The 57,671-nt window shown below is 71.3% G+C and carries 45 protein-coding genes and 1 tRNA gene (1 of these 46 running past the window's edge); 25 read left to right on the forward strand and 21 right to left on the reverse strand.

All coding sequences use genetic code 11. The features are described from left to right. Positions 1 to 236: ClpX C4-type zinc finger protein (locus tag PWG71_RS19875; protein WP_274811416.1), on the reverse strand; the 236-nt coding region annotated here is incomplete at its 3' end. 282 nt (positions 237 to 518) lie between these two features. Beyond that, on the reverse strand, positions 519 to 1,592 hold the full coding sequence (locus tag PWG71_RS19880) for a TetR/AcrR family transcriptional regulator (RefSeq protein ID WP_274811417.1): 1,074 nt from the start codon (positions 1,590 to 1,592) through the stop codon (positions 519 to 521). Between the two features lie 110 nt (positions 1,593 to 1,702). Between PWG71_RS19880 and PWG71_RS19885 the strand changes: the two genes are divergently transcribed. From PWG71_RS19885 to PWG71_RS19895, 3 genes are all read left to right on the forward strand, one after another. Further along, complete coding sequence (locus PWG71_RS19885) at positions 1,703 to 2,656, forward strand: ATP-binding cassette domain-containing protein (protein ID WP_274811418.1); 954 nt, start codon at positions 1,703 to 1,705, stop codon at positions 2,654 to 2,656. Then, positions 2,653 to 3,453 (forward strand): ABC transporter permease, encoded by an 801-nt coding sequence (locus PWG71_RS19890; RefSeq protein ID WP_274811419.1) that lies wholly within the window; start codon positions 2,653 to 2,655, stop codon positions 3,451 to 3,453. Before PWG71_RS19885 ends, PWG71_RS19890 begins: the two co-directional genes overlap by 4 nt. Positions 3,454 to 3,697: 244 nt before the next feature. Continuing rightward, positions 3,698 to 4,687, forward strand: coding sequence for an aldo/keto reductase (locus tag PWG71_RS19895; protein ID WP_274811420.1), 990 nt, complete (start codon positions 3,698 to 3,700; stop codon positions 4,685 to 4,687). Between the two features lie 474 nt (positions 4,688 to 5,161). On the opposite strand, the gene PWG71_RS19900 is transcribed toward PWG71_RS19895, so the two are convergent. After that, positions 5,162 to 5,650, reverse strand: coding sequence for a MarR family winged helix-turn-helix transcriptional regulator (locus PWG71_RS19900; protein WP_274811421.1), 489 nt, complete (start codon positions 5,648 to 5,650; stop codon positions 5,162 to 5,164). Between the two features lie 140 nt (positions 5,651 to 5,790). Here PWG71_RS19900 and PWG71_RS19905 point away from each other — a divergent pair, with 140 nt between their 5' ends. The 3 genes from PWG71_RS19905 (at position 5,791) to PWG71_RS19915 (ending at position 13,472) form a co-directional block, all read left to right on the forward strand. After that, positions 5,791 to 6,840: an LLM class flavin-dependent oxidoreductase gene (locus PWG71_RS19905; RefSeq protein ID WP_274811422.1), complete on the forward strand. Its 1,050-nt coding sequence runs from the start codon at positions 5,791 to 5,793 to the stop codon at positions 6,838 to 6,840. 5 nt (positions 6,841 to 6,845) lie between these two features. After that, a complete protein-coding gene (locus PWG71_RS19910; protein ID WP_274811423.1) occupies positions 6,846 to 7,544 on the forward strand; it encodes an NADPH-dependent F420 reductase in 699 nt (232 codons plus the stop codon). Between the two features lie 447 nt (positions 7,545 to 7,991). Then, positions 7,992 to 13,472 (forward strand): ATP-binding protein, encoded by a 5,481-nt coding sequence (locus PWG71_RS19915; RefSeq protein ID WP_274811424.1) that lies wholly within the window; start codon positions 7,992 to 7,994, stop codon positions 13,470 to 13,472. A 186-nt stretch (positions 13,473 to 13,658) separates the two neighbouring features. Here PWG71_RS19915 and PWG71_RS19920 read toward each other — a convergent pair whose 3' ends face one another. Continuing rightward, positions 13,659 to 15,038 carry an alpha/beta hydrolase domain-containing protein gene (locus PWG71_RS19920; RefSeq protein WP_274811425.1) on the reverse strand — a complete coding sequence of 460 codons (1,380 nt, stop codon included), beginning with the start codon at positions 15,036 to 15,038 and terminating at the stop codon, positions 13,659 to 13,661. Positions 15,039 to 15,738: 700 nt separating this feature from the next. On the opposite strand from PWG71_RS19920, the gene PWG71_RS19925 reads away from it, so the two are divergent. The 3 genes from PWG71_RS19925 (at position 15,739) to PWG71_RS19935 (ending at position 20,311) form a co-directional block, all read left to right on the forward strand. Further along, positions 15,739 to 18,174, forward strand: coding sequence for a M14 family metallopeptidase (locus PWG71_RS19925; protein WP_274811426.1), 2,436 nt, complete (start codon positions 15,739 to 15,741; stop codon positions 18,172 to 18,174). Between the two features lie 361 nt (positions 18,175 to 18,535). Further along, a complete protein-coding gene (locus PWG71_RS19930) occupies positions 18,536 to 19,276 on the forward strand; it encodes an alpha/beta fold hydrolase (RefSeq protein ID WP_274811427.1) in 741 nt (246 codons plus the stop codon). A 75-nt stretch (positions 19,277 to 19,351) separates the two neighbouring features. After that, a complete protein-coding gene (locus tag PWG71_RS19935; protein WP_274811428.1) occupies positions 19,352 to 20,311 on the forward strand; it encodes a phosphotransferase in 960 nt (319 codons plus the stop codon). A gap of 289 nt (positions 20,312 to 20,600) precedes the next feature. On the opposite strand, the gene PWG71_RS19940 is transcribed toward PWG71_RS19935, so the two are convergent. Beyond that, positions 20,601 to 23,294, reverse strand: a complete 2,694-nt coding sequence (locus PWG71_RS19940; protein WP_274811429.1) for a pectate lyase family protein — start codon at positions 23,292 to 23,294, stop codon at positions 20,601 to 20,603. Positions 23,295 to 24,132: 838 nt separating this feature from the next. On the opposite strand from PWG71_RS19940, the gene PWG71_RS19945 reads away from it, so the two are divergent. The 6 genes from PWG71_RS19945 to PWG71_RS19970 all read left to right on the forward strand — a co-directional run bounded on the left by PWG71_RS19945 (position 24,133) and on the right by PWG71_RS19970 (position 30,588). After that, a complete protein-coding gene (locus PWG71_RS19945) occupies positions 24,133 to 25,608 on the forward strand; it encodes an alanine/glycine:cation symporter family protein (protein ID WP_274811430.1) in 1,476 nt (491 codons plus the stop codon). A gap of 109 nt (positions 25,609 to 25,717) precedes the next feature. Further along, the gene (locus PWG71_RS19950; protein WP_274811431.1) at positions 25,718 to 26,755 is read left to right on the forward strand and encodes an asparaginase; all 1,038 of its coding nucleotides are present in this window, start codon (positions 25,718 to 25,720) and stop codon (positions 26,753 to 26,755) included. Further along, on the forward strand, positions 26,752 to 28,179 hold the full coding sequence (locus PWG71_RS19955) for an aspartate ammonia-lyase (protein ID WP_274811432.1): 1,428 nt from the start codon (positions 26,752 to 26,754) through the stop codon (positions 28,177 to 28,179). Before PWG71_RS19950 ends, PWG71_RS19955 begins: the two co-directional genes overlap by 4 nt. 94 nt (positions 28,180 to 28,273) lie before the next feature. Then, positions 28,274 to 28,858: an Lrp/AsnC family transcriptional regulator gene (locus PWG71_RS19960; RefSeq protein WP_274811433.1), complete on the forward strand. Its 585-nt coding sequence runs from the start codon at positions 28,274 to 28,276 to the stop codon at positions 28,856 to 28,858. Positions 28,859 to 29,488: 630 nt separating this feature from the next. Beyond that, positions 29,489 to 30,052 (forward strand): helix-turn-helix domain-containing protein, encoded by a 564-nt coding sequence (locus tag PWG71_RS19965; RefSeq protein ID WP_274811434.1) that lies wholly within the window; start codon positions 29,489 to 29,491, stop codon positions 30,050 to 30,052. Beyond that, entirely contained in the window at positions 30,049 to 30,588 is a 540-nt protein-coding gene (locus tag PWG71_RS19970; RefSeq protein ID WP_274811435.1) for a hypothetical protein, read from the forward strand. Before PWG71_RS19965 ends, PWG71_RS19970 begins: the two co-directional genes overlap by 4 nt. 120 nt (positions 30,589 to 30,708) lie before the next feature. Here the strand turns inward: PWG71_RS19970 and PWG71_RS19975 are convergent. The 4 genes from PWG71_RS19975 to PWG71_RS19990 all read right to left on the reverse strand — a co-directional run bounded on the left by PWG71_RS19975 (position 30,709) and on the right by PWG71_RS19990 (position 32,418). Then, a tRNA-Val gene (locus PWG71_RS19975) sits at positions 30,709 to 30,782 on the reverse strand. Beyond that, a complete protein-coding gene (locus PWG71_RS19980; RefSeq protein ID WP_274811436.1) occupies positions 30,773 to 31,300 on the reverse strand; it encodes a peroxiredoxin in 528 nt (175 codons plus the stop codon). The genes PWG71_RS19975 and PWG71_RS19980 overlap by 10 nt, the downstream gene beginning before the upstream one ends. Positions 31,301 to 31,403: 103 nt before the next feature. Next, positions 31,404 to 31,829 carry a DUF3052 domain-containing protein gene (locus tag PWG71_RS19985; RefSeq protein ID WP_274811437.1) on the reverse strand — a complete coding sequence of 142 codons (426 nt, stop codon included), beginning with the start codon at positions 31,827 to 31,829 and terminating at the stop codon, positions 31,404 to 31,406. Between the two features lie 178 nt (positions 31,830 to 32,007). Then, complete coding sequence (locus PWG71_RS19990; protein WP_274811438.1) at positions 32,008 to 32,418, reverse strand: secondary thiamine-phosphate synthase enzyme YjbQ; 411 nt, start codon at positions 32,416 to 32,418, stop codon at positions 32,008 to 32,010. Between the two features lie 129 nt (positions 32,419 to 32,547). On the opposite strand from PWG71_RS19990, the gene PWG71_RS19995 reads away from it, so the two are divergent. Further along, the gene (locus PWG71_RS19995; protein ID WP_274811439.1) at positions 32,548 to 34,206 is read left to right on the forward strand and encodes an alkaline phosphatase D family protein; all 1,659 of its coding nucleotides are present in this window, start codon (positions 32,548 to 32,550) and stop codon (positions 34,204 to 34,206) included. Positions 34,207 to 34,496: 290 nt separating this feature from the next. Here PWG71_RS19995 and PWG71_RS20000 read toward each other — a convergent pair whose 3' ends face one another. Together PWG71_RS20000 and PWG71_RS20005 are read right to left on the reverse strand one after the other, a co-directional pair. After that, on the reverse strand, positions 34,497 to 35,594 hold the full coding sequence (locus tag PWG71_RS20000; protein WP_274811440.1) for a hypothetical protein: 1,098 nt from the start codon (positions 35,592 to 35,594) through the stop codon (positions 34,497 to 34,499). A 319-nt stretch (positions 35,595 to 35,913) separates the two neighbouring features. Continuing rightward, positions 35,914 to 37,215: a PucR family transcriptional regulator gene (locus PWG71_RS20005; protein ID WP_274811441.1), complete on the reverse strand. Its 1,302-nt coding sequence runs from the start codon at positions 37,213 to 37,215 to the stop codon at positions 35,914 to 35,916. A 242-nt stretch (positions 37,216 to 37,457) separates the two neighbouring features. Here PWG71_RS20005 and PWG71_RS20010 point away from each other — a divergent pair, with 242 nt between their 5' ends. The 5 genes from PWG71_RS20010 (at position 37,458) to PWG71_RS20030 (ending at position 42,420) form a co-directional block, all read left to right on the forward strand. After that, complete coding sequence (locus tag PWG71_RS20010; protein ID WP_274811442.1) at positions 37,458 to 38,438, forward strand: ACP S-malonyltransferase; 981 nt, start codon at positions 37,458 to 37,460, stop codon at positions 38,436 to 38,438. Positions 38,439 to 38,442: 4 nt separating this feature from the next. Further along, complete coding sequence (locus tag PWG71_RS20015; RefSeq protein WP_274811443.1) at positions 38,443 to 39,399, forward strand: beta-ketoacyl-ACP synthase III; 957 nt, start codon at positions 38,443 to 38,445, stop codon at positions 39,397 to 39,399. A gap of 67 nt (positions 39,400 to 39,466) precedes the next feature. Beyond that, positions 39,467 to 39,706 (forward strand): acyl carrier protein, encoded by a 240-nt coding sequence (locus PWG71_RS20020; RefSeq protein WP_274811444.1) that lies wholly within the window; start codon positions 39,467 to 39,469, stop codon positions 39,704 to 39,706. 131 nt (positions 39,707 to 39,837) lie between these two features. Continuing rightward, the gene (gene fabF, locus PWG71_RS20025; protein WP_274811445.1) at positions 39,838 to 41,076 is read left to right on the forward strand and encodes a beta-ketoacyl-ACP synthase II; all 1,239 of its coding nucleotides are present in this window, start codon (positions 39,838 to 39,840) and stop codon (positions 41,074 to 41,076) included. 162 nt (positions 41,077 to 41,238) lie between these two features. Next, on the forward strand, positions 41,239 to 42,420 hold the full coding sequence (locus PWG71_RS20030) for an EAL domain-containing protein (protein WP_446725061.1): 1,182 nt from the start codon (positions 41,239 to 41,241) through the stop codon (positions 42,418 to 42,420). Positions 42,421 to 42,501: 81 nt separating this feature from the next. On the opposite strand, the gene PWG71_RS20035 is transcribed toward PWG71_RS20030, so the two are convergent. Next, entirely contained in the window at positions 42,502 to 43,383 is an 882-nt protein-coding gene (locus tag PWG71_RS20035; RefSeq protein WP_274811447.1) for an SGNH/GDSL hydrolase family protein, read from the reverse strand. A 745-nt stretch (positions 43,384 to 44,128) separates the two neighbouring features. Here PWG71_RS20035 and PWG71_RS20040 point away from each other — a divergent pair. Beyond that, positions 44,129 to 46,405, forward strand: a complete 2,277-nt coding sequence (locus PWG71_RS20040; RefSeq protein WP_274811448.1) for a hypothetical protein — start codon at positions 44,129 to 44,131, stop codon at positions 46,403 to 46,405. Positions 46,406 to 46,518: 113 nt separating this feature from the next. Continuing rightward, positions 46,519 to 47,280, forward strand: coding sequence for a DUF2470 domain-containing protein (locus PWG71_RS20045; RefSeq protein WP_274811449.1), 762 nt, complete (start codon positions 46,519 to 46,521; stop codon positions 47,278 to 47,280). Positions 47,281 to 47,587: 307 nt separating this feature from the next. Here PWG71_RS20045 and PWG71_RS20050 read toward each other — a convergent pair whose 3' ends face one another. Then, a complete protein-coding gene (locus PWG71_RS20050) occupies positions 47,588 to 49,015 on the reverse strand; it encodes an aminotransferase-like domain-containing protein (RefSeq protein ID WP_274811450.1) in 1,428 nt (475 codons plus the stop codon). On the opposite strand from PWG71_RS20050, the gene PWG71_RS20055 reads away from it, so the two are divergent. Next, a complete protein-coding gene (locus PWG71_RS20055; protein WP_274811451.1) occupies positions 49,014 to 49,907 on the forward strand; it encodes a DMT family transporter in 894 nt (297 codons plus the stop codon). The genes PWG71_RS20050 and PWG71_RS20055 overlap by 2 nt on opposite strands. A gap of 56 nt (positions 49,908 to 49,963) precedes the next feature. Here the strand turns inward: PWG71_RS20055 and PWG71_RS20060 are convergent, their stop codons facing one another. From PWG71_RS20060 to PWG71_RS20095, 8 genes are read right to left on the reverse strand one after another with little or no spacing between them, the layout of a single operon-like run. After that, on the reverse strand, positions 49,964 to 50,335 hold the full coding sequence (locus PWG71_RS20060) for a metal-sulfur cluster assembly factor (RefSeq protein WP_274811452.1): 372 nt from the start codon (positions 50,333 to 50,335) through the stop codon (positions 49,964 to 49,966). 4 nt (positions 50,336 to 50,339) lie between these two features. Further along, positions 50,340 to 50,813 (reverse strand): Fe-S cluster assembly sulfur transfer protein SufU, encoded by a 474-nt coding sequence (gene sufU / locus PWG71_RS20065; RefSeq protein ID WP_274811453.1) that lies wholly within the window; start codon positions 50,811 to 50,813, stop codon positions 50,340 to 50,342. 55 nt (positions 50,814 to 50,868) lie between these two features. Next, on the reverse strand, positions 50,869 to 52,170 hold the full coding sequence (locus tag PWG71_RS20070) for a cysteine desulfurase (RefSeq protein ID WP_274811454.1): 1,302 nt from the start codon (positions 52,168 to 52,170) through the stop codon (positions 50,869 to 50,871). A gap of 3 nt (positions 52,171 to 52,173) precedes the next feature. Then, positions 52,174 to 52,935 carry a Fe-S cluster assembly ATPase SufC gene (gene sufC / locus PWG71_RS20075; protein ID WP_274811455.1) on the reverse strand — a complete coding sequence of 254 codons (762 nt, stop codon included), beginning with the start codon at positions 52,933 to 52,935 and terminating at the stop codon, positions 52,174 to 52,176. An 8-nt stretch (positions 52,936 to 52,943) separates the two neighbouring features. Continuing rightward, complete coding sequence (locus tag PWG71_RS20080) at positions 52,944 to 53,279, reverse strand: non-heme iron oxygenase ferredoxin subunit (protein ID WP_274811456.1); 336 nt, start codon at positions 53,277 to 53,279, stop codon at positions 52,944 to 52,946. After that, on the reverse strand, positions 53,272 to 54,432 hold the full coding sequence (gene sufD / locus PWG71_RS20085) for a Fe-S cluster assembly protein SufD (RefSeq protein WP_274811457.1): 1,161 nt from the start codon (positions 54,430 to 54,432) through the stop codon (positions 53,272 to 53,274). The genes PWG71_RS20080 and sufD overlap by 8 nt, the downstream gene beginning before the upstream one ends. 1 nt (position 54,433) lies before the next feature. Further along, a complete protein-coding gene (gene sufB, locus PWG71_RS20090) occupies positions 54,434 to 55,846 on the reverse strand; it encodes a Fe-S cluster assembly protein SufB (RefSeq protein ID WP_274811458.1) in 1,413 nt (470 codons plus the stop codon). 19 nt (positions 55,847 to 55,865) lie between these two features. Continuing rightward, positions 55,866 to 56,645, reverse strand: coding sequence for a helix-turn-helix transcriptional regulator (locus PWG71_RS20095; protein WP_274811459.1), 780 nt, complete (start codon positions 56,643 to 56,645; stop codon positions 55,866 to 55,868). 310 nt (positions 56,646 to 56,955) lie between these two features. Between PWG71_RS20095 and PWG71_RS20100 the strand changes: the two genes are divergently transcribed. Further along, a protein-coding gene (locus PWG71_RS20100) for an ABC transporter ATP-binding protein (protein ID WP_274811460.1) crosses the window boundary here: on the forward strand, positions 56,956 to 57,671 show its 5' portion. The gene runs 229 nt beyond the window's last position; only the first 716 of its 945 coding nucleotides appear in the window; the start codon lies at positions 56,956 to 56,958; its stop codon lies beyond the right edge, outside the window.

Here is a 57,671-nt window from a genome sequence, read left to right on the forward strand (position 1 = left end):
CCGATCACGTACGAGTCCAGGAACTCGTAGATCTCCCGAGGCTTGGGCAACGCGTCCCAGGAGTCCTCGACGGGGAGGACGCCCTCCTCTTCCTCCATGATCTCGTTGCACAGGCCGACGCACTCATCGCAGATGCAGATGTGGCCGGGTCCGGCGATCAACCTGCGGACCTCACTCTGGTCCTTGCCGCAGAACGAGCACTTGAGCAGGGGCCCGCCGGCACCGGTGCGTGTCACTGAACGTCTCCTCACGGGCTGCGGAGTCCCACCCCGTCGTACCAGGGAGTGTCTCCGTTCCTCCACGCTACCCCGGTTCGGGGACCGCGCAATCCAGCCGACGACGGTCGGGAGACGGCCCGGGGGCCGCCCCCGCCCGGTCGGCCCGGGTCGGTTCCTTCGGATGGTCGACCTCGGCCGTCGGGTACGGGAGCGACCTTCCCACCAGGGATGGAGTCCGTTCCGCGCGCGCGGACGGGCCGGCCCCCGGACCGGGGGCACCGCCTTTCCGGAGCGGCGGGATCACCGGCGGGCCCTCCCCGGCGTACGGGGACGGGCGGTGTCCGCGACCGCGTATCCGGCGCCGCGTTCGGTCGAGCGGGCGCTCACCCTGCCGTCGGTGATCCGCAGCGCGAACTCGGTGCCGTCGTCCACGGAGTCCGCGCCGGCCGCGGCGGCGATGGCGCCGTCATCGTCCAGGACCAGGCGTGCCCGGGGCCGACCGGGGAAGGCCCTGGACAGGCAGCGGCGCAGGTCGGCGAGGACCGCCCGGACCAGGGGCCCGCGTTCGGCGGGGGCGTCGGTGACGATGACGGCGGTGACCGCGCCGGGTGCGGCCCGCAACGCGTCCTCGACGGCTTCGAGACGCTCCAGACCCAGGACGACCACGACGCCGTCGACGGTCGGGTCGACCGGTTCCCGGGTCAGCAGGTCCACGCCTGCCGGCGGCGACCAGGGCTCGTCGACGCGGACGGCGGCGCCGACGTGGGCCAGGTGCGGGGGCGGGTCGGTGTCGTCGAGTTCCAGTCCGGCGAGGTGTTCGCAGGTGCGGATCACGGTGAAGGGATCGATGACGCCGGGGGTCGTGGCGGCCGTCGCCTCGGCGCCGTGGAGGACGGTGAGGACGGCCTGCGCCTGCCGGACCCGGCGTCGGCCGTCGCCCGCCAGGTCCTCCAGGGCCAGACCGAGCAGGATCGCGTCAAGGCGGGTGAGCTGGGCGAAGGCTCGTCTGACGGGGGCGTCGGACAGTACTTCGGGGGTGAGCGCGGCACCGGTGCCGAGGGAGTCGTCGGCCTCGGTGAGCGGAACCCGGGAGAGCCGGAGGCGGGCGAAGGCCGCCAGGGCGGAGGCCGGGTCGGTGCCGGGGTCGACCGCGGGGGCGTCGGCGCGTTCGGCGGCGTCGGCGAGGACCGCGAAGTAGAGGGCGCGTTTACCGGGGAAGTTGGAGTAGACCGCGCCTCGGGTGAGGTCGGCGCGTTCGGCGATGCGGTCGATCTTGGCGTCGCGGAAGCCGCGTTCGGCGAACTCCTCCCCGGCCGCGGCCAGCACGCGCGCGCGGTTGTGGGCCTGTTGTCGCGCCCTCGTGAGCCGGGCCATGTCCCTCCCCTGTCTCCTCGGTGCACCCATCCTACGTTGAGATGCCCTGAACACTCAGATACTGTCATCATCTGAATGTCGTGAACATTTGAATGTGAGGGAGACGGATCGTGGAGCAACCGGCGTTCCAGGCCGAGGGCCTGGTCAAACGCTTCGGGAAGACCGTCGCCTTGGACGGTGTGGACCTGTCCGCCCGGCCGGGCACGGTCCTGGCCGTGCTCGGCCCCAACGGCGCGGGCAAGACCACCGCCGTGCGGATCCTGGCCACCCTCGTCCGCCCCGACGCGGGGACCGCCCGCGTGGGCGGGTTCGACGTGGTCCGCGAGGCCGCACGGGTGCGTCGGCTCATCGGCCTGGCCGGGCAGAGCGCCACCGTCGACGAGGAGCTCAGCGGCCGGGGCAACCTGGTGCTGATCGGCCTTCTATTGGACCTGCGCCGCAACGAGGCCCGCACCCGGGCCGCCGAACTGCTCGACCGGTTCGGACTCACCGAGGACGCCGACCGCCCCGTCGCGGTCTACTCCGGCGGGATGCGCCGACGTCTGGACCTGGCAGCGAGCCTGGTGGGCCGTCCACGGGTGGTGTTCCTGGACGAGCCCACCACCGGGCTGGACCCGGGGCGGCGCGAGGAACTGTGGCGGATGGTGCGCGAGGCGACCGCCGAAGGTGTGTCGGTGCTGCTGACCACCCAGTACCTGGAGGAGGCCGACGCTCTCGCCGACGACCTCCGCGTCATCGACCACGGACGGGTGATCGCGGCGGGGACCCCGGCCGAGCTCAAGCGCGTGGTCGGCGGCCAGGCCGTGTCGGTGCGCCCGGACGACCCCGAGCACATGGACGAGACCGCCCGGGTGCTCGCCTCCGTGACCGGGCGTTCCCCGGAACGGACGGGGCGCGCCACCCTGTCGGTCCCCGTGGACGACGCCGACACCGCCTGGCGGGTGGCCGACGGGCTGCGCGCCGAGGGCGTCCCCGTGACCGAGTTCTCCCTGCACCTGCCGAGTCTGGACGAGGTGTTCTTCGCCCTGACCGGCGTCTCCCGCGACAAGGAGTCCGACACGTGAGCGACCTCCTCTCCCCCCTCGACACGCCCCGGCGGCCCGCCGCCCTGACCCGGCACAGCCTGGTCCTGGCCCGGCGCGGCCTGGCCAAGTCCGTCCGCGACCCCGGGGCGATCGTCAACGGGGTGATCACCCCGGCGCTGTTCATGGTCCTGTTCGTCTACCTGTTCGGCGGGTCGGTGTCCGGCTCCACCGGCGATTACCTGCGCTACCTGTTCCCCGGGGTGCTGGTGATGGGCGCCGGGCTGTCGGGGATGCTCGCCAGCGGCGTGAGCATCAACGTCGACCGGAAGAAGGGTGTGTTCGACCGGTTCCGCAGCCTGCCCATCGGACGGTCGGCGCCCCTGTGGGGATCGGTGCTGGCCGACGTGGTGCGGTACGCGGTGGCGGTGGCGCTGCTGTTCGCGATCGGATACCTGATGGGGTTCCGGGTGACCACCGACCTCGCTTCCGCGGCGGCGGCGGCCGCACTGGCGATGGGGTTCGGATTCGCGCTGAGCTGGGTCATGGTGTTCGTGGGCGTGCTGGTGCGCAACGAGAGCACCGTCCTGGCGGTGGCGTTCATCGCGTTCCTGCCGCTGCTGCTGGGCACGAGTCTGGCCGCGCCGGTGGACACCCTGCCGGGGTGGTTGCGGGCCTGGGCCGGGATCAACCCGGCGACGCACGCGATGGACGCGTGCCGGGCCCTCCTCACCGGCACCGCCGCCGGCGCCTCGATCACGGTCACCCTGGCGTGGTCGGCCGGCCTGGTCGCGGTCTTCTGTCCTCTCGCGGTCCTGGCCCACACCCGCGAACGCTGAGCCGTCGCGCCACGGGCCCCCGTCCCTCGCGGGAAGCGATCCGGCGGCGGGATCGCTCGGATCGTGGTGCGGTGGGCGTCGCCGCGCCGACCGCACCCGGTGCGCGGGGACGGGGTTCCGGCGGGCCGGGGTCGTCCCGGTCCGCCGGCCCCCTCCGGGCACGGGCTTGACCTGGAGCGCGCTCCAGGTCGCAGACTCCTGTTCCAAGGCCCGCGCCGCGCGGGTCAGGGACGGGAGAACCCTCATGCGACAGCGCACCATCGGCACCGACCCCGCCACCCGGCGCGAGGTGAGCGCCCTCGCCCTGGGCGCGATGAACATGGGCACGCGCACCGACGAGAAGACGTCGTTCGCGATCCTCGACCGGTACGTCGAGGCCGGGGGCACCTTCATCGACACCTCCAACAACTACGCGTTCTGGGCGGACGGCGGCCAGGGAGGGCAGAGCGAGGAACTGATCGGCCGCTGGCTCCGCGACCGGGGCGTCGGCGACGACCTCGTCATCGCCACCAAGCTCGGTGCCCGCCCGCTCGCGCCGGGTACGGGTTACACCGACAACGCCGAGGGGCTCTCCGCCCGGGCCGTCCGGGAGGCCGCCGAGGCGAGCCGCGAGCGCCTGGGCCTGGAGCGCGTGGACCTGCTGTACGCGCACATCGAGGACCAGCGGGGCGTACCTCTGGAGGAGACCGTCGAGGGCTTCGCGGACCTGGTACGGGAGGGCTCGGTGGGACTGCTGGGGGTGAGCAACCACTCCGTCTGGCGGGTGGAGCGCGCCCGCGCCCTGGCGGCCTCCGCGGGCCTGCCGGGGTACGAGGTGCTCCAGTACCAGCACGGCTACCTGCGGCCGCGCACCGACATCGGCGACCCGCTCTGCGCGGACGGCGACATCGGCGGAGCCGGTTCGGACCTGCTCACCTACATGCGCGCCGAACCCGGGCTGACCCTGGTCGCCTACACCCCGCTGCTCGGCGGCGCCTACGTCCGTGATGACAAGCCCCTGCCCCGCGGCTACGACCATCCGGGCACCACGGCGCGGCTGGCGGCGCTGGGGGAGGTCGTCGCGGAGACCGGGGCCACCCCCAACCAGGTGGTCCTGGCCTGGCAGATGGGCCACGAACTGCCGATCGTCCCCCTGGTGGGCGCCTCCACCGTGGAGCAGCTGGACGAGCTCCTGGGCGCGCTCGACCTGGACCTCACCGAGGACCAGCGCGCCCGCCTGGACGCCGCGAACTGAACCGGCGGCCGACTGCTCCGCCGAGGACCGCCCCACCCGCGTCGCGGGACGCCCCGGTGCCGTTCTCGGGGCGTCCCGTCCGCGTACCCTTCTTCGAGCCGCCGGGGCCGCGCCCCGTACGAACGTGTGGACGGAGAGACGGGGTGACCCGCCGGATCGGAACCGCCGCGGAGCGGCACACGACCGCACACGCCCGGTGGTCGTGTTCTCATCGAACCCTCATGCTCCCCTGCCTCGATGGGAGGCGATGGGCACGGACCCGTCCCGGTGGTGGACGACGCCCCGGCTTCGCGGATCCGGTCGCGGCGGTCCCGACCTTCCACGGGTTCACCGTTCCCACCGCCACCTCGCCGGCCCTGGACCGGCGGGTCCGGCCGAGCACGATCCCGACCTGCTGGTCATCGACGTCATGCGGCCCGACGGCGACGGCCGCGAGCCGTGCCGGGCGGCCCTCCCGCCCCGGCTCCGGCCGGTTCAGGAGATGGGCGCGTCCGCGTGGGCGCGCAGGGCGCGGGCGATCTCTCCGGCGGCCCGCACCTGCTCCGGGGTGAGGGCGTCGACGAAGAGTTCGCGGACGGCGGTCAGATGGGGGACCGTCGCGCCGTGGAAGGCCGTCGCCCCCTCCTTCTCCAGGACGATCTCGGCGCCCCGGTTGTCGATGGCGCAGTCCTCGCGGCGGATGAGTCCGCGCCGTTCCATGCGCCCCAGGTGGTGGGACAGGCGGCTGCGCTCCCAGCCGATCACCTCGGCCAGTTCGGAGGAGCGCATCCGCTCCCCCTCGGTCTCGGTGAGCGCGAGCAGCACCTTGTAGTCGCCCGGCGAGAGGCCCGAGTCCCGCTGCAACCGGGCGGAGATCTCCGCGTTCAGGGCCTCCGTCGCTTCGAGGAACGCGCGCCAGGAGCGCAGCTCGTCCCGTGTCGGCAGGCGTCGCCCCCTGCGCGGCGTGCGCACTTCGTCGGCCATGGCCACCCCCATAATTGACATGTCAATCATATGATCGCATAATTGACGCGTCAATCACCTGGCGGCGGGCACCTCACGAGGGACGACCGGGCCGCCACGGTTCGGACCCGTGTCCGGGCCGCTCGGCAAGGAGGCCACCCATGTCCGACCCGCTCTTCGGACTCGACACGTTCGGCGACGTCCCCGAAGGCCCCGACGGAAAACCCCTCTCCCACGGCGAGGCGATCCGCCGCGTCGTCGACGAGGCCGTCCTGGCGGACGAGATCGGCGTCGACGCCATCGCCCTGGGCGAGCACCATCGGCCCGAGTACGCGATCTCCACCCCGGAGACCGTCCTGGCCGGCATCGCCGGCCGCACCTCGCGCATCCGGCTGGGTTCGGGGGTCACCGTGCTCAGCTCCGACGATCCGGTACGGGTCTTCCAGCGCTTCGCGACCCTGGACGCGCTTTCCAACGGACGCGCGGAGGTCATCCTGGGGCGCGGCTCGTTCACCGAGTCCTTCCCGCTGTTCGGCCACGATTTGCGCGACTACGACGTGCTGTTCGAGGAGAAGATCGACCTCTTCGTCAAGCTGCTCGACGAGGCTCCGGTGACCTGGAGCGGGACCGTCCGAGCGCCGTTGAAGGACGCCGACGTCTTCCCCAAGACCGACTCGGGCCGGCTGACCACATGGGTCGGGGTCGGCGGGTCCCCCCAGTCGGTCGTGCGCACCGCGCGCCACGGACTGCCCCTGATGCTGGCCATCATCGGCGGCTCCCCCGAGCGGTTCGGCCCCTACATCGAGCTGTACGAGCGGGCCGCCGCGCAGTTCGGCACGGTCGCGCACCCGGTGGGGATGCACTCCCCCGGGTTCATCGCCGACACCGACGAGGAGGCGAAGGAGATCTTCTACCCGCGCTACAAGGTCGTCCACGACCGGATCGGCGCCGAGCGGGGCTGGGGACCGATGCGCAAGGAGCAGTTCGAGAACGAGATCGCCCACGGGTCGATGTACGTCGGCTCCCCCGAGACGGTCGCCCGCAAGATGGCCGCGGCCATCCGGACACTGGGCGTGGGCCGGTTCGACCTCATCTACTCCAACGGGGCGATCCCGGCACCGGACCGCATGCGCGCCGTCGAACTGTACGGGACCCGGGTGATCCCGATGGTCCGTGACATCCTCGCGGACCGAAAGGCGGAGGGGAGTTGAGCGACGTGGAACAGAGGACCGCTCCGGTCCTGGGCGTCCTGGGCGCGGGCAAGGTCGGCACGGTGCTGGCCCGGCTGGCGCTGGCGGCCGGGCACCGGGTGCTGATCGCCGGATCCGGCGACCCCGCCGAGATCGAGCTGACGGTGTCGGTGCTCGCTCCGGGCGCCGAGGCGATGACCGGAGAGGAGGCGGCGGCCAAGGCCGACGTGGTCGTGCTGGCGCTGCCGCTGGGCCGGTACCGCACGATCCCCGCCGGGACGCTGACCGGGAAACCGGTCATCGACGCGATGAACCACTGGTGGGAGGTGGACGGCCCCCGGGAGGACCTCGTGGATCCGCGCACCTCCTCCAGCGAGATCGTCCAGGGGTTCCTGGCCGGGGCCCGTGTCGTCAAGGCGTTCAACCACATGGGCTACCACGACCTGGAGGACGAGGCCCGACCGACAGGCGCGCCGGGGCGCAGGGCGATCGCGATCGCCGGAGACGACACCGGTGACCTGGCCCTGGTGGGGTCCATCGTGGACGCGCTGGGATTCGACCCGGTCGTGGCCGGTCCGCTGGCCGCGGGCGTGCGCCTGGAGCCGGGCACCGAACCCTTCGGGGCCAACGTGGGCGCCGAGGAGCTGCGCGCCATGATCGAGCGCTTCCCCCAATCCGAGCGGGGCCGGGCGGTCATCGCGGCGCGCGGGGACGCGCCCCGCTGAACCTCCCGGGTAGGGCGTACGGCCTCCGATCGACGGTGAATCGGGGGCCGTGCGCACGCCCGGCGGTGTTCGGCCCGGGTCGACGGCCGTCGGGGGCCGCGCGAAGTGCCGAGAACGCGCCGGCGGCCGGGGCGGTACCGCGTACGGCCGCTCAGCGTTCCCCGGCCCGCCCGACGCACCGATCGGCCGCACACGCGAACCGCGAGTATCGATAGGGACACGAAATGCCAGAAACGGGTGAGAACGGTCACGCGGAAAAAGGGGCGCCCGGTGGGGATCGAGTTCCTTTTGTGGGGTTCCCACAAGGTCCCGCTCCAGGTGTGGGCGGTTCGGGACATTGGTGTGCCGGTGGATGATCGAGCACAGTAGTAGGTGGAAGCAGGAAGAGGCGACCTCCGACACCTCGGAGGTCGCCTTCCGTCGTAGACAGCCCGGGGAGGTCGGCCGGTGTTCGGTCGTGTAGCCATCGTCAATCGTGGAGAGGCCGCCATGCGGCTCATCCACGCGGTTCGGGAACTTTCCGCGGAAACGGGGATCCGGATCGAAACGGTCGCCCTCTACACCGACGCGGACCGCAACGCCACCTTCGTCCGTGAAGCGGACGTCACCTACTCGCTGGGACCGGCCTCGGCCCGTCCCTACCTGGACCACGCCGTCCTGGAGCGGGCGTTGGTGGAGACCGGGGCCGACGCGGCCTGGGTCGGCTGGGGTTTCGTCGCGGAGGATCCGGCGTTCGCCGAGCTGTGCGAGAAGATCGGCGTCACCTTCATCGGGCCGAGCGCGGAGGCGATGCGCCGGCTCGGCGACAAGATCGGCGCGAAGCTGATCGCCGAGGAGGTCGGCGTCCCCGTCGCTCCGTGGAGCCGCGGTGAGGTCGCCACCCTGGAGGAGGCGCTGCGCGCCGGCGACGAGATCGGCTACCCGCTGATGCTCAAGGCGACCGCGGGCGGCGGCGGGCGCGGCATCCGCAAGGTCTCCTCGGGCGAGGACCTGGCCGAGGCCTACGAGCGCACCAGCCAGGAGGCGCTGCGCGCCTTCGGATCCGGTGTGGTCTTCCTCGAACGCCTGGTCACCGGTGCCCGACACGTCGAGGTCCAGGTCATCGCGGACGGTCAGGGCACCGCGTGGGCGCTGGGCGTCCGCGACTGCTCGGTGCAGCGGCGCAACCAGAAGATCATCGAGGAATCCGCCTCCCCCGTCCTGGCGCCCGAGCAGATCGCCGACCTGAAGACGTCGGCCGAACGGCTCGCCGTCGCCGTCGGCTACCGCGGCGCCTGCACCGTCGAGTTCCTCTATCACCCCGGTGAGAGGCTCTTCGCGTTCCTGGAGGTCAACACCCGCCTCCAGGTCGAGCACCCCATCACCGAGGTCACCACCGGGACCGACCTGGTCCGTTTGCAGCTGCACGTGGCCGCCGGCGGACGACTCGAAGGCGAGCAGCCCGAGGAGCTCGGCCACGCCATCGAGGCCCGACTCAACGCCGAGGACCCCGACCGCGACTTCGCCCCCGCCCCGGGACGCATCGCCCACCTGCGCTTCCCCGTCGGCCCCGGAATCCGGGTGGACACCGGTGTGCGCGAGGGCGACGAGATCCCCGCGGACTTCGACTCGATGATCGCGAAGATCATCGCCTACGGCCGTGACCGCGAACAGGCCCTGGCCCGGCTGCGCCGCGCGATGGCCGAGACCACGGTGATCATCGAGGGCGGCGCCACCAACAAGGGCTTCGTGCTCGACCTGCTCGGACGGCCCGAGGTGATCGGCGCGAGCGCCGACACCGGCTGGATCGACCGCATGCGCGCCGAAGGCCACCTGATCGACCACCGGCACTCGGCGATCGCCCTGGCCGCGGCCGCGATCGAGTCCTACCGGGAGGCGGAGGATGTCGACCGCCGACGGCTGCTGTCCACCGCGCACGGCGGTCGCCCACAGGTGCAGCACGACCCGGACCGCCCGCTGGACCTCAAACTCCGCGGTGTCGGCTACCGGGTGAGCGTGTCCCGGGTCGGCCCCGACCGGTTCCGCGTCGGCGTCTCCGGGGGCGGCGACGTCCACCCGGCCGACGTCGAGGTGGAGCGGTTCGACGCGCACAGCGGCCACATCACCGTCAACGGTCACCGGTTCCGGATGGTGTCGGCCGTACACGGCCCGGTCCACCTGGTCGAGATCGACGGTGTCCCGCACCGGATCAGCCGCGACGAGGGCGGCGTCGTCCGCTCCCCCGCACCCGCCCTGGTGGTCGCGACGCCGCTGGCGGTCGGCGACGAGGTCGAGGCGGACGCCCCGATCCTGGTGCTGGAGAGCATGAAGATGGAGACGGTGCTGCGCGCGCCGTTCCGCGCCCGGGTCCGGGAGTGCCCCGTGTCGGTGGGCGCCCAGGTGGAGACCGGAGCGCCGCTGATGCGCCTGGAGCCGCTGGCCGACGAGGATTCGGGAGAGGCCGAGTCCGCGGCCGAGGTCGTCGAGATCGACCTGCCGGAGGAGTCCGGCGTCTCCGCCACCGAGCGCGCCGACCGCGGCCTGCGGGACCTGCGGGCCCTCGTGCTCGGCTACGACTTCGACCCCGGGGAACGCCGACGGGTCTTCTCCTCCTACCTGGCCGCGCGCGCCGAACTGGGCGACCGGCCGGTCGAGGGCGAACTGGAGCTGCTGACCGTCTTCGCCGACCTGGCGGAGCTGAGCCGCAACAAGCCCGGCGACGCGCCCGAGGCCGCCTCGGACGGTCAGGTGCACAGCCCGCGCGAGTACTTCCACAGCTACCTCCAGAGCCTGGACGTCGAACGCGCCGGTGTCTCCGAGGCCTTCCAGGCCAAACTCACCCGGGTGCTCGCCCACTACGGCGTCACCGGGCTGGACCGCACGCCGGAGCTGGAGGACGCGGTCTTCCGGATCTTCCTCGCCCAGCAGTCGGTGGCCGCCCACGTCACGGTGGTCTCGGACCTGCTGCGCGCATGGCTGGCCGGCGCACCTCCGGTCGGGGCGCTCACCGAGCGCGCCGGTCTCACCCTGGAGCACCTGGTCCAGGCCACGCAGGTGCGCTTCCCCGCGGTGTCCGACCTCACCCGGGGCGTGGTGTTCCGCTGGTTCACCCAGCCCCTGCTGCGCCGCAACCGGGCCAAGGTCTACGCCGCCGTGCGCGACGACCTGCGTCACCTGGACCGCGACCCCGACGCCCCGGACCGCGCCGAGCGCATCCGGAGCATGGTGGCCTGCTCCGAACCCCTCGTCCGGCTCATCAGGCCCCGGATCGGCCGTCCCGGCCTGGACAACGCCCCGCTGCTGGAGGTCCTGACCCGCCGCTACTACGGCAACCGCCGGCTGTCCGGTATCACCGCGCGCGACATCGCGGGGTGCCGACTGGTCACCGCCGACCACACCGACGCGCGGGGCACCTCGCGGGTGGTCGCCGCCGCCGTCGACATCGCCGGGCTGCCCGACGCCGTCGAGGCCGTCTGGACGCTGGCCGCCGACGTGCCCGAGCACCACCTGGTCGCCGACCTGTACGTCACCTGGGAGGGACGGCCGGACGCCGAGGCGATCGCCCTGCGGCTCGGCGAGATCCTCGCGGCGCGACCGCTGCCCTCGGCGGTCCGCCGGATCACCGCCACCGTGGCCGGGGCCGACGGCGCGATGATGCACCACCACTTCACCTTCCGTCCCGAGGGGGACGGTCTCGTGGAGGACCGGCTCATCCGCGGCCTGCACCCGCAGATCGCCCAGCGCCTCCAGTTGCAGCGGCTCCGGGAGTTCGACCTCACCCGACTGGCGTCGGTGGACGAGGAGATCTATCTGTTCAGGGCCGTGGCGCGCGCCAACCCGGCCGACGAGCGGCTCATCGCGATGGGCCAGGTCCGCGACCTCACCCCGCTGCGCGACGCCGAGGGCCGCCTCATCGCGCTGCCCGCCGTGGAGGACATCGTCAACGCGTGCCTGGACGCGATCCGCAACATCCAGGCGCAGCGACCGCCCCACAAGCGGTTCGACACCAACCGCATCCTCATGTACGTGTGGCCGTCGACGGAGCTGACCCTCGACGAACTCGACATGCTCGTCGAGCGCATCCTGCCGACGACCGCCGGCGCCGGGCTGGAGGAGGTCCAGTTCGTGGCCCGCCAGCGCACCGAGGAGGGCGAACTCACCGAGGTCGCCGTGCGCATCGCCCTCGAACCGGGCAAGGGGGCGCAGGTCCACGTCGACAAGCCCTCGACCGAGCCGGTCCCGCCGCTGGACGACTACCGCCAGAAGGTGCTGCGGGCGGCCCGGCGCGGGAACGTCTTCCCGTACGAGCTGACCGGGATGCTCACCGGACCGGAGGGCTCCTTCGTCGAACACGACCTCGACGAGGCGGGCGCCCTGGTGCCGGTGGACCGGCCCAAGGGCGAGAACACCGCGGCGGTGGTGGCCGGCGTCGTCACCACGCCGACCGTGCGCCACCCCGAGGGCGTCACCCGCGTGGTGCTGCTCGGCGACCCCACCAAGGCGCTGGGCGCGCTGTCGGAGCCGGAATGCGCCCGGGTGATCGCGGCCTTGGACCTGGCCGAGCGGATGGGGGTGCCGCTGGAGTGGTTCGCGCTCTCGGCGGGCGCCCGGATCTCCATGACCTCCGGCACGGAGAACATGGACTGGGTCGCGGCCGCGCTCAAGCGGATCGTGGAGTTCACCCAGGACGGCGGCGAGATCAACATCGTCGTCGCCGGGATCACCGTCGGCGCCCAGCCGTACTGGAACGCCGAGGCGACGATGCTCATGCACACCAAGGGCATCCTGGTGATGACGCCGGACTCGGCCATGGTGCTCACGGGCAAGCAGTCGCTGGACTTCTCCGGTGGTGTGTCGGCCGAGGACAACTTCGGCATCGGCGGCTACGACCGGGTCATGGGCCCCAACGGCCAGGCGCAGTACTGGGCGCCCGACCTGGCGGGCGCCCGCGACGTGCTCATGGCGCACTACGACCACACGTACGTGATGCCCGGCGAGGAGGGCCCGCGCGCGGCGGTCACCGACGACCCGGTCGACCGCGACGTGTCGACGTTCCCGCACACGGTCGCCGGCAGCGACTTCGCCACCGTCGGCGAGATCTTCTCCGCCGAGCACAACCCGGACCGCAAGAAGGCGTTCGACATCCGGACCGTGATGCGCGCCCTGTCCGACCAGGACCACGCGGTGCTGGAGCGGTGGGCGGGCATGGCCGACGCCGACACCTCGGTGGTCCAGGACGTCCACATCGGCGGACGACCGGTCTGCCTGGTGGGCATCGAGTCGCGGTCGGTGGCCCGGCGCGGCTTCCCGCCCACCGACGGCCCGGACACCTACACCGCGGGCACGCTGTTCCCGCGGTCGTCGAAGAAGACCGCGCGGGCGATCAACGCGGCCTCCGGCAACCGGCCGCTGGTCGTGCTGGCGAACCTGTCCGGGTTCGACGGCTCTCCGGAATCGATGCGCAAGCTCCAGCTGGAGTACGGCGCGGAGATCGGCCGGGCGATCGTGAACTTCCGGGGACCGATCGTGTTCTGCGTGATCTCCCGGTACCACGGCGGCGCGTTCGTGGTCTTCTCCAAGGCGCTCAACCCGAACATGACGGTGCTGGCGCTGGAGGGCTCGTTCGCCTCGGTGCTCGGCGGCGCCCCGGCGGCGGCCGTGGTGTTCGCCGGTGAGGTGAACAGCCGGACCGCGGCGGACCCGCGGGTCACCGGGCTCCAGGACCGGATCGCCGAGACCAGCGGCGCGGAGCGGGCGGCGCTGACCAACCGGCTCGCCGAGGTCCGTTCCTCGGTGCGCGCCGAGAAGCTCGGCGAGGTCGCCGCGGAGTTCGACCGGGTGCACAGCATCCAGCGCGCGGTCGAGGTCGGATCGGTGGACGCGATCATCCGCGCCGCCGAGCTGCGGCCCCGGATCATCGAGGCCATCGAGAACGGCCTGAAGCGCTGATCGAGGACCGGCGGAGGGGACCCGGCGGATCTCCTGTGCCGTCGGTCGATCCCGGGTCCTGATCGCTTCGCCCCGTCGAGTCGTCGCTCGGCGGGGCGAAGTGCCGCACGGTCACGGGGGCGGGCCCGGGCCGACCGACCCGGGCGGGGACGGCGGCGTGCCCCGGGCGGGGCACGCCGCCGTGGTTCAGGGGCGGGCGGCCTCCCGCCGGTTCTCCCGGGAGTCCTCCCGGGTGATGTGACCCCGGCGCAGGTTCTCGCTCTCCACACGGTTCACCGCCGACGCGTAGCGGCCGTGGTTCGGGTAGCGCTCCGCGAGTTCCGCCTCGTCGAAGGGCCGGTGGGAGCCGAACAGCACACAGAAGTAGCTCTCGGCGTCCAGCGGGGCGTTGCTCCCGGTGTTCAGCGCACGCGGCACCTCCACCTGGGAGAGGCGGATGCCCCCGAGCGCGAACCCGTCGTCGTCCCGGGCGATCCGTCCGAGCGCGGTCCGCTCGATCGGGTCCGCCCCCGGAGGCCGTCCCTTCCCCCGCGCCCACGCGCTCAGGTGGTCGTAGGAGGCGTTGAAGACGTGGTGCAGCGGCACCCGGCTGAACGGCGGTTCCGCGCAGTCGTACTCCGCCTGTCCGCCCAGGTCGCGCTCCTCCTGGTCGACGCGGGCCATCCGACCGGCCCATGCCGAGTGCGAGGTGCCGGCCACCTCCCAGCGCCGGAAGGTGGCGGTGTCCTCCGCCACGGGGATGCGCGCCACGTCGGTCTCCGACAGCACCTGGAAGACCGGTTCCGGGCGGTCCGGGGAGGAGGGCGCGTTCCCCACCATGAAGGCGTAGCCGTCGAAGACCGGTTCGATCAGCGGCAGTACCCGCTCGTAGTAGATCGTCATGCGCTGCGCCGACTGGGACGCGCCGATCGCCAGGACCCTGTCGTGTTCGATTCCGCCCGTGAGCTCCCCTGCGGCGCGCACCGCCTGTGCGGCCTGGGAGAAGACGTCGTAGGAGAGCTGGTCGTCACCGACCGTGCCGCCGTCGGTGACGTCCAGGTCGCCGTAGCGGGCCGGACTCCACTCCGTCAGCTGTGACACCCCCACGTTCTGAGCGGAGACCCCCACCCACGTGTACCCCGAGCGCATGATGTGCTCCGCGCTCGGCCCCCACAGGGCGTCGAGGTCGTTCCCGGCCGTGACGTTCTGCCACTCGGCCAGGACCGTACCGTTGGAGTCACGCTGTTCGGCGGGGCGGCGGACCAGGAGCCGTGTCCTGTAGGGGTGGGACGAGAGCACCTCGCCCCCGGAGTAACGGTTCGCGGTTCCGGAGACGAGGAACTCCTCCTCCACGTAACCGTGGGAGTCGAGGTCCTCGGTCGTGGCGAAGAAGGGGTAGGTGTCCTCGATGTCGTCCGCCATCGGGTCACCGGGGAGACCGCCCGGAAGCGGGCCCTGGACCTCGGGAACGGGGACCGGGATCGCCCCCTCGGGTTCGGAGGGCGCGGCGGAGACGGTGGAGGCCAGGAGCGTTCCGGCGGCGGTCAGTGCCAGAACCGTTCCCAGACGGTGCGCGTGGGTGGTCACGAAGGGCCCTCCTCATGGCGGGGCGGAGCGGGGCAGCGGGTAGCGGGTCGCCACGCGAAGGTATGCCGGGGGGCCGTGGGTGACAACGGGGTGACGTGTCAACAGGTCGATCCACCTATGGTGAGGCACCGGGGGCGTCCCTCCCCAGGCGTGGAGGAGGCCCTTTCGGCACCTCCGAGGACGCGGAACCCGGACCCGCGCCCGGCATCGAGATCCCCGCTCGCGGTCGAGCGGCGGCGGGGCTCGGCCCGACGCCTCCCCTGCCGCGTCCACACTCCCCTCTCCGTTCCGCCCCGTTCAGGGCCCCCTCGGCCCGCGACGGCGCGGAATCGACCTCTCCGGCCGACGGGCCGACCTCGACGGGCCGACCCGGGCCCCGGCGGACCTCCGCTCGATTTTTCGCTTTACCGGCCTTGACGCGACCCCGGCGTCACGACAGCCTCGGACCGACAGCCAGATTCGGGTGCGTGACGGCGGCCGCGCCGTCCACCCAGGCACTTCCCCCGCGCCCCCTTCCCTCCCCCCGGCCCCCACCACCCATCACTGCGCAGGTCGATCCCTCGACGACGGTGTGAGTGCTGTCCCGTGGCCCCGCGGCCGGCTCGATCGTGCCCACCCGCCCCCGCCCGAACGGCGGTGGCGCCACTTGTCGCGGACGACGGGCCATCCGCCCGCTCCGCGCTGAGCGAGAAGGACCGGGATGGGACACATGACATGGAGCGGGTCTCGGCGTGCGCGTCACGCCGGACTCGTCGTCGGGGCGACCCTCGCGCTGCTGCTGCCGACCGCGGTGCCCGCGACGGCCGAGCCCGGCGCGACGACGCTGGAGCTGGACGAGCCGTCGGTGGTGGAGGTCTTCCTGGACGACCGCGACGAACTGGACCGGCTCGTGGAGCTGGGCGGTGACATCACCCGGCTGGACCCGGCGGGCGAGCACGGGTTCGTCGCCCAGACCGTGATCGGCCCCTTCGACCTGGACGTCTACAACGACGCCGGGTTCACCTTCGGCGAGGTGCTCTACACCGAGTCCGACGCGGAGGAGCGCCTCGACGAACGTGAGGCGGCCATCGAACGGCTGCGGGCCGAGAACGAACCCGAGGGCACGGCGAGGACCCTGGCCGACACCGAGAACCTCAGGATCCTGCGGGCGGACTACTTCGAGGGCCGTAACGGCGACTTCCTGTCCGTGGAGGTCCACTCCGACTTCGGACCGATCGAGAACTCCCGGCTGACCGTGGAACGCGACGCCGGGCCCGGCACCGAGATCGGTGACGGCGGCACCCAGACCCTGAACCGCTTCGTCGACGTCGGGGTGTACATGTACCACCGCGGCCAGGCCGCGGTGGAGGAGCGGCCCGAGCGTATCCGGGTCACCGGCCCGCACGGCGGCACCGCCGTCGCGGAGGTCACCGAATGGCTGCCGGACCCCCGTGGACCCGGGGATCCGCTGCCCTACACCGACTTCCTCAACGCCTACATGACACCGGACGAACTCTACGACCGGATCCACCAGATCGCCGACGAGTACCCGGACATCGCCGAGGTCGTCGAACTGCCCCACCGGACCAACGGCTACCGTCGCCACGCCCAGGCGATCCTCGGAGTGGGCGTCAACGGCCAGAACGCCGACCGCGGTGTCGTCGTGGAGTCACTCGTCCACGGCCACGAGGGCGGGAACGACATCGTCGTGGACCTGGTCGCCCCCTCCGCTCCCGACTCCGGGTTGTCGGTCGACGTCGAGGGGGACGAGATCACCGTCGCCCTGGCCACCGACGGCGGCGGTGCGATCACCACGACCGCGGCGGAGGTCGTGGACGCGGTCAACGCCGAGGCCGGTGACCTGGTCCGCGCCTTCACCTTCCGGGGCAACGCCGGAAACGGGGTGGTGCGGGCCGAACGGGTGCGGGCCGACGACTTCCTCAACGCGCCCGACGACGTGTCCCGCGAACCGGCGCCGGTCTACGCACTGCGCATCGGTTCCACGCGGGACGGCTCCAAGACCGGCGTGCTGGGTTACGCCCAGGAGCACGCCCGGGAATGGCAGACCCCGTTGGTGACCATCGAGACCGCCGAGCGCCTGGTGCGCAACTACGGCGTCCACGACACCACCACCGAACTGGTGGACGAGTTGGACATCTTCCTGATGCCCTCGTTCAACCCGGACGGCGCCAACCACTCCTTCTACGACGTGCCGCTGCACCGCAAGAACATGACCAACTACTGCGGCACCGACGGTTCCCGCGACCAGTGGGCCGTGGTCCAGGGGGCGCAGTGGGGGGTGGACAACAACCGCAACTACGGCGCCTACACCTTGTGGGACGGCTACGCCGGGGCCTCCTTCACCTGCACCGGAGGCACGTTCGCCGGCCCCGAGGAACTGGGGCCGCTGTCGCAGCCGGAGAACAAGAACCTGGTGTGGCTGGTCGACACCCACGACAACATCGGCTTCTCGATGAACATCCACTCCTCGGGCGACTACTTCATGTGGTCCCCGGGCGCCTACATCGCCGACGGGCGCGTCCCCACCCCCCGGCCGACGGCGATGGAGGAGGCCTACTTCTGGGAGTCGTCGGCGCACATCCTGGGCGCGATCAAGGAGTACCGCGGCACCGTGGTGACCCCGGCCCGCACCGGTCCGATCATCGATGTGCTGTACTCCGCGGCGGGCAACTCCGGTGACCACCTCTGGTACGAGAACGGGATCTTCGCCTGGAACTTCGAGCTGGGCCAGGCGGGGTTCCAGCCGCCGTGGGAGGAGGCGCACGCCCAGGGCATGGAGTACGCCAACGGGATGTACACCATGCTGGAAGTGGCCCTGGCCCATCAGAAGGACCGGTTCCGACCGCGTTCGGGCGTCTCTCCGCGCCCGGGCGAGCACACCGGACCGGTGGAGGTCGTCTTCGAGACCAACGAGCCCGCCGAGATCCACTACACCCTCGACGGCAGCCGTCCGGACTTCGACTCCCCCAGGCTGGAACCGACCGGTGTGCGCGGGGGCCTGGAGACCCTGCGGATCGAGGAGACGACCACCGTCCACTGGTTCGCGGTGGACATCGCCGGGAACGTCGAGGGAGGCTACGACCCCGATGGCAGGGCCCGGAACCACCGCAGGGGCACCTGGGTGATCGTGGACTAGGCGTGTTCCGTGGATGCCGCCCGTCGCGCGGCAGGGTGAGCATCCGCGGAACACGCCTTAGCCCGGAGGAGTGGCGGAACGACCCGGTGAGGAGACCGAAGGCCCTCGAACGGGGTCGGACGCCGTCGGTCGGCCCGGGTTCCGTTCCCCGCCCGACGCCGTTCTCCGCGATCCGGGATCGCGGAGGACGGCGTCGTCCCGGGAACGGCGGGTGCCGATGCGACCGGAGGGAACCGGGCCGGATCCGCCGGGAGGGCCCGGTTCCCCGATACGTTGAAGCCGGTCGGAATGCCGACGACGTGTGTCGGCAGCGGTCGCACGGCGCCCTGCCCACGCGCCCGCCACGAGGGGAGGCGTCAGCGTGTACGTCAGGACGTTCGGCCGTGAGGGCGACCCGCCCGTGCTGCTCCTGCACGGTGGAGGCGTCGCCGGTTGGATGTGGGATCCGACGCGGGAGCGGCTCGGGGGCGGGCTCCGATCGATCGTCCCCGACCTTCCCGGGCACGACCGCGGCGCCGACGAGCCCTACCGCTCGCACGCGCGGACCGTGGAGGAGCTGGGCGCGCTCATCGAGAAGGAGCGACCGGGCGGCCGCGTCGCGGTCGTCGGCTTCTCGCTCGGCGCCCAACTCGCCGTCCTGCTGGCCGCGGACCGGCCCGACCTCGTCGACCGGGTCATGGTGGTGAGCGCGCAGGCGGTGCCCACCCCGGCACCCGGCCTCATCCTCGGCCTGCTCGGCGCGACCGCCGGGCTCGCCCGGCGCGAGTGGTTCGCCAGGCTCCAGGCGAAGGAGCTGTTCGTCCCGGAATCACTGATGGCGGACTACATCCGCACCTCTTCGGGCGTCTCGAAGCAGACCCTGCTCGCCGCGGTGGGTGAGAACATCCGGTTCACCGTGCCCTCGGGCTGGGCACGGTTCCCCGGCACGGCCCACGTGCTCGTGGGCGCCCGCGAGCGGAGGGTCATGCGGAATTCGGGCCGCGCGCTCCACGAGGCGCTCCCCACCGCTCTCCTGGAGACCGTCGAGGGCTGCGGGCACGGCGTTCCGCTGCAACGACCCGAGTGGTTCGCCGGTCGGCTGAGGGAGTGGCTCGACGCCTGACCTCCATGGGAGCGTCCTCCCGCACGCCGTCGAACGGTGGGCCGGAGCGTTCGGCCCGCCGCGTACGATCGCCCCATGATGACCGTCCCGCCCCCCGCCGAGGTCGTGTTCTCACGCGGACTCGTGCGCACGCTGCTCACCGATCAGCACCCGGACCTGGCGGACCGGGAGATCGCCGAGCCCCTCGAAGGCTTCGACATGGCGATGTTCCGCCTCGGGGAGGACCTCGCGGTCCGGCTGCCCCGTCACCGCGGCGCGGCCGGCTCGCTGGAGTCGGAGCTGCGCTGGGTCGGAGCGCTCAGCGACCGCTGGACGTTCCCCACGCAGCGGATCGTGCGTTCGGGCGTCCCCGGGGCGGGTTTTCCCTGGTGCTGGGCGGTCACGTCCTGGTTGCCGGGCGAACTCGCCGCCGACCGCCCCCTGGCCGCCCCGGCCGCCCCGGAGATGGGCCGGGCACTGGCAGAGATCCACCGGCCGGCCCCCGCCGACGCCCCGTTCAACTCCGAGCAGAGCGTGCGGCTCGCCGAGCGTGAGCCGATCCTGCGCGACGCCCTTCCACGGCTGCCGTCCTCGGGCGCCGCCCGTGGTCTGACGTTGGACCCGGACGCCGTGGCCGCCCTCTGGAACCGGGCGCTCGCGGTTCCCGACGAGGCTCCGCGCGTCTGGATCCACGGAGACCTGCACCCGTTCAACGTGATCTCCCGGAACGGCGCGTTCGGCGGCATCATCGACTGGTCGGACATCGCCCGAGGAGACCCGGCGGTGGACCTCGGTTTCCTGAGACTGCTGTTCCCGGCCGCCGACATGCCCGCCGCCCACGAGGCCTACGGCGGTGTCGACGAGGCCACCGCGGCACGCGCCCTGGGAATCGGCCTCGTCAAGGCGGCCCTGCTCGCCACGGTCCCCAAGGAGACCGTCGCGGACATCGGCTGGCGGACCCTCGTGGAACTCGGCGTGGCGAACCGGACCGCGCCCGGCGGACCGGGCGGCCCCGGATCTGGAGGTCCGTCGCGCTCTCCCGGGACGGGGTGCTGAGACGGACCCTGGAACCCGAGGGCCGGTCGGTGGCGGCGCGCAGCGGGATCCGCCGGGCCAGGACCTCGGCCAGGCCGGGGTCGTCGATTGCGGCCAGGGTCGCCTGGGCCGCGTCGGGATCCTCGATCGGCCGGGTGAGGTGGTCTGCGGTGATCTCGGCCCACTCGCGGCGTCGTCGGACTTCACCCGCGGGCAGGCCCGGCTTCAAGAGAACGGCCGACCCGTCCGGTTCGTTCGGACGGGTCGGCCGGTATCCGGTCGGCTCCGGTACGGGAGCCGACCGGATCGGTCACAGGTCGACCCGGGTGCCGCCGATGGTCACCACGAGTCGGCCGTCGGAGTCGAAGCTCCAGTCCAGGGACCCGGAGTACGGAGAGCAGCGCGAACCGTTGGAACCGTTCCAGAACTGGTTCGAGCCATCGGCGTCGCCCCTGTACCGGTCGGTGGAGCCGCTGTCGCACGAGGTGTTGTCGCGGAACACCGAGTCGCCACCGTCGAACTGGAAGTTGCGTTCCTCGTTACCGATGCTCAGGTTGTTCGAGACCGTCATGGTGCCGGGGTTCGAGTTGTAGGTGAACCCGTGCTTGCCGTTCTCGAAGGCGATGTTGTGGTGGATGTCGTGGTCCACCTCGATGCCCGAACCGCCGAGCTTGAACCCGTTGCGGTCGCCGTCCGGGTGCTGGGAGCCGTCCGAGAGCGAGCCGTTGCCGAACGCCAGCGAGTGTTCGATGGTCACCTCGCCGATCGGGCCCGTGTCCGACTTGGTGTACAGGTCGTAGCCGTCGTCGATGTTGTTGTACGCCACGGTGTAGCGGAACACGTTCCCGTCCCCGACGGTGAGCTTCGGGGCGAACCCGTCGGCGTTCTCACCGCCGGAGTCGGCGTTGTCGTGCGAAACCGAGCTGACGATCAGGTTGTTCGAGGGCCACTCCGCCCTGGGGGCCCCGGCGGTGTACCGCGACAGTTGCAGCCCGGTGTCGCGGTTGTACCGGGTGGTCACCCGCTCGATGACGTTGTCGTGGCCGCCCAGCAGGATTCCGTTGTCGCCGGCGCGCTCGACGATGATGCCCTTGATGTGCCACCGGTCGCCGCCGATGGCGAGTCCCCTGTTGGCCGGGTCCTCGCTCTGGGCCGAGAAGTTCAGCACGGGGGTCTCACCGGGGTAGGCGAACAGCTCGTTGCGGTCGTTCGACAGGCCGTCGTTCCCCGGCTCGATGTGAACCGTCTCGGAGAGGTCGTAGGTACCGCCGCGCACGTAGATCGACCCGCCGGGCTCGATCCGGTCGATCGCCGAGGTGAGCGTCGTCGGGTCGGACTCGGTGCCGGAGGCGCCGTCGTCGCCGTCAGGAGCCACGAAGAGCTCGTCGCCCGAAGGCAGGGGGGTGTCACCGCCGCCGTCCGTCGGCGGGGTGTCACCTCCACCGCCCGTCGGCGCGTCGGCGTAGGTCTCGAACTCGGCGACGCGCGGCGTGCCGTTCGAGCCGGTGATCTCGAAGTTGATCTTGCGCAGCGTCGTCGAGTCGAAGGTGATGACCCCGGCTCCGCTGCCGGTCGCCAGGACGGTGCCGGTGTCGTTGTCGACGACACGCCAGGAGCCGATGTTGCCTTCGGCCCCGGCCGCCTCACGGATGTTGATCGAGGACACCGTGGTGTCGGAGTCCCACTTGACCGAGATGCGACCGGTCGAGCCGCTCGGTGACCAGTAGGTGCCCGTGTCGCCGTCGACCACGTTCCCGTAGCTGGTCCCGCCGGCCTTGCTGGAGCCGTCGGCGCCGGCACCGATGCTGAGGTTGGTCCCGTTGGGGGGATCGGTGGGGTCCGGGTCGACCGGGTCGGGGTCGGTCGGGTCCGGGTCGGTCGGGTCCGGGTCGGTCGGGTTCTGCGCTTCGCAGTCACCGTCCGAGATCCGGTTGCCCTTGCCCGCGCCCGCGGTCTGCTCCAGCACCTCCGGCACGCAGCCGGCGTCGTCGAGCTCGTAGGAGTACGGAATGCTCACCGACGTGGTGGACCGCGGGTCGGGTCCGGCCGGGTAGTTCTCGTTGCCCTCGCCGGACCAGGTCACGTTGTCGAAGATGTTGCCGTTGACCTGCCAGGAGCCCCTCTCGTTGGTGTAGAAGGTGCCCAGGACGTCCCTGGAGTCCTTGAAGTAGTTGTTCTCCACCTTCGCGCGGGCCCCGGCCCGGGAGTTGATCCCGGACTTGTGCAGCCCCACGTAGTGGTTGTTGTACATGTGCCCCACGCCGCCACGCAGCAGGGGGACGCGCGAGTCGATGTTCTCGTACAGGTTGTGGTGGTAGGTGACGTAGCCGTTCGAGAGGTCGCTCTCGCTGGACCCGACCAGGCCGCCGCGGCCGGAGTTGCGCAGGACGCTGTAGGAGAGGGTGACGTACTGGGTGTTGTTCTTCAGGTCGAAGAGGGCGTCGTAACCCTCGTCCTCCCCGCCCGACGCCTCCAGGGTGACGTGGTCGACCCAGACGTTGCGGACGTCGCTCTCCATCCCGATGGCGTCACCGCCGTTGGACGTGGGCGAGCCGGACTTCTTGACGTTCCGGACGGTCACGTTCTGGATGATGATGTTGTGGGACTCCCGGACGTGGATGCCCAGCTGGTCGAACACGGCTCCACCGCCGGTCCCGACGAGCGTGACGTTGCTGATCCTCTTGAGCTCGATCACGTCGTCGGCGGTGTCGCAGCCGGGGCCCGACACCTTGGAGGTGTTGCCGTGGTTGATGGTCCCTTCCACCTGGATGATGATCGGGGTGCCGGTGCTGGGCCGACTGCACAGGGCCTCGTGGATCTGGGTCCCGGTCGTGGCCCGTACCGTCTGTCCGCCCGCGCCGCCGGTGGTCCCGCCGTTCTGGGTCGCGTACCCCGTGGCGCCGGCCTGGGCCGATGCCTGGGACATCGGCAGGGTGAGGCAGGCCGCCACCAGGGCCGCGGTGGCGAGCGTCGACACGAGTCGACGCCCGGTTGTTCTTCTCATCTTTAACCCTTCGTAACAGAGCATGAGCGTTGACGTGCTTTTACCCGAGAGTAGAGAAAGCGCTTTCCACGTCAAGGGGGGTTAGCGCAATCGTTTGCAAGAAGGTCGAGCACTCGGACTGCCTCTCATGCCCTATGGCCTGCGGCTTCATCGATATTCCGCGCCGACTTCGGAATCGGGTACCTCAAAAAATGCAACCGGTTGGAGCGTCTCATCGGCGACACGGCAGGCCGGACGCGGGCACCCGGACGCGGTCGATGGAGCGTCGCGGTGGGGCGGGAAGGCCTTCCGGGTCACCGGTGTCCCGTGCCGTACCCGACGTTCCACGACCCGGCCGGCGGCACCGGTGCCGGCATCGGTGCGCGCGCCCGTCCGCCCCCACTCGGGCCTCTCCTCACTCCGGGGAACGGACAGGCGGAAGTGGCGGCCGACGGAGAGAGGGGCGGTCATGACGCCACTGGCATCGGGATACCGCCGAACGTCCGTTTGGCCGCGACGCCACCGCCCGGACACGACAGGCCGGCCTCCGGAACAGGAGTCCCCGGGCCCCGGAGCACCCGGGCCCGGACGCGGCCGCTCCTCCCCGCGCCCGGGGCCACGGAACGCCGTCGAACATGTGGCGCACGCCACTGCGTGGAAGGCACCCGGCGTCGAACAGGGTTCGGCGACAGTGCCCGTTCCCCGCACGGTGAGCAGGGTGTGTTGAAGCGCACCACCGATGTGTCGACCATTGCCCATCAGCGGAAGCACGCTCCGGTGACCAGCCATGGAACCCTGTCGTGCCGGTGAGACCGACCCGGCATCCCCCGCGTGCCCGCACACGACAAGGAGCGAACATATGGATGCGCTGAACAGCGCCATCGTAGGCATGAACGACGTCTTGTGGGCCTACCTGGTCATCCCCCTGCTCGCCGTCGTCGGCGTCTACTTCACGGTGCGCTCCGGTGCCGTCCAGATCCGGATGGTTCCCGAGATGCTGCGCTCCATGCGCAGCCACCCGGAGTCGGCCCCGGACGGCAAGAAGGCCATATCGGCGTTCCAGGCGTTCTCGATCTCGGCGGCCTCCCGCATCGGAACGGGCAACATCGTCGGCGTGGCGGTCGCGATCGCCCTCGGCGGCCCCGGAGCCGTGCTCTGGATGTGGCTGATGGGCATCGTCATGGGCTCGGCCGCGTTCGTCGAGTCCACCCTCGCCCAACTGTTCAAGGTCCGGGACAGGACCGGATTCCGCGGCGGCCCGGCCTACTACATGACCCTCGGGCTCAAGGCGCGGTGGATGGGCGTGCTGTTCGCCATCGCCATCATCTTCACCTTCGGCTTCGCGTTCAACATGGTGCAGGCCAACAGCATCGCCAGCGCCGTGGGCGGTTCCGTGTCGACCGCGACCGGAGCGCAGACCCCCGAGTGGATCGCACCCGCCGTGGGGACGGTGCTGGCCGTCCTCGCCGCGCTCGTGATCTTCGGCGGCGTGCGCCGCATCGCGCACGTCGCGCAGGCCCTGGTGCCGTTCATGGCGCTGACCTACCTCGTCATCGGCGTGATCGTGGTCGGGATGAACATCGACCAGGTCCCCGCCGTGCTCACGAACATCGTGAACTCCGCCTTCGGCCTGCGCGAGTTCGGCGCCGCGGGCGTGGGCACCGCGATCATGATGGGCATTCGCCGCGGCCTGTTCTCCAACGAGGCGGGCATGGGCTCCGCACCCAACGCGGGGGCGACGGCGTCGGTCAGCCACCCGGTCAAGCAGGGCCTGGTGCAGACGCTCGGCGTCTACTTCGACACCCTCGTCATCTGCTCCGTCACCGCGTTCATCATCCTGGTCTCCAACCCCGTGTACGGCGAGGAGGTCGGCGCCGAGCTCACCCAGCGGGCGCTGGAGGCGAACCTCGGCTCCTGGTCGCTGCACCTGCTCACCGTGATCATCTTCCTGCTGGCGTTCACGTCGCTGGTCGGCAACTACTACTACGGCGAGTCCAACCTGCGGTTCCTGACCGGACACCCGGGAGCCCTTCCGGTGTACCGCACGGCCGTGGTCGCCATGGTGTTCCTGGGCGCCATCGCCTCGCTCGACCTGGTGTGGAACTTCGCCGACGTCACCATGGGGGTCATGGCCGTGATCAACCTGGTCGCGATCGCACCGCTCGGCGCACTCGCCCTGCGCCTGCTCGCGGACTACCGGGAACAGCGCAAGCAGGGCCTGGACCCGGTCTTCACCCGGGACCGGATGCCCGATGTCACCGGCATCGAGTGCTGGGAGCCCAGCCCGGCCGACGAGCGCGACGCGCGGCCCGGGTCCGCCTCGGAAGTCCACTGACCCGGCCCTCCGGGTGAACCGCACCCACCACCACCCGGACGCGGTCCGCGCCCGCCGCGGGCGGGTCCGGGCCGCGTCCCGGTCCAGGACTCTTCGAGACGAGAAGGAAATGATGCACCAGCAGGACGCGACCGGCCAGGTCGTACTGATCAGCACCGGCGGGACGATCGCCAGCCGCCGGGTCGGGGACGGGTACACCGCCGAGCTGAGCGGGCCCCAGATCCTCAGGGGAGCCGGTGTCCCCGACGGGCTGCGGGTCCGGGTCCGGGACCTGTTCACGGCGAACAGCTCGGCGCTCACCACGGACCGGCAGCTGATCCTGCTGGGCGCCGTGCACGAGGCGCTGGCCGACGATGAGGTCGACGGCGTCGTGGTGACCCACGGCACCGACACCCTGGAGGAGTCGGCGTTCCTGGTCGACCTGTACCACCACGACAGCCGACCGGTGGTGTTCACCGGCGCGCAGCGGCCTCCGGACCACGACGAGAGCGACGCCCCGGCCAACCTCCGCGACGCCCTGGCCGTCGCCGCCACCGCGCGCGACCTCGGTGTGGTGGTGGTGTTCGACGGCCTGGTGCACGCCGCGCGCGGCACCGTGAAACAGCACACGCTCGCCGTCGAGGGCTTCGGCGACCCGTCCGGCACGCCGATCGGCGGCGTCTCCGAGGGCCGTGTGCTCGTCCGGCACCGACCACTGCGAAGGCCGTCGCTACCGCTCCCCTGCGGCCCCGCGCCCCGGGTCGACATCGTCATGCACCACGCGGGCGCCGACCCGGTGCTGCTGCGCGCGGCGGTCGCGGCCGGCGCCCAGGGGATCGTGCTGGCCGGCACCGGCTCCGGCAACGCCTCCCCCGTGTTCGTCGACGCCGTCGCCGAGGCGGTCTCCGCAGGGGTGCTCGTCGCGCTCACCACCCGGGTGCCCGCCGGCCCGGTCGCCGGGATCTACTCCGGTGGCGGCGGGGTCGACCTGATCGCGGCCGGAGCGGTGCCGACCGGGACCCTGCGCGCTCCGCAGGCCCGGATGGCCGTGATCTCCGCCCTGCTGCACCGTTCGGACCCGGCGGAGCGCACCGCGGCGTTGAGCCGGCTGCTCTCCGACGAACCGCTCGCCTCGCTCACGTCCGAGACCGCCGGAGTCCTGCGATGACCCCGCCCCGCCAGGACGGCCACCGGGTGGAGCACGACCTGCTCGGGTCGCGCGACGTGCCCGCGGACGTCTACTACGGCATCCACACCCTGCGCGCGGTGGAGAACTTCCCCATCACCGGCATCCCCCTGTCCGCCCACCCGGAGTTGGTGAACGCGCTCGCGGCGGTGAAGCTCTCCGCCGCCCGGGCCAACCGCGACCTGGGTCTGCTCCCCGACGGCAAGGCCGCGGCGATCGAGAAGGCGTGCTCGGATATCCTCGACGGCCGCCTGCACGACCAGTTCGTCGTCGACGTGGTCCAGGGCGGGGCGGGCACCTCGTCCAACATGAACGCGAACGAGGTGATCGCCAACCGAGCGCTGGAGCACCTCGGCCGCCCCCGGGGCGACTACCGGCACCTGCACCCGCTGGAGGACGTCAACGCCGGTCAGAGCACCAACGACGTCTACCCGACCGCCGTCAAGATCGCCCTGCACCTGGCCGCCCACCGGCTGTCGGACGCCATGGAGCACCTCGGGTCGGCCTTCGCGGTGAAGGCCACCGAGTTCGAAGACGTGCTGAAGGTCGGCCGGACCCAGCTCCAGGACGCCGTGCCGATGTCCCTGGGCCGGGAGTTCGGCGCCTACGCCGTGATGCTCGCCGAGGACCGGTCGCGGCTCTCCGAGGCGTGCGCGCTGCTGCACGAGATCAACCTCGGCGGGACCGCGATCGGGACCGGTCTCAACGCGCACCCCGACTACCCGGCCGCCGCCTGCGAACACCTGTCCGCGTTGCTGGGGATCCCGCTGTCGGTGGCCCCCGACCTGGTCGAGGCCACCCAGGACGCCGGGGCGTTCGTGCAGCTGTCGGGGGTGCTCAAGCGCATCGCGGTGAAGCTGTCGAAGACCTGCAACGACCTGCGGCTGCTCGCCTCGGGCCCGCGCGCGGGGCTGGGCGAGATCACCCTGCCCGCGGTGCAGGCCGGGTCGAGCATCATGCCCGGCAAGGTCAATCCGGTCATCCCCGAGGTGGTCAACCAGGTCGCGTTCGAGGTGATCGGCGGCGACCTGACCGTCACCATGGCCGCCGAGGCCGGCCAGTTGCAGCTCAACGCCTTCGAGCCGATCATCGCGCACCGCCTGTTGTCCGGCCTCGCCCACATGGGGGCGGCCTGCCGCACCCTGGCCGACCGCTGCGTCGCGGGGATCACCGCCGACCGGGAGCACCTCGCCCGGCAGGTGGAGCGGTCCATCGGCCTGGCCACCGCGCTCAGCCCGCACCTCGGCTACGAGCAGGCCACCGCCATCGCCACGGAGGCGCTGGCCACCGGAGCGGGCGTGTCCGAGCTCGTGCTCGCCAAGGGCCTGCTCACGGAATCGCGGCTGCGCGAGATCCAGGCCGGTTTCACGGCGACCGGGACCTCCGCAGCGGCGTCATCCCGGTGATGGCAGACGTTCCCGGGCGCTCGACGCGAGCGCCCGGGGGCTGTGTCGAATGAGGCGGATTCCGACCGATATGCGGTCCGTATCATGGAGAGCTATGGCCGCCGCAATCGAACTGGACGCGATCGACTGGGCCATCCTCGAACAGCTCCAGAAAGACGCCACCATCCCCAACAAGCAACTGGCAGAACAGGTGGGGGTGGCCCCGTCCACCTGCCTGCTACGTGTTCGTCGGCTGCGTGAGAGGGGCGTCATCACGGGGATCCACGCCCACGTGTCGTCGACGGCCATCGGGCTGGCGATGAACGCGATCCTCGCCGTGCAGGTCCGACCGCACACCCGCGAGGTGTTCAACCGATTCGTCGACTTCGCCATCGCCCTGCCGGAGACCCGCTCGCTCTACCACGTCAGCGGCGCCGAGGACTTCCTGATCCATGTGGTGGTCGGCAACGCCGAGCATCTCCAGCAGCTCGTGCTCGACGTGATGTCGCAGCGCTCCGAGGTGACCAGGGTGCAGAGCTCGATCGTGTACGAGCAGACGGAATTCCACACCCTGCGCTCGCCCGACTCGCGACAGCGTCGGCCACCTCTGATCGCGCCCCGCCTCCGCGCCCGCCCCGCCATCCGCCAGGACACCCCGCCGGGGCGACCCAGTGGACCGGCCCTGGAAAAGCCCCGCTGACGGACCGCCCCGGTGAGGAGGGCAGATCGCCGGGTGTACCGGCTGCGACCCACGAGGCGAAGCCTCGCGTCGCAGGGGAGCGATCCACCCACCCCATCGATCAGCGCGACCTGGGCCACAGAGGGGCACCTCAGGGGGTTCGGGGGGTCTCCCCCGGGAGAAACGACGAGACGACCCGGCGAGGCGGACGAAGTCCCCCGAGCAGGGTCGTCCTGAGCCCGTGGACCCTGGGCAAACCAACTGCACCCCCGTCCGGCTCGCCACCGGGTTCGAAGCCCTCCTCCGCGAGCTTCCCGCATCGACAGCACCGCTCCCCCGGCACAAGCCCACGAAGAAGCCGAGTACCGCGAAGCGCCTCAAACCCCATGAGGTCGACGAGCTGATCGCCGCCTACCAGGCAGGCGCGAGCGCCTACAAGCTTGGAGAACGCTTCAATATCACCCGGCAGACGGTGAGTGCTGTCCTCAAGCGCCACGGTGTTCGGACGCGATGGAACCGCCGGTCCGCGAAGCGGATCCGATGATCACTCACCAGGCTTTTGGCCCATGCCTGAGCGTGAGACCTCTCCCGATCCTTGTACACCGACACCGCCAGGAGGTTACACTTATTACAGTTAATCAGGAGGGTGACATGGCCACAACACTGAACAGAGTGGTGGAGGACATCGCTCCGCCAGCGTCGGAAGAGCAGCGGGAAGCCACCCGAGCAGCGATCAGTCAGATCCTCAGCGACACAGCACAGGTGCTGCTGAAGCTGCCCGGCGGAGAAGAGTACCGACTCGACAGAGACGAACTGCGGGCCCTCCTGGCGATCGCCTTTGCCAGGGCGAACGGCCAACGTGTCTCCGTCATCAGCCACGACGTGATGCTCAGCCCACAGCAGGCGGCCGAACTACTCGGCGTGTCCCGGCCCATGGTGTACCGCTTCATCGAGCGCGGCGATCTGGCCGCAACACGTGTGGGCACGCACTGGCGGCTGCCGACCGCAGACGTGCTCGCGCTGGCGGAGCGTCGAACGCGACTCGCCGATGGTGTTGACACCGGACTCGACCACGTTGCTCAGGCAATGGCTTCCTCCGGCCAAGGAACCGCAGCCAAGGATGGAGCGAAGGAGAGCTGGCGTGCAGCGACTCCCGAGCAGAAGGAAGCATCTCTGGAGCGGGTACGTCGCAGGACAAGGAGCCGGCGTGAGTGAACGGTGGAGGTTCCCTTCTCGGTGTCGTACTGGACGCCAACGTCTACATCGACGCTGTCAGTGGTGACAACCTGGAGGTTCTCGGTGACCCGCTGGAGTTCGACGGCATACCGTCACTTCCTCCCCGGCGGGTACACCCAAGCCTGCACGTCCTCGGAGTCATCCGTGACGGAGGGATCTTGGGACGGGGATATGCCTTGGAGGTCAGTGAGCACATCCTCGCCATGATCGATCACAAGCTGATCGACGCAAGGTGGATGGAATCAGATGTGGACACCTACATCGATCTCATCTGCGATCTGGCTGAGCTGTCCGGAGGCGGCTACTACAGGGACGTCCCACAGACGCAACATGACTGCGAGGACCCCGAGGACAATCTCATCCTCGACCTGGCCGCCTTCACTGATGCGTCTCTGATAGTCGGCAACGACAGCGACCTGCTTGTTCTCGGCCGCCCGAACGGGTGGAAGGGGAGGGGCATCGTTTCTCCCGCCGACTTCACCAAGCGAGCCGAAGCCGCGATGCGTTACAGGTGAGAGGTCACGCCGGAGGCACTAGCGGCCCGCACCGGAGCAACCGGGAGTTCCCTGGAGGAAACGACGGACGACCCGGCGAGGCGGACGAAGTCCCCCGAGCAGGGTCGTTCCGGAGTGGAGTGGGCGCGAAGGGACTCGAACCCCTGACCTATTGCTTGTAAGGCAATTGCTCTAACCAGCTGAGCTACGCGCCCTCGTATCGCAGGCGATCATACCGCTTCGCGGCACTCGTCGGCGCGCGGTCCTCCGGTGGCGCGGCCAGGGCGCGCAGGTGTTCCAGGTAGGCCTCGGTGTCGCGGGGCTCGGAGATCGGGGTCAGGGTGCGCCAGCGCACGATCCCGTCCGCGTCGATGAGGAAGGTCCCCCGGCGGGCCGTGCCGCGGTCGTGGTCGAGCACCCCGTAGGCGTCGGCGACGGCGCCGTGCGGCCAGAAGTCCGACAGCAGCGCGAACGGGAACCCCTCCCGGTCCGACCACGTGCGCACGGCGAACACCGAGTCCACCGAGACGGTCAGGACCGTCCCCAGCGCGGCGAGTTCGGCGTGGCGGGCGCTCAGGTCGGCGAGTTCGCCGGAGCACACCCCGGAGAACGCCAGCGGGTAGAAGACCACCAGGACCGGTCGGCCGCGCAGTGCGGACAGGGTGATGTCCCGCCCGTACTGGTCCTGGAGGGTGAAGTCGGGGGCGGGGGATCCCGCCACGATGTCGGTCATGTCCTCGTTCGTGTTCGGCGGTGCGGTGGGCGTCCCACAGCGCCGCGCGTCCGCACGTGGGACGCGCGGCACCGGAAGCCTCACCCCTTACGGGTGATGTCCGTCACCGCTTGGGCACGACCAGGCGCGTACCCGACCAGTCCGCTCCGACGCTCACCGCGCTGGTCTGGGACAGACCGGAGGTGCCGGCGGCCTCCGCCACGTCGCTGGGCGACACGTGCAGTTCACGCCCCGCCTTAGGGGTCAGGACCAGGATCGTGCCGCCGTCGGCGATGGTGGTCACCACGTCCATGAGGGCGTCGGTCAGGTCGCCCTCCTCATCGGATCGCCACCACAGCAACGCCGCGTCGACGTCGCCGTCGTAATCCTCGTCGACCAGCTCCTCACCGGTGAGCTCTGCGATGGATGCGCGCAGGCCTTCGTCGACGTCGTCGTCGAAGCCGAATTCCTGCACCACCTGACCCGGTTTGAATCCGAGTCGGTCAGCCAAGTCACGCTCGCTCTGTGCCTGGCCCGCGGTCGCGCTCACGAAAGTTCTCCTCCACAGATGGTTTTTCTCAATCTTGCCTGCACGAAGCAGTTGTCACAACGATGCCGGGCCTTTTCCGCCACCCGTCACGTGCGCCCGCGACCATCGCTGATGGCCTAGTTCACACGCTAGCGGGCCCGTCCGTCAACGTGCCCTCGAACCGAGGGGCCCTCACCCCTCATCCAGAGGAGAGGAAGGACAGCCGCACCGTCCGGTCCGGGTTGTCCACGTTGAGGTCGACCACGGCGATCGACTGCCATGTTCCCAGCCCGAGCCGGCCCGAGAGCACCGGAACGGTGGTCTGTGGCGCGATGAAGGCCGGCATGACGTGGGACCGACCGTGCCCCCGCGACCCGTGTCGATGCCGCCACCGGTCATCGGCGGGCAGCAGGTCGTCGAGGCTGGACAGAAGGTCGTCGTCGGAGCCCGAGCCGAGTTCGATGATCGCCACACCCGCGGTGGAGTGCGGGACGAAGACGTTGAGCAGGCCGTCGCCACCGGTCTCGGCGACGAAGTCGTCGCACTGGCGGGTGATGTCGGTGATGCTCTCCGACCCGCCGGTGCGCAACTCCAGGATCTGTGTCCGCATAGCGTCACCTTCGCGCAGGTGCGCCTCTCGTGCAACCATCCCGGTTTCGTCCTGTGGATGGCGATCCGGTCCCAGAGGGGCCATACTCGTCCACTACGTGTGCGAACCCGGTCGAAATGAGGGAGAACGGTGACCGCCTCTTTACCACTGGGCCCCGTGCTGCGGCACGTCGGACCGACCACCGCCACCGTGTGGGTGCAGGCGTCCGAGCCCGGTCGGGTGCGGGTGGTGGCGGACGGCGGTGTGACGGGCGTCGCGGAGACCTTCACGGTGCACGGTCACCATTACGCGGTGTGCGAGATCACCGGTCTGCCCTCGGGCGCGGCGCTGCCCTATGAGGTCTTCCTGAACGAGGATCGGGTGTGGCCGGAGCCGGGTTCGACGCTCCCCCCGAGCACGCTGCGCACCATCGATCCGGACGCGCCGACCCGTCTGCTCTACGGTTCGTGCCACACGCCCACCGGCGACACCCCCGAGGGCGTGGTCCGGTACGGGCCCGACATGTTGCGCGCCACGGCCCGGCGGTTGGCCCGGGAGCCGGTCGAGGGCAATCTGACGTTGCTCCTCATCGGCGACCAGGTGTACGCGGACGAGATCCAGGAGTCGATGCGCGCCTTCCTGCGGGTGCGTCGGGCGCGGACCGGTGAGGACGGCCCCGAGGACGAGGTCGTGCACTACTCCGAGTACGCCGAGTTGTACCGACAGGCGTGGAGCGACCCGCAGGTGCGATGGTTGCTGTCGACGGTGCCGACACTGATGGTGTTCGACGACCACGACATCCGCGACGACTGGAACACGTCGGCGGCCTGGCGGCGCTCCATGGACGGGCATCCCTGGTGGCGCGCCCGCGTGACGTCGGGGTTGGGTGCCTATTGGGTGTACCAGCACTTGGGAAATCTCTCACCCGACGAACGCGCCGCGGACCCGCTGTGGGCGCTGGTGCGCGCCGCGCGGATCGACGCCGGAGCGGAGGTGGACGCCTTCGCCCTGCGGGCGCACGAGGAGCCCGGTTCCTACCGGTGGAGCCATCGGCACGACGTGGGCGGCGGGATCCGGGTGCTGATGCTCGACACCCGATGCGGCCGTGCCCTGGGCGAGGGAGACCCCTCGGACGGGTCGCGGTCCATCCTGGGGCGGGAGGGCCACGCCTGGCTGGACGAGCACCTGACCGGCGGCCCCGAGCACGTGGTCGTCGTGTCCACCGTGCCGGTGGTGCTGCCGCCGGCCGTGCACCATCTGGAGGCATGGAACGAGGCGGTGTGCGCGGGTGCCTGGGGCGGGTGGCCGCGCCGCCCGGCCGAGCGGCTGCGCCAGGCCCTGGACCTGGAGCACTGGGGCGCCTTCCGGTACTCGTTCGAGCGGTTGGCCGACACGTTGGGGCGGGTGGCGCGCGGCGAGCGCGGTCCGGCGCCGACGACGATCCTGATGCTCAGCGGCGACGTGCACTTCTCCTACACGGCCCCGGTCCGGCACCGGGACGTCGGTGAGGACGGCTCCCGGATCGTCCAGTTGGTGTCCTCTCCCCTGTGCAACCGGCTGCCCGAGAACTTCCGCGGGGTGGTCCGGCTGTCGGCGAGCGCGCCCGTACACCTGGTGGGTCGGTTCATGACGTGGCTGGCCCGGGTGCCCCGACCATCGCTGCGGTGGCGGCTGTCCTCGGACCTGTACTTCGGCAACACGATCGGCGAGGTGTCCTTCGCGGGGCGCGATGTCCGGGCCCGCTGGTACCACGTCGCCGAGGGCGGCCCCGACGCCCTGCCGGTGGTGCGCACCCGGGTGGACCTCTAGTCGATCCCCGTGGCGGCGGACCGGGACGTCCGGGAACCCTGAGGGGTCCGGCCCGGCGTCATCCGGGGTCTTCGCGCGCCCGCTCGACCGTCCGCGCCGGTACCCACCGGGCGGTACGTGGCCGTTCCCGAGCCCCGCGCGGCCCCGGACCGGAGCCGCCCGTGCCGGACGACGGGAACCGCGGAGGGGCGTCGACGCCCGCTCCGGGCCCCTACCGGGCCGGTGAGGGCACCGAGGGCGGGAGGGGGCGGAACGGGGCCGCGGGGTCGGGGCGGCCCGCTCCGGGAGGATCAGGGCTTGTGCGGGTGGGGACGGCGGTTGTCGGTGCGGCGGGTCTTGCGGACGGCCAGGCCCAGGGCGCCGCTGCCGCGTTCGAGGAGCTGCCGGGCGGCGCGGTCGACCATGGAGCGCGGGCCCGAGTCCGACGCGTCGTCCCCCTCGTCCGCGCCCTCATCCTTCTTCGACTTCTCCGCCTTCTCGGGAGTCCCGGGCTTGTCGGCGTCGTCGGCACCCTCATCGGTCCCGTCGGCCTTCTCACCCCCGGTCTTCTCCGCCCCCAGGTGCGGGAGGACCGCGGTCGGTTCGAGCCCGCGCCCGCCCAGGTGCGGCAGGACGGCCGTCGGCTCCTCCTTCTCCTCGTCCTCGGTGTCCCGGGCACCCAGGTGCGGGACGACGTCGGTGGGCTCGTCGGCGCCCTTGACCGGCGGGGTCACCGGGCGAAGGAGGTCGGTGCGCTCGTTGGCGGCGCCGACCTCGGCCTCACCATCGGCCTCGCTCTCCTCGCGGACGGCCTTGCGCCAGGCACGCTCCACGAGCTTCTGCCGCATGGACTCGCGGGAGCGCTGGACCTGACGGGCGCGCCAGACCTTCACCAGCGGGGTGATGACCGGCCAGGTCACCTTGGCCGGGCGGGACAGGGCGTGCCACAGGTAGGCGGTGGTGCCCCACGCCTCCATGGCGCGGCGGGCCCGGGTGATGGTGAAGAAGGTGGGCATCGCCAGCAGCAACTGCGGGAAGGCCAGCGTCAAGGCCGCCAGCAGCGGGTACAGCCCGCCTCCCACCAGCGCCGCGGCGGCACCGATGACCATGGTGACCAGGGCGAGGGCGATGCGCAGCCCGGTGAACTGGCGGAACCGGTGCAACGCCCGACGGGCGGACACCGGCGGTGCCAGGCCCTCGGGCAGCGGTGTGGGCTGGACGATGAGCGACATCAGCAGCGTGCCCACGCCCACGCTCGTGGCCAGCAGGATGGTCCACCCCGCGGCCGACATCGATCCGCCCACGAGCAGGGCGACCAGCCCGGCCACGGGGAGCGGCGCGGGGACCCAGAAGAGCACCCGTCGGCGCAGCTCGCCTTCCTGCGTGGGCTGGAGCACGAACTCGCTCACCGGATTCGATGTCCAGGACCACTTCCTCGGTCGTTCGACCACAGCGTTGACCCCCCAAGACGTCATGAAGAACGGCGCGCGGAGGCCCGCACCCGGGAGCGTGCTCTGACCTCGTCGGGCCTGGCGTCCACCGTTCATCGCAAAGCTATCCCTTTTCATGCGGTCCCCGGGCGCACACGGGCGGTCGTGGACATACCCGGCGCAGGTGAAACTCGGATAAGGGGGCTCGCATGGCGGTTAACGATCAGGTTACGCCGCCGGTTCCCCCATCGACAGCGTTACGGCCGATTCAGGATGAAGACCACATCCCGATCCCATGTCAACCGTTCTCCGCCTCGGAGAGGCGACCCAGCGCGACGGCGATCCGCAGCACGAACGACCCCCGCCCGTCGGAGGGCGTGTGTCCGGTCAGCTCCGCGATCCGGCTGAGCCGGTAACGCACGGTGTTGGGATGGACGAACAGCATGCGGGCCGTCGCCTCCAACGACGACGCGTGCTCCAGGTACACCGACAGGGTGTCGAGCAGGGGCGATCCCGCGCCCGCCAACGGCAGGTACACCTCCTGGACCAGTTGGCGCCGCGCCTCGACGTCGCCCTGCAACGCCCGTTCCGGCAACAGGTCGGCGGCCGAGACCGGGCGCGGTGCGTCCGGCCAGGCCACGGCGGCGCGCAGGCCGCTGACGGCGGCCCGAGCCGACGCGCCGGCCGAGCGCAGGTCGGGCACCGCCGGACCGACCACCACCGGTCCGGGGCCGAACATCCCGGTCAGGGGCTCTGCGGCGGCGGTGGGCAGGTCCTCCTTCGGGTAGCGGTCGCCGACGCCCACCACGACGACCACGCGCCGCCCCTGGGTTCCGGCCAGGACGTCATGGCCCGATCGGCGGGCGGCGGCGCGCAGGTCGTCCATGACCTTGGCCTCCTCCTCTTCCTCGCCGATCTCCCCGGCCACCGTGATCACGGGGGTGAGCGACCATCCAAGCGCGGATCCCCACGTCTGGAGGCCGTCCTCCCGGTCGCCGTGCAGCAGCGCGTCGACGATGAGGGCCTCCAGGCGGGCGTCCCAGGCGCCGCGCGCCTCGGCGGCGCGCGCGTAGACCTTCGCCGAGCTGAACGCCACCTCGCGGGTGTAGCGCAGGACCGCTTCGCGCAGTTGCTGGGCGCCTCCGGGCGCGGCCAGCTCGTCCACCTGGCCCTCCACGACCTCGATGACGACCCGGATCATGTCGACCGTCTGCTGGAGGGAGACCGACCGGGTGAGTTCGCGCGGGGCCGTGCCGAAGACCTCGACGGTGATGGCGGGCCTGCCGCGTTGGGGATTGCGGAACCAGTCGACGAAGGCCGCGACCCCCGACTGGGCGACCAGGCCGACCCACGAGCGGTCCTGGGCCGACATCCGGCGGAACCAGCCGAGCCGTTCCTCCATGCGGGCGACGGCGGCGGTGCCCAGGACGCCCATGGAGCGCTCCAGGCGGCGGACCGTCTCGGCGCGGACGCGCTCCTGGTCGTCGGTCCCGTTCCGCGTCCGCGGCTCCTCGTCGGTCTCCTCCGGAGCGCTCCGGCGTTCCTCCGGGTCCTCCGGGGAGCCGGTACCGTTCCGTGCGGGCTGGGATGGGGTGTTCACCTCTCCAGCTTCGCATCCCCGGCATCCGGACGGGCTGTCCCTCCCCGTCCGATCCCGTGCGGCGGTCGCGGTGAGCCTTCGACCGGCGGGGATGTAACGTCGAAAGGTGATCCGCCTCACCGGTTCTCGTCTTTCCGACACATGCCGGAGACCGTTTTGTGGGGTTTCCACAAGCACCTCCGTGCGAAGTTCGTGTCCCTCCCCATCCAACTGGTGATCTCCTACAGGGCAAGGTGGATGTCGTGCTTGTAATCGTTGCTCCCGGCCAAGGCGCCCAGGTACCCGGTTTCCTCTCCCCGTGGCTCGAACTCCCCGGCGTCGCCGGACAGTTCGCCGCGTGGTCCGAGGTGGTCGGGCTCGACCTGGCGCGCTACGGCACCACCGCGGACGCGGACGAGATCCGCGACACCGCCGTCGCCCAGCCGTTGCTGGTCGGCGCCGGCATGGTCTCCGCCTCCGCGATCCTCGGTCCCCTCGTCTCCCCCTCCCCGGGTCTGCCCGCCGAGGCCTCCCTCGTGGACGCCGTCGCCGGGCACAGCGTCGGCGAGTTCACCGCCGCCGCGATCGCCGGGGTGCTGTCCCCCAAGGACGCGCTGACCCTGGTCGCCGAACGCGGTCGGGGCATGGCCGACGCGGCCGCCCGGACCGAGACCGGCATGACCGCCGTGCTCGGCGGGGATCGCGAGCAGGTGCTGGAGGCGATCGCCGCCGCGGGGCTGACCCCGGCCAACGACAACGGCTCGGGGCAGATCGTCGCCGCGGGGACCGTCGAACAACTGGCGGCGTTCGCCCAGAACCCGCCCGAACGGGCCCGGCTGCGCCCCCTGTCGGTGGCCGGCGCCTTCCACACCGAGCACATGGCCCCGGCCGTGGAGCGGGCGCGACAGGCCGCCGCCGTCCTGTCGCCCTCCGACCCCTCCGTGCGCATCCTGTCCAACGCCGACGGCGCGGTGGTCGAGAGCGGCTCGGAGTACCTGGACCGTCTGATCTCCCAGATCTCCTCCCCGGTGCGCTGGGACGCCTGCACCGAGACGTTGGCCGAACTGGGCGTCACCGCCCTCATCGAGCTGACGCCGGCGGGCACGCTCACCGGTCTGGCCAAGCGCGCGCTGCGCGGCGTCGAACTCCTCGCGGTCAAGACCCCCGAGGACATCGACCGCGCCGCCGCCCTCATCAAGGAGCACGCGGGGACCTCCGCCGCGGGCACCGATCAGGAAGGCTGACCCCATGTTCCCCACTGCGAGCGTTCCCGGCGGAGCGATCATCCGCTCCGTCGGTGAGTACCAGCCCTCCAGGGTCGTCACCAACGCCGACCTTGAGGCGCGGGTCGACACCAACGACGAGTGGATCCAGAGCCGTGTCGGCATCAAGGAGCGGCGCATCGCCGGTCCCGAGGACACCGTGGCGAGCATGGCCGTGGCGGCCGGCGGCAAGGCCCTGGCCGCGAGCGGTCTGTCCCCGGAGGACATCGACCTGGTCATCGTGGCCACCTGCACCGTGCAGGACCAGATCCCCAACACCGCCGCGACCGTCGCCGCCCGGCTGGGCATCGTCGCCCCGGGCGCCTTCGACATCAACGCCGCCTGCGCCGGGTTCTGTTACACCCTGGGCATCGCCGCCGACATGGTGCGCGCCGGCAGCTCCCGCAACGCGCTGATCATCGGCTCGGAGAAGCTCAGCGACTGGGTGGACTGGACCGACCGCTCCACCTGTGTGATCTTCGCCGACGGCGCCGGCGCGGCCGTGGTCTCGGCCTCCGAGGACAACGGCATCGGCCCGGTGGTGTGGGGTTCCTCCGGCGAGCGCGCCGACAGGATCCACCTGCGCGACCACAAGTACCTCTGGCAGGAGGGACAGGCGGTCTTCCGCTGGACCACCACCGAGCTGTACAAGACCGGACTGGAGGCCCTGGAGCGGGCGGGCGTGGCCCCCGAGGAGCTCACCGCCTTCGTCCCGCACCAGGCCAACCTGCGGATCATCGAATCCATCGCCAAGAAGCTGGGCGCGCCCCAGGCACTCGTGGCCCGCGATATCGTCACCGCGGGCAACACCTCTTCCGCGTCCATCCCGCTCGCGCTCTCGCGCATGATCGGACGCGGGGAACTCCCTTCGGGGAGCACCGTCCTCACCCTGGGCTTCGGCGCGGGGCTGGTCTACGCCGCACAGGTGATCCGCATCCCCTGACGTACGACCGAGGGTCCGATGAGGACCGCATCCCGGACATCGAACAGTGATCAAGGAGAAGAACGACATGGCTCACAGCGAGCAGGAGATCCTGGCAGGCCTCGGCGAGATCATCGAGGAGATCGTCGGCACCGAGCCTTCCGAGGTCACCCCGGAGAAGAGCTTCGTGGACGACCTCGACATCGACTCGCTGTCCATGGTGGAGATCGCCGTCGCCGCCCAGGACAGGTTCGGCGTCGAGATCCCCGACGAGCAGCTCAAGGACCTCAAGACGGTCCAGGACGTCATCACCTTCATCCAGAAGTAGCGCGTCCGGGCCGCCGGGTCACCACCTCGACCCGGCGGCCCGTCCTCCGGTGCATCACGCCGGCCCTCCCCCGTCATCCGCCACCCCCCGGCCCGTAGCCGGGAACGACCCACGAGAAGGGCGATCGGATCATGGCAAAGACCGATGTCGTCGTTACCGGCCTCGGCGCCACCACCCCGCTCGGGGGGGACGTCGCGACCACATGGTCCGCGCTCCTCGACGGCCGCTCCGGCATCACAGCGCTGCCCGAGGAATGGCACGAGAGCCTCCCCGTCCACTTCGCCGGGCGCATCGCGCAGGAGCCCTCGGAGAAGCTCCCCAAGCCGCGCATGCGCCGGCTGGACCGCACCCAGCAGTTCGCGCTCATCGCCGCCGAGGAGGCCTGGGCCGACGCCGGTTCGCCGGATGTGGACCCGCTCCGTCTGGGAGTGGTGGTCTCCAGCGGCATCGGAGGCATCCTGACCATCCTGGAGCAGTACGACACCTTCCGTGAGAAGGGCTGGCGTCGGGTGTCACCCTTCACCGTGCCCATGCTCATGCCCAACAGCCCGGCCGCCGCCATCAGCCTGGAGTACACCGCCCGCGCCGGTTCGCACGTCCCGGTCAGCGCCTGCGCCTCCAGTGCCGAGGCCATCGCCAACGGCGTCGACATGATCCGCGCGGGCCGCGCCGACGTGGTCATCGCGGGCGGCACCGAGGCGGCGATCCACCCGCTCAACATCGCCTCGTTCGCGTCGATGCGCGCGCTGTCCACCCGCAATGACGACCCGCGGACGGCGTCGCGCCCGTGGGACAAGGACCGCGACGGTTTCGTCATGGGCGAGGGCGCCGGCATCCTCATCCTGGAGTCGGCCGAGCACGCCGCCAAGCGCGGCGCCCGGGTGTACGCCCACGCCGCCGGTGTCGGCTACACCAACGACGCCTACGACATCGTCCAGCCCGACCCCGAGGGCGCCGGCCAGTCCCGCGCCATCACCCAGGCGCTGGCCGACGCCGACCTCAGGCCCGAGGACATCGTGCACGTCAACGCGCACGCCACCTCGACCCCGGCGGGCGACGTCGGGGAGACCCGCGCCATCCGGTCCGCCCTGGGCGACTCCGCCACCGACCGGGTCGCGGTGACCTCCACCAAGTCCATGACGGGTCACCTGCTGGGCGGCGCGGGCGCGGTGGAGTCGATCGCGACCATCCTGGCGCTGCACGACGGTCGGATCCCGCCGACCATCAACATCCAGGAGCTGGACCCGGACGTCGTCGTGGACATCGTCCGCGACAAGCCCCGGGACATGCCCGGTGGCGACGTGGCCGCGATCAACGAGTCCTTCGGGTTCGGCGGTCACAACGTCGCCGTGGTCTTCCGCCGCGCCTGAGCCGACGTCCGTCGTACGACTCTCGGGGCCCCGCCGCACGGCGGGGCCCTTGTCCGTGTACGGCGGGGAGCCGGGGACGGGCGTCCCAACGGCCTGTGAAGGTGAGCTGAACAGCGCTGAAAAGAGCTTCATGTCGGTCCGGCCCCCCGCCACCATGAAGGGGTGACCACAGCGCGTTCTCACCATGCCCCCACGGTGACCGGCCCCCTGCCGGCCGCTCCCGCGCCGCGTTCGACCCGACCGCCCCTGGGTTTCCAGCCGATCGTCGACCTGGACTCGGGGGCCGTCGTGGCCGTCGAGATCGTCTCCCCCGCTCCGTCCGGCGCTCGGGGCGGCGGTCCGCACGAGACGACCGTCCCCGAGATCGAGGCGATCGCGGAATGGCTGTTGTCGTTGGTCCGCGAGTCCGCCGACACCGAGAGCCTGCTGCCGTTGGTGCTGCCGCTGCCCGCGCGCACGTTGATGGCCGGGAACGGCTTCGTCGGCCTGGTGGAGAGCCTGTTGCGGCGGGCCGGGCGGCGCCCCCGCGACATCACGTTCATGCTCGGCGCCGAACTGGCCGACCTGCCCCGCTCGATCGTGGTCTCGGGGGTGGCCCGACTGCGCAACGCGGGTTTCCGATGCGGCTTCGGCACGGCGATGGTGCGACCCGACCTGGTCGTGGAGGCCGCGCCGTTCCTGATGCGCATCGACCCGAACCTCGTCTCGGGGGTGGCCACCGACCACCGGCACGCCACGGTGGTGGAGGGTCTGTCCCGGATCGGTCGGGGCAGCGGCGTGTACGCGATGGCGTCGGGGGTGGAGACCGCCGACGACGTCGTGCGGTTGCGCCGGTGCGGGGTAAGGGTGGGCACGGGTCCGTTCTTCGCCGCCCCGGTCTGGCGCCCCGGGGAGCGGGTCACCCCGGTACCGGAGCCGACCGTCGGCCAGGATCGGGCGGAGGACGACGGGCCCCGGGTCACCGAGTTCATGGTCCCGCCGGTGGGGTTCGACGCCGACACCACCACCGAACAGGCCTTGGAGGCGCTCACCGGGGACAAGGCGCTCAACAGCGTCATCCTCATCGACCACCGGGAGCGCCCGGTGGGCGTGATCGACCGGACCCGGTTCCTGCTGTCGGTGACCGGGCGCTACGGGCACGCCCTGCACGCCAAGCGACCGGCGATCCGGTTGGCGGAGCCACCGCGCACGGTCCCGGCGTGGATGTCGGCGATCGCGGCGCTGAGCGTCGCGGGTCGGGACACCGAGCGGGTCTACGACGATCTCGTGGTGGTCAACACCTACGGCCAGTGCCTGGGCGTGGTGCACATCAGCGACCTCATCCAGTCCCTGTCGCGCAGCTGAACCGCCGGAGAGCGCGCGACCGGAGCGCCGGAGACGGCGCCGCCCCGCGCCGGGGCGCCGGGGCGGGGCGTGGGGTCGGCGTCAGCGCCGGGGCTCGGGACCCTTGACGCCGGACGGGCTGTTGGTCGGCGGTTCGGAGGCGTCCTCGATGGTGGGCAGCGGGGAGTGACCCTCGGCGATGGCCGCGGCGATCCGCGCGCGCGTCTCCTCGTCGTTGAGGTAATCGAGCTCGGGCCGTCTGGGCAGCAGGCCGTCACCGGAGGAGCGGCCCATGGCGCGGCGACGCAGCCAGGGCACCAGGTGCTGGCGGGCCCAGCGGCGGTTCTCCCTACGGCGCAGGATGGCGGGCAGCTGCTGGGGCGGGGTGCTCCACGGGTCGGCCCAGGAGTCGCGCGGTCCCATCGGGAAGCCCAGCAGGTCGGCGAGGCGCGCAGCGACGATCTGGTGACCGGTGCCGTTGAGGTGGAGCCGGTCCTCGCTCCAGGCCCGGGAGTCGGTGAGCGCGTTGAGCGCCCACATGTCGACGATCTCGGTGCCGGTGCGCTCGGCGATGGCGCGCATGTGCATGCTGAACACGGCGATGCGGCCGCGGTAATAGCGCAACACGGGGATCCAACCGGTGTCGTGACCGGAGAGGATGACGGTGCGGATGCCCGCGTCGCGCAGCCGACGGATGCCCCCCTCGAACTCTTCCGCCAGCTCGTCGAGGCGGGTACCGGGGCGCAGGACGTCGTTGCCGCCGGCCAGGACGGTGACCAGGTCGGGCTTCCACTCCAGCGTCCGGTCGAGCTGCTCACCGAAGATGTGGTGCATGCGCCGACCGCGCACGCCCAGGTTGGCGTAGCGGAAGTCCGCGGTCACCTGACCGAGGTGTTCGGCGAGTCGGTCCGCGAAGCCGCGGTACTGGCCGCCGGGGCCGCTGTCGTCTTCCATCCCCTCGGTGATGCTGTCACCGATCGCCACATAGGACCGGATGGGAGCCGGTCTGTGCACGGGAGCGGCCACGGGGGGATTCATCTCAAGGTCTGTCACGTCAACCAATCATCCGGCTCGACCGTCCCACGCCGACTGGGCGCCGTAGGGTGCGCGGGTACGGAATCCTGGCACGGGTCGCGGTGGGTCGCCCCCCGTCTCCGAAACACCATCGACCCCTGTGGCCGCTCGGCGGCCGCCGGCTCGAATGGTCGTTCGGGCGAGGACAGTGCCCCTCCAGCATACCCGGGCCCGACATGTTCGTGCTTGCCGCGGAGGACCTCGGGCCCGTGTCCCCCACGTGCGCGCCAACGACTTCACCGGGCCCGTCGCCGTCGTGGGACGCGCACCCTCGTGTGAAGGTTCCGTGAAGGACAACGCCCGAGGGAAAACGGAAAAGCCGAATACACCTTATGAGGTGGATCACACCACGATGTGCTTCCACGTGGCGAAAGTCCCGAGGAAAGGTGACCGGTGCGCCGCGGGCGGGAGGTTCTCCGCGCGGAGCGGGACGGCCCGGGGCTACCCATGTGGCGTCAAGGGACGTACGATCTCCGGAAGTGCTCACGGCACCTCTGTCCCCCGGCCCGCCGTGCCCACCCGTGGCGCCCCGGCCTTCTTCCGGTCCGGGCTCCCCCGCGGGCGAAGGGCGCGTACTGTGGTGCATCGAACCGAAGGCCCGTGCGGTTCCTCCCCAATTCACGTGCAGACACCAGGAGGTCGAGGTCCCCAGCGGATGAACGCCGTCTCTCCGATCTGCCTCGTCGACCTCGCGCCCGCGCTGCGATGGTCGAAGTCGCCGGATGTGGCACCCCTACTCCACCATGACCGGCTGATCGACGGCTGGTGGCACTCGCTGCCGGTAGCCCGGGTCCTGGAGATCGCCGGACCGCCCTGGTTGGCGCACGGGATCGCGCGTCTGGCCGTGGAGCAGTGGGGACACATCCCCCTGGGCGAGTTCCTGCCGAACCTGCGCGCCCAGGTCGTGGAATGCGCCGACCTGGCCGAACCGGTGCGCAGCGCCGTCGTGTCCACCGCGGGGGACTGGGAACGCCTGATCTCCAGTCCGCCCCAGGAGATCGGTGAGTGGCCGTTGGGCGACTGCCGTCTCATGGACGTGGTGAGCACCGTGGCCTGGCGGGCCCTGCGCCCCTGCGGGGAACTGCCCGGCGGCCCCACCCCCTCCCCCGCGTTGATGTTGGAGGCGGTGCGCACCATCGCGCACTGGCTGCCCGACTCCGCACCCGAACACGTGCACAACGCCCTGGACTACCTCACCAACGCCACCGGCGCCGAGCACGACGTGGCCTTCGAGGGGGCCGGAAACGACTCGACGCCGCCGCAGACCCCGGCCACCCGGGCCATCCGCACCCTCCGGGCGTTGCGCGCCCAGCGCGCCGGGGAACAGGACGAACCCGTCGCCCTCGCGGTGAACGGGCACGAGGCACCACCGGCGATCGCCATGGTCAGTTCCGCGGCGATGATCCCCGGTTCGGAGCTCGGTGCCGAGGCCGCCGGCCCGGCCACCGGGGTGGGCGACCTGCGCTCGCAGTTCCGCAGTTCGCTGCTGGGCCCGGGACGCACCCTGCGCAGACCCAGCTTCGGACCTCCCAAGCACCGCACCGAGCCGGAGGAACGGCCCCCGGCACCCGCCCTGGGCGAGCATCCCCTGGTGGACATGGTCGAGGAGATGTTCCGTTCCTGGCCCGAGTTGGAGCGCACGGTGGCCGCCGAACGGCTGTTCGCCACCGACCCCATCAGCATCCGGGTGCTCTCCGAACAGATCGCGGTCGACGTCACCGAGATCCGCGGCGCCCAGCGCAAGGTCGAGGAACGCCTGCTGCGGTGGCTCAACTCGCCCGAGGGCGCGCCCATCACCAAGCACCTGCGGGACCTGTCGGAGCAACTGGGTTCGGCGACCACGATCGATCGGTTGATCAACGCCCACCCCGACCACCCGGTGGACGTGCCGACCCTGAACACGCCCCTGTGGCGGGTGGTCATCACCCTGTTCACCGACCGCCGTATGCACAACGGTTGGCTCATCGCCGACGACCCGGGCCGGCTGCGGTGGCAGACCCGTGAGCTGTTGGGGGACGGCCCCGGCCTGACCGAGGCGGGCATCCGCCTGGGCCGGATCGGCATCCGGCAACAGGAACTGCGCGCCTGGCTGCTCAGCACGCCCGGGGTGAGCCTTCAGGACGGACAGGTGATCGTCGACCCGACCGTGCCGCTGGAGGCGCCCGGCGGGCACCCCGGGCACACCACCCCGGAGGACTCGGGGGCCACCACGGAGAACGGCCTGCCGATCCGCCGTCGCCTCGACGGCTCGGTGGCGGAAGCCGCCGAGCAACGGCCCGTCGCCCCCGGCGCGTCCTTCCCGACGGAGCCGGACGTCCACCGGATGCCTCAGGCCCCGGCGCCGATCGCGGCACCGCCCCTGGCGTCCCCCGGCGCCGCGGGGCGGTCGTTGCCCGGCGACCCGGCCATGGCGGCCCGCTGTTTCCGGGCCCCCGACGGCCGTTGGTGGCACCGCATCGACATCACCGCCGACCACCTCAACGGCGCCCCGGTGGCCGTGCCCCCGGGGTACGCCGCGCACCTGGGCCTCCAGCCCGGCCGTCTGCTGTGCCTGACCGCGCCCGGCGCGGACCTGCTGGTCCTGGTCTGGCGCGACCAGCCCGCGTTCGACTCCCTGCGGCCGTTGCTGCGCCGGCAGGCGGCCCAGCCCGGCGACCGCGTCTTCATCACGGTGTCCGGGGACCGACTGGACGCGCGCAAACTGCCCGCGACCGATCTCAGCAACTACTCGCCGACCGCGCGGGCTCTGCACCTGAGCGGGTACACCGCCCCGGCCTCCACCGAGGAGGCGCTGAAGATCCTGTCCCGCCGGATCACCGACAGCGACGAGCGGGCCCCCACCGATCCGCCGTCGCTGGTCGAACTGCTCACCCGACGCGGTGACAACGACATCGCGGGAGAGTTGCGCGCCGGCCTGTTCGCCGCGCACTGAACCCACGGTGAGAAGGCCCCGGGCCCCCGGCCGGGGGCCCGTTTTTTTACCCTCCGGGGCTTTCCCTCCACCTCACCATTCTTGTAGGTTAGCCTTACCTAATAACAGTTGAGGTGGTTCCCCTGCACACTTCCCGACACCTGGCCCCCTCGCCCGCCGAGCGCGCCCGCGCGGTCCTGTCCCGACCCAACCCCGCCACCGTCACGACCCAGGGCGGCACCCTCCACCTCGTCGACCCGGCCTGCCACGTGCACCCCGGAGGCACGGTGAGCCTGCTGCTCCCCGACCGCCATCACCTGCTGGACGAGATGGCCCGGGGGCGCACCGCGGCCACCGTGGAGTTCACGGACACCGGCGCCGTCGCCCTGCGCGACCCCACGCGCTCCCTGCTGTGGATCAGCGGTACCCTCACCGCCCTGGACGAGGCGACGGCGCGCATGCGCGCCCTGCGGCTGATCCGCGACGACCCCGACGAGCGCCTGCTCGACATCGGCCACGGCCGCACCATGGTCGTCCTGGAGCCCTACCTGGTGGTGCACTCCGACACCGAGGGCTGTCACCTGCTCGGCACCGACGAGTTCGTCCGGGCCCTGCCGGACCCGCTGGGCCGTTGGGAGGGCCCCTGGCTGCGTCACCTGGAGGAGGACCACCCGGACCTGCTCATGGCCTTGGCCGGGGCCTGCCCCGCCCCCGTCCCCCTGTCCCGGCCGCGCCCCCTGGGGGTGGACCGCTACGGCATGACCCTGCGCTTCGAGGCCCCCGACGGCGACCACGACGTCCGACTGTCCTTCAGCCGACCCGTCGAGTCCCCCGAGGAGGTGGCGGTGGAGGTCCACGCGCTGGCCGGGCTCACCGACGCCTGCGGTCCCTTCTGAACCGTGCCCCCGAACCTCCGCCGCCCTCCTGCCCACCCGCCACCCGCCACCGCCCGCCGAGAGCGGCCCACGGCTCTCTCGCGCCCGGGGAACGGGAACGGGCGGAAGGAGGCACGGCGGTCGCCGCTCCGCCTCGTGCCGGGGCGCACGGGGCGCGGGAACCGGGTTCGAGGCCCGGCGGTCGCCGCGTCGACGCCGTCGCCCACCCTCCGCCCCCAGGGGCGGGCGACGAGCGCCGCGACCGGACAGCCGGGGGACGGGGACCGCTCAGGGGAGGCGCGGGACGTCCCCGCTCCGTCCCCGCCTCTCAGAGCCCCGCCAGCGCCCCGGCCAGCCGCCGCACCCCCTCGGCGGCCTCCTCCGGACCCGACGTGTCGGCGAAGGCCAGCCGCAGGTACGGCGCGGGCGGCTCCCCGGGGAAGAACGGCCGCCCGGCCGCCACCTTCACCCCGGCGCGCAGGGCCGTCCCCGCGACGGCGTCCTCATCGGTACCGTCGGGCAGGCGCACCCACACCTGGTAGCCGCCCGGTCGGAGCACCGGTTCCACCAGTGGCGCCCGCTCCAGCAGAGCGGCCGCCACCGCCGTGCGCCGCCGGGTCAGCCCCTCGGACAGCGCCCGCAGGTGCCGTCCCCAGGCCGGGGAGCCCACCAGCTCCAGGACCGTCTCCTGGAGGACCCGGGGCACGAAGAGGGAGTCCACCACCTGGACGGCGCGCAGTCGGCGCAGCACCGGACCGCGCGCCGCCAGGGCGCCCACCCGCAGGCCGGGGGAGGTGGCCTTGGTCAGCGAGTGGACGTGCACCACCGTCCCGTGTCGGTCGTCGGCGATGAGGGGCGGCGGCGACGGCGGGGCGTCGGTGTGCGCCAGCCGCCGGGCGAAGTCGTCCTCCACCACGAACGCGCCCGCCTCACGGGCGGCGCGCAGCACCCCGGCCCTTCGCTCCGGTGCCAGCACCGCGCCCGTCGGGTTGTGGAACAGGGGCTGGCACACCAGCACCCGGGCACCGGTGCCGGCGAACGCCTCGACCAGCAGTTCCACCCGCAACCCGTCCTCGTCCACCGGGACCGGAACCAGACGCATGCCCAGGGCGCGGGCGACCGCCAGCAGCCCCGGGTAGGTCGGCGACTCCACCAGGACCGGCGCCCCGGGCGGGGCCAGGGCCCGCAGCGCGGTGGCCAGGGCGCTCTGCCCGCCCCCCGTCACCAGCACGTGCGAGGCGTCCAGAGACGCCCCGTCGATCTCCCGGGCGAACCAGTCGCGCAGCTCCGTCACCCCCTCCCAGGGCGGGCTCCCCCACACACCCGGTCGGCGGGCGGCCCTGGTCACGGCGGCGGACAGCTCCCGGTCCGGGCGCAGTGAGGCGTGCGGGTAGCCGGCGTGCAGGGAGATCACCCCGGGCGGGGCGGGGGCGAAGGTCGCGGTGAGCCCGGAGTCGTCCACACTGCGCGGGATCCCGCCGGCCTCGGGCACCGCGTCCAGGGCGACCTCCTGCCAGGAGGTGTCCCGCGCGAGTCGGCGGACCGGCTCTCCGGCCCGGAAGGAACCCGCGCCGGGGCGGGTGACCACGAGCCCCTCGGCGACGAGGCGGGCCATCGCCCGGGACAGGGTCCCCGGTCCCACTCCGTGCCGCTCCACCAAGGACCGGCTGGCGGGCAACCGCTCCCCCGGAGCGTAGCGCTCGAACTCCCGGCGCAAGAAATCGGCCAGATCACGGTCACTGCTACCCTTGTTCATGAGATTAGACGATAGCGCTACCACCTCATCTTCGGTAGCGGTTCCGAACGGCGCCGTTCTGGCCTTCCTCGGGGTGGCCGCCTTCTCCTTCACCCTCCCCGCCACCGCGCTGGCCTTGGAGGGGTTCGGCCCGTGGACCACGGCGGTGTTGCGGGCCTCGGTCGCCGGGCTGATCGCCGCCGGGTGCCTGGCCGCCGTCCGCGCCCCACTGCCCACCCGCGCGCAGCTGCCCGCACTGGCGGCGGTCGCCGCGGGCTGCGTGGTGGGGTTCCCGCTGCTGTCCTCACTGGCGCTGGGGAGCACCGGGGCGGGCGACGCCGCCGTCGTCGTCGGACTGCTGCCGGTGACCACCGCCGTCCTCGCCACCGTCCGAGGCGGGGTCCGCCACTCCCCCGCGTTCTGGGCCGCCGCCGGTGTCGGTGCCGCGGCGGTCGCCGGGTTCACCCTCGTCCGGACCGGCGGTGCGCCCGGGCTCGGGGACCTCTTCCTCTTCGGCGCCCTGCTCACCTGCGCCTACGGGTACGCCGAGGGCGGACGACTGTCGGTAGCGCTGCCCGGCTGGCGGGTGATCGCCTGGGGCCTGGTGCTGGCGCTTCCCCTCACCCTGCCCGCCACCGCCCTCGCCCTGGCCCTGGAACCGGCCGAGCCGACCCCCTCCGCGTTGGCCGGAACGGCCTACCTCGCCCTGGTCAGCCAGTTCGGCGGATTCGTGCCGTGGTACAGCGGGATGGGCCTGATCGGCGTGGCGCGGGCCGGGCAGATCCAGCTCGCCCAGCCCCTGCTCACCCTGGTGTGGGCGGCCCTCCTGCTGGGCGAGCGCATAGACCCGTTCGCCCTGCCCGCCGCCCTCGTGGTCCTGGGGTGCATCGCCGTCACACAACGGGTGCGCTGACACGGCGACGGGCCGGGCCCCGTAAGGGTGCCCGGCCCGTCGCCGTCGAACGACCTCTAAACGTTGAAGCCCAGCATGCGCAGCTGGTCACGACCGTCGTCGGTGATCTTGTCCGGACCCCACGGCGGCATCCAGACCCAGTTGATCTTGACCTCGCGCTCGAAGTCGTCCAGCGCGCTCACGGCCTGGTCCTCGATCACGTCGGTGAGCGGGCAGGCGGCACTGGTCAAGGTCATGTCCAGGGTGATCACCGCGTCGTCGGCGTTCACCCCGTACAGCAGTCCCAGGTCGACGACGTTGACGCCGAGTTCGGGGTCGATGACGTCCTTGAGCGCCTCGGCGATCTCCTCGACGAGCGCCTCGGCCTCGGGGGACAGGGGGACCTCGGCCGGCGCGGCCTCGGTCGTGGTGGTCTCGTTCTCGCTCATCGGGTCAAACGCCTTCCTTCTCCAGGGACTGCGACACCGCGTCCTTCCACGCCATCCATCCGAGGAGGGCGCACTTGATCCGGGCCGGGTACTTGGACACCCCGGCGAACGCCACCGCGTCCTCCAGGACCTCCTCGTCGGGTTCGCCCTTGCCCTTGGAGTGCATCAGCTCGGTGAATGCCTCCAGGGTCCGCATCCCCTCGGCCACCGTGCGTCCGATCAGCAGGTCGGTCAGCACCGAGGTGCTGGCCTGGCTGATCGAGCAGCCCATGCCCTCGTAGGAGACGTCGCTGACGACCGCGCGGTCGTCCAGCAGGCTCCCCTCCGCCGAGGTCAGCGCCACGCGGAGCGTCACCTCGTCCCCACAGGTGGGGTTGATGTGGTGGGCCTCGGCGTTGTGCGGCTCCCGCAGCCCCTTGTGGTGCGGGTTCCGGTAGTGGTCCAGGATGATCTCCTGGTACATCGCGTCCAGCTGCATGTCAGGGTGTTCCTCGTTCCGGGGTCGCGTCGTGTCGGGGTTCGGGTGCGCGGCCCTAACCCCGGGTTCCGAAGAACTCCTGCGCGACCTTGACGGCCGACACGAGCGCGTCCACGTCCTCCGTGGTGTTGTAGAGGTAGAACGACGCCCGGGTGGACGCGATGACGCCCAACTTGCGGTGCAGGGGCCAGGCGCAGTGGTGACCCACCCGGACCTCCACCCCACGGTCGTCGAGCACCTGCCCGAGGTCGTGCGGGTGGATGCCCTCCACCTCGAAGGACACCGCGCCGCCGCGGTCGACGGCCTCGGTGGGGCCGACGATCCGCAGCCCCTCGACGGCGTCCAGCTCCTTGAGCGCGTACTCCACCAGCGTGTGCTCGTGGTCGGCGATCCGCTCCATGCCCACGGCCGACAGGTAGTCGCAGGCCGCGGCCAGGGCGACCGCCTGTGGGGCCATCGGCACACCGGCCTCGAACCGCTGCGGCGGCTCGGCCCACGTGGAGTACTCCATGTGGACGACGCCGATCATGGACCCGCCGGTGATGAACGGCGGCATGGCCTCCAGCAGCTCCCGGCGCCCCCAGAGGACGCCGATGCCGTTGGGACCGAGCATCTTGTGCCCGGAGAAGGCCAGGAAGTCCACGCCCAGCGCCACCACGTCCACCGGCATGTGCGGTACCGACTGACAGGCGTCCAGCACCGTCAGGGCACCGACCTCTCGGGCCCGGGCGACGATGTCGGCCACCGGGTTGACGGTGCCCAGCACGTTGGACTGGTGGGCGAAGGCGACCACCTTGGTGCGCTCGTTGACCAGTTCGTCGATGTCCGAGAGGTCCAGCCGGCCCTGGGCCGTCACCGGGAACCACCGCAGGGTGGCCCCGGTACGACGGCACAGTTCCTGCCAGGGCACCAGGTTGGCGTGGTGCTCCATCTCGGTCACGACGATCTCGTCGCCGGGCCCCACCTGGAAGCGGCGCAGCCCCTCGTCGGCCGTGGCGGCGTTGCCCATCGCGTAGGACACGAGGTTGATCGCCTCGGTGGCGTTCTTGGTGAACACCACCTCGCCGACGTCGCCCCCGATGAACCGGGCGATGGTCTCACGCGCCGCCTCGTAGGCGTCGGTCGCCTCCTCCGCGAGCTGGTGCGCGCCACGGTGCACCGCCGCGTTGTGGCGTTCGTAGAACTCACGCTCGGCGTCCAGCACCTGACGGGGCTTTTGCGAGGTGGCCCCGGAATCGAGGTACACCAGCGGGCGCCCGTCACGGACGGTCCGGGAGAGGATCGGGAAATCCTCCCGGATCGCCGCGACGTCGAGCGGGCCGGAACCGGCCCCACCGAACTCGCGGACCGTGGTCATGGGTTACGCGCCCACCTTCACGAAACGCTCGTAGCCCTCGGACTCCAGCGTGTCGGCGAGCTCGGGGCCGCCGGACTCGGCGATGCGCCCGTGCGCGAAGACGTGCACGAAGTCGGGCTTCACGTAGTTGAGGATCCGGGTGTAGTGCGTGATGAGCATGACGCCCAGGTCGTTGTTCTCCTTGGCGCGGTTGACGCCCTCGGAGACGACCTTCAGCGCGTCGACGTCCAGACCGGAGTCGGTCTCGTCCAGGATCGCGATCTTCGGCTTGAGCAGCTCCAGCTGAAGGATCTCGTGGCGCTTCTTCTCACCGCCGGAGAAACCCTCGTTGACGCCGCGGGCGGCGAACGCCGAGTCGATGGACAGGTCCTTCATCGCGCCCTGGAGTTCCTTGGAGAACTGGCGGAGCTTGGGAGCCTCGCCGCGCACCGCGGTCACGGAGCTGCGCAGGAAGTTGGACATGGACACGCCGGGGACCTCGACCGGGTACTGCATGGCCAGGAACACGCCGGCGCGAGCGCGCTCGTCGACGCTCATGTCGAGGAGGTTCTCACCGTCGAGGAGGACCTCGCCCTCGGTGATCTCGTAGCGCGGGTGACCGGCGATGGCGTAGGCCAGGGTGGATTTGCCGGAGCCGTTGGGGCCCATGATGGCGTGGGTCTCACCGGAGTTGATGGTGAGGTCGACGCCCTTGAGGATCTCGCTGCGCTCGTCCTCACCGATGAGGACGTCGGCGCGCAGACCGCGGATTTCGAACTTCGTCATTTCAGGCCTCAGGAATTCTTCTCATCCAGCGAAACGAGCACGTCGTCGCCGTCGATCTTCACGTCATAGGTGGGGACCGGTCGAGTGGCGGGCGGGTTGATCGGCGCGCCCGAACGCAGGTCGAAGCACGAACCGTGCAGCCAGCACTCGATGGTGCCGTCCTCGACCTCGCCCTCGGACAGTCGGACCTCCGCGTGCGAGCACACGTCCCGCAGCGCGAAGACCTCGCCCTCGCTCCGGACCAGTGCGATGGGCGTCTCGTCGTCGGTCTCGATCCCGAGGACCCCCTCCTCGGGGATCTCGGCGAGCTCGGCGACCTTCACCCAGCGACCGGTGTCACTCATGTGCGGCCAGCTTCCGCTCGACCTTGACCATGATCTCCTCGGCGAGCTCCTCGACCGGGATGCGGCCGATGAGCTCCAGGAAGTAGCCGCGGATGACGAGGCGGCGGGCCTCCTCCTCCGGGATACCGCGCGAGCGCAGGTAGAACAGGTGGATGTCGTCGAGACGACCGCTGGCGGCGGCGTGGCCGGCACCCTCCACCTCACCGGTGAAGATCTCCAGGTTCGGCACCGAGTCCACGCGGGTGTCGTCGGTGAGCTGGAGGTTGCGGTTGTGCTCGTAGGAGTCCGTCCCGGTGGTGCCCACGCCGATGATGACGTCGCCGATCCACACACCGTGGGCGCCCTTGCCGCTCAACGCGCCCTTGTACTCCACCCGCGAGCGGGTGTTGGAGACGTTGTGGTCGATGAGCGAGCGGTGCTCGTGGTGCTGGCCGTCGCCGGTGAAGTACAGGCCGTGGAGTTCGGCGTTGCCGCCGCGCCCCTTGTAGGCCACCTTCGGGGAGAGGCGGACCAGGTCGCCGCCGAGCGTGACGACGATCGACTTGAACGTGGCGTCCTTGTCGATCTGGGCGTTGTGCTGGGTGACGTCGACGGCGTCGCGGTCCCAGTCCTGGAGGCTGACCAGGGTCAGACGGGCACCCTCGCCGACGTGGACGTCGACGCTGCCGGCGCGCACGCCGGTACCCTTCTGGTCGAGGATGACGATCGCCTCGGCCAGCGGCTGGACCTCGATGACGAACTGGTCGTAGCGGGTGCCGCCCTGGGCCCGGCGGTGGATCGTGATCGGACGCTCCAGGGCGGTGCCCCGGGCGACGGTGACCACGGTGGCCTGCTCGAAGGACGAGTAGGCCTGGGCGATGACGCGGTCGGCCGGGGTACCGGCCGTGCCCAGACGGGCGTCGTCACGGCCGACGGTCTCGACGGTGACGCCCTCGGGGGCGTCGATGTCGAGTTCGTCGGTGCCGTCGGCGACGGCGCTACCGTCGTGCAGGCCCTTGAGGCGGCGCAGCGGGGTGAACCGCCACTCCTCCTCACGGCCGTTGGGGACGGGGAAGTCGTTCACGTCGAAGGACCCGTGGGTCGCGAGCTTGGAGAACGGGATGTCCCCGAGGCCATGGCTGTGGGCCTTGGGTTCGATGCTCGGGCCGGTCAACTTAACCAACCGCTCCTTCCATCTGAAGCTCGATCAGCCGGTTCAGTTCCAGCGCGTACTCCATGGGCAGCTCGCGCGCGATGGGCTCGACGAACCCTCGCACGATCATCGCCATGGCCTCGTCCTCGTTCATGCCCCGGCTCATCAGGTAGAAGAGCTGGTCCTCGCTGACCTTGGAGACGGTCGCCTCGTGCGCGAGTTCGGCGTCGTCCTCGCGCAGGTCGTTGTAGGGGTAGGTGTCCGAGCGGCTGATGGTGTCGATCAGCAGCGCGTCGCACTTGACGGAGGACTTGGCGTTGTGGGCGCCCTCCTGCACCTGCACCAGACCCCGGTAGGAGGCGCGGCCACCGCCGCGGGCCACCGACTTGGAGATGATGGTGGAGGAGGTGTTGGGCGCGCAGTGCACCATCTTGGAACCGGTGTCCTGGTGCTGACCCTCGCCCGCGAAGGCGATGGACAGGGTCTCGCCCTTGGCGTACTCGCCCATCAGGTAGACGGCCGGGTACTTCATGGTCACCTGGGAACCGATGTTGCCGTCGACCCACTCCATGGTGGCGCCCTCTTCGGCGACGGCGCGCTTGGTGACCAGGTTGAAGACGTTGTTCGACCAGTTCTGGATGGTCGTGTAGCGGCAGCGGGCGTTCTTCTTGACGATGATCTCGACGACCGCGGAGTGCAGCGAGTCCGACTTGTAGATCGGCGCGGTGCAGCCCTCGACGTAGTGCACGTAGGCGCCCTCGTCGACGATGATCAGCGTGCGCTCGAACTGGCCCATGTTCTCGGTGTTGATCCGGAAGTAGGCCTGGAGCGGGATCTCCACGTGCACGTTCTTGGGAACGTAGATGAAGGACCCGCCGCTCCACACGGCGGTGTTGAGCGCGGCGAACTTGTTGTCGCCGGCCGGGATGACCGTGCCGAAGTACTCCTGGAACAGCTCCGGGTGCTCCTTGAGCGCGGTGTCGGTGTCCAGGAAGATGACGCCCTGCTCCTCCAGGTCCTCACGGATCTGGTGGTAGACGACCTCGGACTCGTACTGCGCGGCGACACCGGCGACCAGACGCTGCTTCTCCGCCTCGGGGATGCCCAGCCTGTCGTAGGTGTTCTTGATGTCCTCGGGCAGTTCCTCCCAGGAGGTGGCCTGCTTCTCCGTGGACCGCACGAAGTACTTGATGTTGTCGAAGTCGATCTTGGACAGGTCCGCGCCCCAGTGGGGCATGGGCTTCTTGTCGAAGAGCTTGAGCGACTTGAGACGGAGTCGGGTCATCCACTCCGGCTCGTCCTTCTTGGCGGAGATGTCGCGAACGACCTCTTCGTTCAGACCGCGACGGGCCGAGGACCCGGCCTTGTCCGAGTCGGCCCAGCCGTACTCATAGTTTCCGAGCCCTTCGAGCTCGGGATGCGCGATAGACGTCATGCGCGGACTCCTCCTGGACTCAGACGTCCTTGTGGTGTTGCAATCCTCCGCCCGCCGTGCGGCGGGCGCTGGTGGTCGCGGGGGCGTGGCCGTCCCCGCCCGCCCCCTCACCCCGAGGGGTGACGTGCGTGGTGCACACACCATCGCCGTGGGCGATGGTGGCCAACCTGCGCACCGGGGTGCCCAGAAGCCGTGAGAAGGCCTCGATCTCGGCCTCGCAGAGTTGCGGGAACTCGGCTGCCACGTGGGCGACAGGACAATGGTGCTGGCACAACTGGTCGCCGCCTCCGGGGGCCGGTGCCCGGCCGGCGGTGGCGGCGTAGCCGTCGTTGGACAGGGCCTCGGCCAGCAGCCGGACGCGGTGTTCGGGTGGAACGGCGTCGAGCAGCGGCTTGTAGCGCCTCTCCAGGTCGGCGACCTGACTGCGGGCGAACTCCCCGACCGCGTCGGGGCCGGCGGCCTCCGCGAGGAAGCGGAGCGCGCTGGTGGCGAGGTCGTCGTAGGCGTGGACGAAGGCGTCGCGCCCGGCCTCGGTGATGGCGAACACGCGCGCGGGACGACCCCTGCCGCGTCGGCCACCCGGGGGTCGGGCGTCTCGGGCCTCGACCATGCCCTCGCCGGTCAGGTTGTCGAGATGGCGGCGGATCGCCGCCGGAGTCAGACCGAGCCGCTCCCCCAACGCGGAGGCGGTGATCGGACCCTGCTCCAGAATGAGCCGGGCGACACGGGCACGGGTACCGGTCTCGGCACCGCGCTCCGGTCCGGTCAGGGGCCGGGGTACGTTGATGGCGTCGGGCACGACGTTCCCCTTCCTCCTTCGGACTGCGGCTCCTGGTTTAGACAACATCAGTGTGGCGTAAATAAGTCCACCGTGGCAAACCCGCATTCATGCCTTTCGTCACGAAGGTCAGGCTTGCCTAACAGGGAGTTCATCGCACCGAAACCCGGAGGGGAAAAGCTCAGGTCACCCGGAGGCGCATCGTTCGTCTCGCGTACCGAGAAGCGAATCCCACGATACGGACGAACAGGAATGCGCCCGAACGGCCCCCGGACCCGGTGCCCGCCGGGCGGTGGAACGCCCCGCGTGAGCGCACGTAAACTCAGGAGCCATGGACACAGCCGCGGTCGAGGTCGTCGATCTGGTCAAGCGCTACGGCGCCACCACCGCCGTATCCGGCCTCACCTTCCGGGCACGCCGGGGCGCGGTGACCGCGCTCCTCGGCCCCAACGGCGCGGGCAAGACCAGCACCATCGAGATCTGCGAGGGCTTCCGCCGTGCCGACGGCGGTCGGGTGCGGGTCCTGGGGATGGACCCGGTCACCGACGCCGGCGCCCTCAAGCCCAGGGTCGGGGTCATGCCCCAGTCCGGTGGCGTCCCCACCGGCGCGCGCGCCGCCGAGTGGCTGCGTCTGATGGCCTCCTTCCACGCCTCCCCCGTCCCTCCCGACCTCTTGTTGGAGCGGCTGGGGCTGACCTCGGTGGGACGCACCCCGTTCCGCCGCCTGTCCGGCGGCCAACAGCAGCGCCTGTCGCTGGCCTGCGCCGTGATCGGCCGCCCCGAACTGGTCTTCCTCGACGAACCCACCGCCGGCCTGGACCCCCAGGCCCGAATCGCCACCTGGGACCTGGTCTCGGAACTGCGCGAGGCCGGCGTCGCCGTCATCCTCACCACCCACCACATGGAGGAGGCCGAACGGCTGGCCGACCACGTGGTCATCATCGACCGGGGCGAGGTCGTGGCCGAGGGCACCCCCGCGGAGCTGGCGGGCGGCCGCCGTGAGGTGTGCTTCTCCACCTCCTCCCCCATCGACACCGACACCCTGCG

Source organism: Nocardiopsis sp. N85, from assembly GCF_028882275.1.
GTDB classification, from domain to species: domain Bacteria; phylum Actinomycetota; class Actinomycetes; order Streptosporangiales; family Streptosporangiaceae; genus Nocardiopsis; species Nocardiopsis lambiniae.

What these genes read in the sequence shown, in the direction of transcription:
- PWG71_RS19880 (WP_274811417.1), bottom strand. Translation starts at nt 1,592, where the DNA reads ATGGCCCGGCTCACGAGGGCGCGACAACAGGCCCACAACCGCGCGCGC.
- PWG71_RS19895 (WP_274811420.1), top strand. Translation starts at nt 3,698, where the DNA reads ATGCGACAGCGCACCATCGGCACCGACCCCGCCACCCGGCGCGAGGTG.
- PWG71_RS19900 (WP_274811421.1), bottom strand. Translation starts at nt 5,650, where the DNA reads ATGGCCGACGAAGTGCGCACGCCGCGCAGGGGGCGACGCCTGCCGACA.
- PWG71_RS19905 (WP_274811422.1), top strand. Translation starts at nt 5,791, where the DNA reads ATGTCCGACCCGCTCTTCGGACTCGACACGTTCGGCGACGTCCCCGAA.
- PWG71_RS19925 (WP_274811426.1), top strand. Translation starts at nt 15,739, where the DNA reads ATGGGACACATGACATGGAGCGGGTCTCGGCGTGCGCGTCACGCCGGA.
- PWG71_RS19935 (WP_274811428.1), top strand. Translation starts at nt 19,352, where the DNA reads ATGATGACCGTCCCGCCCCCCGCCGAGGTCGTGTTCTCACGCGGACTC.
- PWG71_RS19940 (WP_274811429.1), bottom strand. Translation starts at nt 23,294, where the DNA reads ATGAGAAGAACAACCGGGCGTCGACTCGTGTCGACGCTCGCCACCGCG.
- PWG71_RS19945 (WP_274811430.1), top strand. Translation starts at nt 24,133, where the DNA reads ATGGATGCGCTGAACAGCGCCATCGTAGGCATGAACGACGTCTTGTGG.
- PWG71_RS19950 (WP_274811431.1), top strand. Translation starts at nt 25,718, where the DNA reads ATGATGCACCAGCAGGACGCGACCGGCCAGGTCGTACTGATCAGCACC.
- PWG71_RS19955 (WP_274811432.1), top strand. Translation starts at nt 26,752, where the DNA reads ATGACCCCGCCCCGCCAGGACGGCCACCGGGTGGAGCACGACCTGCTC.
- PWG71_RS19960 (WP_274811433.1), top strand. Translation starts at nt 28,274, where the DNA reads ATGGCCGCCGCAATCGAACTGGACGCGATCGACTGGGCCATCCTCGAA.
- PWG71_RS19965 (WP_274811434.1), top strand. Translation starts at nt 29,489, where the DNA reads ATGGCCACAACACTGAACAGAGTGGTGGAGGACATCGCTCCGCCAGCG.
- PWG71_RS19980 (WP_274811436.1), bottom strand. Translation starts at nt 31,300, where the DNA reads ATGACCGACATCGTGGCGGGATCCCCCGCCCCCGACTTCACCCTCCAG.
- PWG71_RS19990 (WP_274811438.1), bottom strand. Translation starts at nt 32,418, where the DNA reads ATGCGGACACAGATCCTGGAGTTGCGCACCGGCGGGTCGGAGAGCATC.
- PWG71_RS20015 (WP_274811443.1), top strand. Translation starts at nt 38,443, where the DNA reads ATGTTCCCCACTGCGAGCGTTCCCGGCGGAGCGATCATCCGCTCCGTC.
- PWG71_RS20020 (WP_274811444.1), top strand. Translation starts at nt 39,467, where the DNA reads ATGGCTCACAGCGAGCAGGAGATCCTGGCAGGCCTCGGCGAGATCATC.
- fabF (WP_274811445.1), top strand. Translation starts at nt 39,838, where the DNA reads ATGGCAAAGACCGATGTCGTCGTTACCGGCCTCGGCGCCACCACCCCG.
- PWG71_RS20040 (WP_274811448.1), top strand. Translation starts at nt 44,129, where the DNA reads ATGAACGCCGTCTCTCCGATCTGCCTCGTCGACCTCGCGCCCGCGCTG.
- PWG71_RS20055 (WP_274811451.1), top strand. Translation starts at nt 49,014, where the DNA reads ATGAGATTAGACGATAGCGCTACCACCTCATCTTCGGTAGCGGTTCCG.
- PWG71_RS20050 (WP_274811450.1), bottom strand. Translation starts at nt 49,015, where the DNA reads ATGAACAAGGGTAGCAGTGACCGTGATCTGGCCGATTTCTTGCGCCGG.
- PWG71_RS20060 (WP_274811452.1), bottom strand. Translation starts at nt 50,335, where the DNA reads ATGAGCGAGAACGAGACCACCACGACCGAGGCCGCGCCGGCCGAGGTC.
- sufU (WP_274811453.1), bottom strand. Translation starts at nt 50,813, where the DNA reads ATGCAGCTGGACGCGATGTACCAGGAGATCATCCTGGACCACTACCGG.
- PWG71_RS20070 (WP_274811454.1), bottom strand. Translation starts at nt 52,170, where the DNA reads ATGACCACGGTCCGCGAGTTCGGTGGGGCCGGTTCCGGCCCGCTCGAC.
- sufC (WP_274811455.1), bottom strand. Translation starts at nt 52,935, where the DNA reads ATGACGAAGTTCGAAATCCGCGGTCTGCGCGCCGACGTCCTCATCGGT.
- PWG71_RS20080 (WP_274811456.1), bottom strand. Translation starts at nt 53,279, where the DNA reads ATGAGTGACACCGGTCGCTGGGTGAAGGTCGCCGAGCTCGCCGAGATC.
- sufB (WP_274811458.1), bottom strand. Translation starts at nt 55,846, where the DNA reads ATGACGTCTATCGCGCATCCCGAGCTCGAAGGGCTCGGAAACTATGAG.